Raw genomic sequence first — 57,671 nt, 5'->3', positions numbered from 1 at the left:
GATCGCGACGTTAAGCCGGTACGCCTGGCCGGGCAATATTCGGGAGCTGGAAAACACATTACATAATGCTGTTCTGCTCAGCCAGGAAACACTCATTGGCCCCGGGCATCTGCGTCTGGGCCACGTGACTGAGGCTGAACCGGTGCCTGAACAGGATGTGATTGATCAGTTTATCCGGCAGCAACTGCAGCACAGTGAAACGCCCCTGTATCCCAGAATTATTGAATCCTTAGTGCGCAATGCCTATGCGCTGAGTCAGGGAAATCAGCTCCAGGCGGCAGCGCTGTTGGGGATCAGCCGTCACAGCCTGCGCACCCATCTGGGCCACTGCGGCATCATTAAGCCGCGCCGCAGCAGCGTCATCGCGCCATCGCGTGCTTTGACAGACTCTGTGGTGCAGGAGCGCGAGTTGCGTATTGGTTACCAGAAGTTCGGCAATCTTGGCATTCTCAAAGCCCGTCAGCATCTTGAGCAGCAGCTGGTGGGCCAGAATGTCCGCGTGTTGTGGAGTGAATTTCCTGCGGGGCCACAGTTGCTGCACGCCCTGCGCGATCAGGAAATTGACTTTGGTACGACAGGCGAAGTTCCGCCACTGTTTGCCCAGGCCGATCAGGGCACCATGGTCTATGTGGCCTGGGAACCGCCTGCGCCGCAAAGTGTTGCCCTGATGGTCGCCAGACACAGCGCCATCACGACGATTGCCGATCTCAAAGGCAAGCGCATTGCGGTGAATAAAGGTTCTAACGTCCATTTTTTGGTGCTGCAGATCCTCGATGAAGCAGGACTGACGCTGGACGACGTGCGTATCGTGTATGCCCCACCGAAATATCCGTTAACCGCCAGCGACCTGAATGCGGTCGATGCCTGGATGATGTGGGACCCTTTACTGAGTGAGGCCGAACGTGGCGATCAACTGCGCGTCATTGCCGATGGCGTGGGCCGGGTCAGCAACCATCAGTTCTATCTGGCGGATCGCCAGTTTGCTACGCATTCACCCGATTTACTGCGCCTGTTGATGACCGCGCTGGAGCAGACTGGCCAGTATATCGATGCCCATCCGGCCGAGGCTGCCGGGTTACTGGCAAAGGAGTTGGGCATGTCCGACAGCGCATTACGTCAGGCGCTGGCGCGGCGTAGTCATCGAACTCAGGCGATGAACTTAGCGATTATTCGCGAGCAGCAGAGAATCGCCGATCGTTTCTATGCGCTCGGTCTGTTTCCCCGCGCCATCAACGTCCGGGACAGAGTCTGGCCGCAATGACGTTTTATGACTAAGGACAGAACTTATACGCATTAAGCCCTCAGGCACGGATTTGTTATGTTGCGCTGACAACACCTTCGTTCAGGACAGAAAAATGAGAAAAATAGTGATAAGCGCACTGATTGCGCTCGCTCAACTTGGCACCTTCGTGACAGCACAGGCGGAAGACAAACCCCAGGTCGTGAATATTGGTTTTCAGAAAGCGAATATTTTTGCGCTGCTGAAATACCGTGGCACGCTCGACAGCGAATTTAAAAAGCAGGGCATTGATGTGCGCTGGGTGGAGTTCCCGGCAGGCCCGCAGATGCTGGAAGGGCTTAACGTAGCAGTATCGATTTGGCGGCCACCGGCGATGCGCCTCCTGTTTTCGCGCAGGCGGCACAGGCCGATCTGGTCTACCTTGGCCACTCGCCGGCCAACCCGCAGACCGAGGCCATTGTGGTGCCGGCCGATTCCACGATCAAAAGTGTCAAGGATCTGAAAGGCAAGCGCGTGGCGCTGAACAAAGGATCGGATGTTAATTATCTGCTGGTGACTGCGCTGGAGCAGGCGGGGCTGACGTATAAAGATATTACGCCGGTTTATCTTCCGCCTGCCGATGCCCGGGCCGCCTTCCAGCGCGGTGCTGTCGACGCCTGGGTTATCTGGGACCCGTATTTGGCCGAAGTCGAAACCACGGCCCATGCGCGCCTGCTGAAAAATGCCGAAGGCTTAGTGCCGCATTACACTTTTTTCCTGGCCAGCCGCAAATTTGCTGATGGTCATCCCGAGACGGCGAAACAGGTGCTGAACGCGCTGAGTCAGCTGAGCACCTGGGCAAACAGTCATCAGGCTGACGCCGCAAAAATCCTTTCCGGCTCCACGGGGTTGCCTGTACCCATCTGGCAGCGCGCGCTGGCCCGCATGCCGTTTGGGGCGGAACGTATGACGCCCAACGTGTTTAACGAACAGCAGGCGCTGGCCGATAAATTTACCCAGATCGGTCTGTTGCCAGTGAAGGTGAATGTCAGCAGCGCGACGTGGGCACGGGATAAGCAGTAACGCGTGAGCGCGAGTGCTTTAAAGGCCTGCGGGTGAACCGTCAGGCCTTTTTTATTGGGGGCGACAGAGGACGATAGAGAAGGATTCACTCGCTGCGCTCGCCCTTCGGGTGGCCTGTCGGCCATGCAAAACGGCGTTGCCGTTTTGTCGTTCCCCGGTCGGGGGTTCTCATCCCCCTCTCAGGAGAACATACAAAAAAAAGTCCAGAGGTGAGTCTGGACGCTTCTTCAAATCTGGCGGTGAGAGGGGATTCACTCGCTGCGCTCGCCCTTCGGGTGGCCTGGCGGCCATGCAAAACGGCGTTGCCGTTTTGTCGCCCCCCGGTCGGGGGTTCTCATCCCCCTCTCAGGAGAACATGCAAAAAAAAAGTCCAGAGGTTAGTCTGGACTCTTCTTTGAATGTGGCGGTGAGAGGGGGATTCGAACCCCCGATACGTTGCCGTATACACACTTTCCAGGCGTGCTCCTTCAGCCACTCGGACACCTCACCGCAAATTGTTGCTGACCGCGCTGGGTCAACGGGGCGCTACTATAGGGAGTCGACCTGAAACGGTCAAGCACTATTTTTTTCTTTTTTTCTATTCGCTTAAGCTCTGAACGAATCGCGTTAAGGCTGCGCAAAATCGGGTTTTTTAATCACAAAACGCCCGTTTTTACGCAGTGTAAAGTCCGCTCAGCGGCAGGCGGTTACTGGGCGGTTTTAACCCGACTGGCAAAACTCTTGCGCAGCTTTTGCAGTTTAGGGGGAATCACCGCCATGCAATAGCCGTTTCGCTGGCCGGCACCTTCCCAGTAGTCCTGATGATAACCTTCTGCCGGATACCAGGCCTTTAATGGCTCAATGGTTGTGACAATCGGTTTATCATGATCCTGCTGAGCGCGTGCAATCGCGGCACGGGCTTCAGCTTCCTGCTCGGGTGTTTCGGGGAAAATGGCGGAGCGATACTGAGTGCCGATGTCATTGCCCTGGCGATTAAGCTGTGTTGGATCATGCGTGGCAAAGCTGATGTCCAGCAAATCGCCATAGCTGACCTTCTCAGGATCAAAGCCAATGCGAATGGCTTCTGCATGACCGGTGGCGCCACTGCAGACCTGCTCATAGGTCGGATTAGGGCGCTCGCCGCCGGTGTAACCGCTTTCGACTGACTCAACGCCAATCACGTCTTTAAAAACCGCTTCTGTACACCAGAAACAGCCGCCTGCGATTACTGCATATTCGATTGCCATAAATGTTACTCCTGTCTGGTCTGAAGGAAAGAGGTGGGGATGACGTCAGGCATTTTCAATATCTCTGAAGACGTCAGCGTAAAGAGAGCCGCGTTAAACGCCGTCTGATGTGGGGCCTTTTTGTCACACGATGCGTTTAGCGTAGCAGGGAATGTAGCGCTTAATGTTTCCTTAACACAGGGCAGCGATACTGAGGTGGATTCTACAGGAGACGCTATGAAAACCACGACTGTTACTGCCACCTCTTTCGTATCACGCCCATTCAGCGAGTACGTTGCCGTTATTCTTGCCGTCAGCGCTGTCATCAGCTTTCTGGCCTGCTGGTTTGTGAACTGAATCAGTCCACCGCGAAAAGGACCCTGGCCAGGCAACCTGAACGGTCAAGGCGATTTTCCAGCAGAAACTGTCCATGATGTAACTGCACAATCCGACTGACGATACTCAGGCCCAGCCCAATGCCACCATAGCGCGTATCCATGCGGACAAAGGCTTTGCTTAACTCGCCGCGCCTGCTTTCATCAATGCCGTCACCTTCGTCTTCCACGATCAGCGTCGGGCCTAGTGTGTTTTCAAGCCGCACGGTGATATTACTTTCAGATGGGCTGTAACGGTGGGCGTTTTCCACCAGATTGCGCAGAAGCATTCGTAACAGGATCGCATCACCTTTCACCCTGAAGCTATGCTCAACATCAAGGGTTAACGTTTGATGACGCACGGCAAGCATCGCACTCAACTCCGCTTCCATAGGCACAATCACTTCATCGATGAGGGCAACCTGCTGGTAGCTGCCTGAGGTAAACTGCTGGCCGGCACGGGTCAGCTGCAGCAACTGGGCAACATTTCCTGTCATCTGATCCAGACGATGTAATAAAGGTTGCGTATCGACGGCCTGATTTCGTTGTAGCAACTCAAGATGTAAGCGTAAACCTGCCAGCGGCGTTCGCAGCTCATGGGCCACATCGGCCGTAAACAGGCGTTCACGTTCCAGACTGTCTGTCAGACGTGCGACAAGGCGATTCACAGAGTGCGTAACAGCGTCAATCTCCTGCACCGATCCGGAAAAGGTGATAGGTTCCAGGTTTACCTCGCTCCGGTTCTCCAGTTCACGCTGCAACTGATAGAGCGGGCGGGTAATCCAGCGTACCGCCTGATAGCACAGGAGCAGCGGCAGCGTAATCATCACCAGACTGGGCAGGGCAAGACTCATCACGGCTTCGCGGACTTCTTTATGGACATGCCGGTCCATGTTGCGGTTATGCAGATGCGCCTCAACTAAAAATTGCACCTGTTCCTGACTTTCATGCCAGAGCCAGGCCACGCTGATGAGCTGGAAAAACAGCATAATGAGGCCAATCGTGAGAAGCAGCCGAAAACGCATGGTCGTCCCGGTGCGGTCAGTATTCATGTCTCGGGCATCTCGTTATCGGTTTTGGAGGGGGACAGGGCATAGCCGAAGCCGCGAACCGTTCTGATCATGCTTTTGCCGATCTTGTCACGCAGGTTGTGGATATGCACTTCCAGCGTATTGGTCGAAGGCTCGTTATCAAAATTATAGATATCCTGATACAGCAATTCGCGGTGCACCGGATGGCCCGCTTTGAGCATCAGGCGAGACAGAATCGAAAACTCTTTAGGGGTGAGATCAAGCAAGGCGTGGTCCAGATGGATCTGGCGATGGGTCATATCCAGCGACAGGTTGCCCACCTCCACGCGCGTATCCCCGTGGTTAACATGACGTCTGATAAGGGCACGAATCCTTGCCAGCAGTTCATCCAGCGCGAAAGGCTTGATCAGATAGTCATCGGCACCTGCATCCAGCCCGGCGATGCGCTCATCAATCGTGTCCCGCGCGGTAAGAATCAATACAGGCTGCATCTGCTTCTGACGGCGAAGACGCTGCAGAAAGTGCAGTCCATCCTCATCCGGCAGGCCGACATCCAGCACGATCAAACTGTAAAGCCCGCTGGCAAGATGAGCTTCCGCGGAACGGACCGTTGAAACCGCATCGCAGACATAGCCCGTGCCTTCCAGCGCCAGAACAAGACCTTGCAGCAGCAGAGCATCGTCTTCAACAATTAATATTTTCATAAGCGCTTAACAGGATACCTCTTTTGTATCAGTACCGATGACCGGACACAGCAATAGCGGGTCGCTCTTCCGCGAACTCACCTTGACAACCTTGTCCGGCAAGCGGATAAGGCAGGCCGTCCCGGTTTCGTCGGCTGTGCCTGCTTTGGGCAAACATGCCGGGATTGTTGCTGACATGACGAATGTTGTCACTCAACTTAGCTCAGCGGAAACGTTAATTAAAGATGAGATAAAGGGGGCTGCAAATCAGCCCCTTTTCGTCTCGCCCGGCATAATGCCTTAACCCGTAATAAGACGTTTTATCAAATGCGAAAGGGCAACATGACGGGCGGACTATTAATATAAAGGCGGAATAATAAAAAATGTTATTTTATCCGGGTTGAATCATTAGTGAATGTCTCCATTATTATTGCGCTAATACATTCGCATTAACGCGCAACAATGAAAGTCAGACGGTAATAAGTGAACAGTATGGATAAGAAAGATTAGGAAAACCTTAAACAGGACCATTTATTACATTTTTATTTCTTTTTTGCAGGCGCAAAATAAGTCGGCGTGAGCAGGCCGGTAATCGCCATTATTGCCAGCAGCAGAATTAAGCGTGACGGCTGGCACAGGAAATGCATATTTCTGGCAGAATGCAGGATTGCGTCTACACTTTATGGGGCGACAACGACAGTCAGTGAGTTTTTCAGCACTTAACGCGTATGTTTTTGGAGAAAGAGTTACCGAATTGCAGGGTTTTACCGCGCAGTCTCCTTACTTCATTCGGCCTTGCGCCGACCTCTTGCTGAACGCTCTCTGCTGCGATGTCCTGATGATGAACCCGTTTACAGGAGAAGACACGTGACCCAGACGGCAGAAAGTAATGCCTCGTTTCCGTCATTGAGCGGCGGTCTGTATGCCTTCTTTTTTGATGTTGATGGCACGCTGGCAGCGATACAGCCCCAGCCGGATGCCGCTTTCATTCCAAAACAGGTTGTAGCAGAGCTGCAACGCCTCTCTTCTTTATGCCACGGCGCGCTGGCGCTGGTATCAGGTCGTCCTGTTGAGCAACTGGATGCGCTTGCGGCACCATTGCACGCGCCGGCTGCCGGCGTGCATGGCGCTGAACGTCGTGACGCGGAGGGCAAGGTGCACCGCGTGTCACTGCCCGAAGAGACTGAACGTCAGCTAAAACAGATGCTGGAAGCCGAAATGGCCCACTGGCCAGATACGCAGCTTGAAGCGAAAGGGATGGCGTTTGCCCTCCATTATCGTCGGGCGATGGCACATGAGCAGGACATATTGCACCTTGCGCAGGCCGCCGTCGAACGTTTCTCGGGTCTGACATTGCAGCCCGGAAAGTGTGTGGTTGAAATTAAACCGACCGGCATTGATAAAGGCGCGGCTGTGCAGGCATTTATGCAGGAAGCCCCGTTCGCGGGACGTATTCCGGTGTTCATCGGTGACGATCTGACCGATGAGAAAGGCTTTGCCGCCGTCAATGCCATGCACGGGATTTCCGTGAAAGTGGGAGAAGGCGAAAGCCAGGCACGTTATCGTTTACATGACGTTACGGATGTCTATGCCTGGCTGGAAAGAACACGATTACAATTAGAGCAAGATAACGTTGGTAAGGAGTTTAGGTTATGAGTCGTTTAGTTGTTGTATCTAACCGTATCGCCATGCCAAATGGGAACAAAACCAGCGCGGGCGGCCTTGCCGTTGGCATCCTGGATGCGCTGAAAAGCACGGGTGGACTGTGGTTTGGCTGGAACGGTGAGATAAGTGAATTTTCGGGTGAGGAAGAAAACCCGGTATCGGTAACGGAGCACGATGGTATTGAATATGCTTCCTTCCCGCTGAGCCAGAACGAGTACGATCTCTATTATTGTCAGTTTTCTAATACCGTTATCTGGCCTGCTTTCCATTACCGCTTAGACCTGGTGCAGTTCCAGCGTGAAGCCTGGGAAGGATACTGCGAAGTTAATGATGCCGTCGCGCAGCGCCTGAAACCGCTGATCAAGCCTGACGACATTCTGTGGATTCATGACTACCACTTCCTGCCGTTTGCCGCAGCGCTGCGCCGGGCAGGCATCAACAACCGCATCGGTTTCTTCCTGCATATTCCTTTCCCGACGCCCGAAATTTTCAATGCGCTGCCGCCGCACAGAGAACTGCTGGAAATGTTGTGCGAATACGATCTGTTAGGATTCCAGACGGAATCTGATCGCGTCGCCTTCCTCGACAGTGTGAGCCAGCTGACGCAGTTGCAGAATAAAGGTGACAAAAAACATCGCGCCTATGGCAATACCTTTATGACGGAGGTGTACCCGATAGGGATTGAACCTGACAGCATTAAGGAGATGGCTGAAGGGCCATTGCCACCCAAAATGGCGGCGATGAAGAAGGAGCTGGGCGATGTGCGCAATATCATTGCCTGCGAACGTCTGGATTACTCGAAAGGCTTGCCGGAACGCTTCCTGGCGTATGAAGCGCTGCTGGAAAACTACCCGCAGCATCACGGCAGGATTCGTTACTCGCAGATTGCGCCAACGTCTCGTGGCGATGTGCAGGCCTATCAGGATATTCGTCATCAGTTAGAAACCGAGGCAGGGCGCATCAACGGGAAATACGGCACCCTGGGCTGGACGCCACTCTATTATCTTAACCAGCACTTTGACCGTCGTTTATTGATGAAAATTTTCCGTTTAACGGATGTCGGCTTAGTGACGCCGTTACGTGACGGGATGAACCTGGTGGCGAAGGAGTACGTGGCGGCGCAGGACCCGGACGATCCGGGTGTGCTGGTACTGTCCCGTTTTGCCGGTGCGGCTAACGAGCTGACGTCCGCGCTCATCGTGAACCCTTATGACCGCGATGAAGTGGCCGCGGCGCTGGATAAAGCGATTACCATGCCCCGTACCGAGCGTATCTCACGCTATAACGATATGATGGCGGTACTGCGTAAAAACGACATCACCGCATGGCGCGAAAACTTCCTGCGTGATCTTGAGAAGATTGCCCCGCGGAGTGCCGATCACGGCATGGCAAATAAGGTTGCCACCTTTCCGAAACTCGCCTGACAGCAGAGCAAGCCAGGGAAGGCTTGCTGTGCGTTACATCCCGCCGCTTTTGCATACACGCTGTTGCTAATGATTGTCCCCTAACTCAAAAGCGCTTTTGCGTCGCCAGGCGTCCGTCTGACGGCAAAGTGGCGTAAAAATGTGCAATTAACACCACCATTCACTTTCTTTACCTGTTTAAGCTGAAGTTCTCTTCATTCCTGCCGATAGTTAAAATGCATAAAACTCTCCTGCCTGCAATTCATTCATATCCTTAATGTAACTCCTTGTTACATCGGTGTACGCTCTCTAAACGGGTTGCTTTCAGCCTTTACGACGGATTGTCAGAAAGCGTGTAATCAGAATTGTCGGCCTTCTGCCCCTGTTTTCCCTTCTTTTTGTCTTATCACCTAACTGACTAATTTAAATACAAATAATGCGCGCTATAGGTAGCATATTCCACTGGTTTTATGGTTTTGGCTGGTTCTAAATATGGTGCAAATTCCATTCATTGAGATAAACAGGAATTCTGCCTGCCTTACAGAATCATCCCTGATTTTTGTAGCCAATTAAGTCCAGCTCAGGACAAATCCCTGTAAAAAAAACGTCAAATTGCGCAAAAAACAGACAGTGAGGAAGGGATAATAAAGCGTTACTGAAGAAAATAGAGGATAAAGTGTGATCTGCGTCACACTTTATCTAAAATTTCACCGAACTGTCGTTGTATGTAAGGATCATCCGATATAGATTTGCCTTGTTTTCGGATTAGTCTTAAAAAAAGCAAGCAAGCCTCAGGGAAGAAGGTTATCGACTTAAGAATAAGGTGGACTGAAAAGATTGACTTCTGACCGGACAGACAGGGTCGCAAAAAGAAGCAGAACTCAGAACCATTGCTTTTTATGTCTAATTATTTTGCCATCTTTAGATTTACCAACCAGCAGCTCGATACGCAGAGATGTCATCTGCGGTAAGTTACGTCGGGCTTTGTTGAATAATAGGTAATCATTCTGTTTTGTCTGCACTGTTTTGGTAGAAAACGCTGATGCCAGACAGAACACCGTCATACGCAAGCATGTAACGCATTGATTTTATGTTATCTGAAACAACCGTTTTCATAGTACCACAGCATAAAATCCATTTATTCAACAAAGCCGTTACGTCGCGTCTCTCAGGATGGAAAAATGGGTACATCTGAATTACTAAAACATATTTACGATATCAACTTGTCATATTTACTGCTCGCGCAGCGATTAATTAACCAGGAAAAAGCTTCTGCGATGTTTCGCCTCGGGATCGATGAAAAGATGGCTGACGCATTGTCTGAATTAACCTTACCTGAAATGGTGAAATTAGCTGAGACCAACCAACTTGTGTGTCAGTTTCGTTTCACCGATAGCACCGTTATTAATCGCCTGACGCAGGAATCACGTGTGGATGATTTACAACAAATCCATACCGGGATTCTTTTATCCAGCCGTTTATTACGCAGTGCGTCGAAAGACGCCGCGCCTACTAAAAAGAGGGCGGTATAATGGGTGAGAAAAGTATTGTTCAGGAAGCGCGTGATATTCAGCTCGCTATGGAGCTGATCACACTGGGTGTGCGCTTACAAATGCTGGAGAGCGAGACGCAGCTGAGCCGCGGTCGCTTGATCAAACTCTATAAAGAGTTGCGTGGCAGTCCACCCCCTAAAGGTATGTTGCCATTCTCGACTGACTGGTTCATGACTTGGGAACAGAACATTCATGCCTCAATGTTCTGTAATGCCTGGACGTTTTTACTGAAAACCGGTTTGAGCAAAGGGATTGATGCGGTGATTAAAGCCTACCGCCTTTATCTCGAGCAGTGCCCGCAATCGGACGAGGGCCCGCTGTTGGCGCTAACACGCGCCTGGACCTTGGTGCGATTCGTTGAAAGCGGTATGCTGGAATTATCAGATTGTAAATGCTGCAGCGGCAGCTTTATTAATCATGCACATCAGCCTGTTGGCAGCTTTGTCTGCAGCCTGTGCCAGCCACCATCACGTGCCGTAAAAAGACGTAAACTTTCTGCAGATACTGCCGATATCTTTCCACAACTGCTGGATGAACAGGTTAAACACGCCGTTTAAATTTGTTCGCAATGTGGAAGTCATCCAGCAGCGGTTAATCCCGCTGCTTTTTTTTTGCCTCCACAGGGTGAACATCTCCGGTTTCTCTGGCTTAACGTCGACCAACACGTTACGGACGTAAGGATTTTTCTGTGCTGATAATTTTAGGTTACATCGTTGTATTAGGTTCCGTGTTGGGCGGATACGCTTTAGTGGGCGGCCATCTTGGCGCGCTTTACCAGCCTGCAGAACTGCTGATGATCGCCGGGGCGGGCGTCGGCGCGTTTCTGGTGGGCAACAACGGTAAATCGATCAAGAAGACCCTCAAAGCTCTGCCGCTGCTGTTCCGCGGCTCGAAATACAACAAAGCGGTGTACATGGATCTCATGGCACTGCTTTACCGGCTGATGGCGAAATCTCGCCAGCAAGGCATGTTATCGCTTGAGCGTGATATTGAAGATCCCGCCCAGAGTGAAATTTTTGCTAATTATCCCCGCATCTTAGCCGATAAACAGTTAGTCGACTTCATCACCGATTATTTACGCCTGATGGTGAGCGGCAACATGAATGCTTTCGAAATCGAAGCATTGATGGATGAAGAGATTGAAACCTATGAACACGAGTGTGAAGTGCCGGCACAAAGTATCGCTGCCGTCGGCGATGGCCTGCCCGCTTTCGGTATCGTTGCGGCGGTAATGGGCGTGGTTCATGCCCTGGCGTCAGCTGACCGTCCAGCCGCCGAGCTGGGGGCACTGGTGGCACATGCCATGGTGGGAACGTTCCTCGGGATTTTACTGGCATACGGTTTTATTTCGCCTCTGGCGTCGGTATTACGTCAGAAGTGTGCTGAAACGACCAAGATGATGCAGTGCGTGAAAGTGACATTGCTTTCCAGCCTGAACGGTTATGCACCGCAGATCGCCGTCGAGTTTGGTCGTAAAACGCTTTATTCAGCTGAGCGTCCATCGTTCAGCGAACTGGAAGAACACGTTCGTAACGCGAAGAACCCGGCTAAACAGACTTCGGATCAGACCTCATGAAACATGGCAATCGCCCAATTGTGCTGATTAGAAAGCGCAAACATAAAAAACATGAAGGAGGACATGGCTCATGGAAAATCGCCTATGCCGACTTTATGACGGCGATGATGGCATTTTTTATGGTGATGTGGCTGCTGTCGATCGCCAGCCCACAACAGCTTATCCAGATAGCAGAATATTTTCAGACGCCCTTAAAAGTGGCGCTGACGGGTGGACAGAGAAGTAGCGACAGTAGCAGCCCGATCCCAGGCGGAGGAGACGATGCTACGAAGAAAGAAGGTGAAGTCAAAAAGGTTGTGGATATGGATGCGCAGAAACGCAAGCTGGATGAAATTCGCCTCAACCGTCTGCGTGAAAAGCTCGGCCAGTTAATCGAAGCTGATCCGCGCCTGAAAGCGCTGCGTCCGCACCTGATTATTAATATGGTTGATGAAGGGCTGCGTATTCAGATCATCGACAGCCAGAACCGCCCGATGTTCAAGACCGGCAGTGCAGAAGTTGAACCTTATATGCGTGATATTTTGCGCGCGATTGCCCCGATTTTGAATGACATCCCTAACCGTATCAGTATCGCGGGCCATACGGATGACATTCAGTATGCGACCGGTGATAAAGGGTACAGCAACTGGGAATTGTCAGCGGACCGTGCCAATGCGTCACGTCGTGAACTGGTGATTGGTGGGCTGGATGGTGGAAAGATTCTGCGTATCGTCGGCATGGCAGATACCATGAAACTGAAAAATCGCGGCGGCGATGATGCCGTTAACCGTCGTATCAGTTTGCTGGTGTTGAACCATGATACCGAAGCCGCGATTGAGAAAGAGAACGCAGAAAGTGACGCGGTTCAGATTAGCGATCCCTCTGCGTTGGAAAAAGTGACCGCGCCGTCAGCACCCGGCAGTAATGCGGCTGATAAAACATCTTCCAAACCTGCAACTGCCACGTCGGCGGATGCAGTGAAAACAGCGAACTCCGCACCGTCAGCCGCATCGACGAGCGCAGAGAAAGCCGCGACCGCAGCCTCGTCAGCGTCATCGACGAGCGCGGTGAAAACAGCAGCCTCCGCATCGTCAGCCTCACCGGCGGTCGCGGCGAAAACAGCGACCTCCGCGACGTCAACCTCTTCGGTTCGTGCGGTAACAACAATAACGCCTGCACCGTCAGCCCTACCGGCGGATGCAACGAAAACAACCTCCGCACCGCCAGCGTCTTCGGCAGGTGCGGTGAATACAGCAGCCCCCTCACAGCCGAGGTGATTCCCGTGAGCATGGACATCAGCGATTTTTACCAGACGTTTTTTGATGAAGCCGATGAGCTGTTAGCGGATATGGAGCAACACCTGTTGGGACTCGATCCCCAGGAGCCAGACTCTGAACAGCTTAACGCCATCTTCCGCGCCGCCCACTCGATTAAAGGCGGAGCCGGAACCTTTGGTTTTACGGTTTTACAGGAAACAACCCACATCCTGGAAAACATTCTGGATGGTGCTCGTCGCGGCGAGATGCAGCTCAGCACCGACATCATCAATCTGTTTTTGGAAACTAAAGATATTATGCAGGAACAGCTAGATGCTTATAAAACCGCGCAAGAGCCTAACGCGGAAAGCTTCAAGTATATCTGTGAAGCATTACGCCAGCTGGCGTTAGAGGCGAAAGGTCAGCCGGTTGAAGCACCGGTTGTGGTTGCGCTTGAAACGCCTGTCAGTCAGGCAGAATCCGCCTCCTCTGATGCTGAAGGTGTTCACCTGCAGTTGGTCGACCTGAAAGAAAAAGATATCGACCTGATGCTGGAAGAGCTGGGTAATCTTGGCACGCTCAGCAACGTGAAGAAAGGCAGCAATACGCTTGAGTGCCACATTACCGGCGTAGGCAAAGACGACATTATTGCTGTGCTGTGTTTCGTTATTGATGAAGCGCAGATTCGCTTCCCGGGTGCTGACGCTGCCGCGGCGGTAGCCGAAAGCGTGGATGCGCCTGCGGTTGCCGATGTTCAGACTGCGACCGTGACCGAATTGCCGGTTGCCGCGGTGAAACGCGAAAGCAAACGCGCTGCCGCGCCCGCGAAGACCAGCGAATCAAGCAGCATCCGTGTTGCGGTTGAGAAGGTTGATCAGCTGATTAACCTGGTGGGTGAACTGGTGATTACCCAGTCAATGCTGGCACAGCGTTCAGGTGAACTGGACCCGGTCGCGCACGGCGAACTGTTGAACAGCATGGGGCAGCTTGAGCGTAATGCGCGTGACCTGCAAGAATCTGTGATGTCGATTCGTATGATGCCTATGGAGTACGTCTTCAGTCGCTTCCCACGTCTGGTGCGTGATTTGGCCAGCAAGCTGGGCAAAGAAGTTGAACTGACGTTACTGGGTAGCTCGACGGAACTCGATAAGAGCCTGATCGAACGTATCATCGATCCGTTAACGCACCTGGGGCGTAACAGTCTTGACCACGGCATCGAAACCCCGGAGAAACGTATTGCGGCAGGTAAGGTTGCCACAGGTAATCTGACACTGTCAGCAGAACACCAGGGCGGCAACATCTGTATCGAAGTGTCAGATGACGGTGCGGGCCTTAACCGCGAACGTATCCTGGCAAAAGCTCTGTCATCGGGCCTGCCGGTGCATGAAAACATGAGCGATGAAGAAGTCGGCATGTTGATTTTCGCGCCAGGTTTCTCAACGGCAGAGCAGGTCACCGACGTATCTGGCCGCGGTGTGGGCATGGATGTGGTGAAACGTAACATTCAGGAAATGGGTGGCCATGTTGAAATTGCCTCAAAACAAGGCAAAGGCACCACCATCCGTATTCTTCTGCCGCTGACGCTGGCGATTCTGGACGGCATGTCAGTACGCGTAGCGAACGAAGTCTTTATTCTGCCGTTGAATGCGGTGATGGAATCGTTACAGCCGCGTGCTGAAGAGCTGAAACCCCTGGCGGGCGGCGAATGTGTTCTGGAAGTGCGCGGCGAATACCTGCCACTGGTTGAACTGTGGAACGTCTTTGACGTGAAAGAGGCGAAAACCGAAGCGACGCAGGGCATTGTGGTGATTCTGCAGAGCGCGGGCAAGCGTTACGCTTTGCTGGTGGACCAGTTAATCGGTCAGCACCAGGTTGTGGTCAAAAACCTGGAAAGCAACTATCGCAAAGTTCCAGGTATTTCAGCCGCCACCATCCTCGGCGATGGCAGCGTGGCGCTGATTGTGGACGTTTCGGCGTTGCAATCACTTAACCGTGAAAAACGTGTGGCCGGCGCTGCCGCCTGATTGATAATGAAAGGGTAAATAACATGAGTGGAATGGCAACCGTGACAAAAATTGCTGGCGAAACCGTTGGACAGGAGTTCCTGGTCTTCACGCTGGGTGATGAAGAGTACGGCATCGATATTCTGAAGGTTCAGGAAATTCGTGGTTACGATCAGGTAACCCGCATTGCCAACACGCCTGATTTTATTCGCGGCGTGACAAACCTGCGCGGCGTTATCGTGCCAATCATCGATTTGCGCGTGAAGTTTTCACAGCCAGACGTTGAGTACAACGAAAATACCGTGGTGATCGTGCTGAATCTCGAAAACCGCGTCGTCGGTATCGTGGTTGACGGTGTGTCGGATGTCCTGTCGCTGACGCAGGAACAGATCCGTCCTTCACCTGAGTTCGCTGTGACTATGTCAACAGAGTACCTGACAGGTCTGGGTGCACTGGGCGAGCGCATGTTGATTCTGGTCGACATCGAAAAGCTGCTGAGCAGCGAAGAGATGGCGCTGGTCGACAACCTGCGTACCGCGTAATCGTTAAACACGGGCCAGCCAACGCTGGCCCGTGTTGTTATTCTGCACGCCGAACCTGTCATCACCGCCTTTCCTTCACCCGTCGACCTTTCAAAAAACACGCTGTCTGTGATCCTGCTCCAGGATTAGCATATTGCTCTGGTTTCAATAATTACAAAAGTCATTTGAACCCCTTTTAAAAAGCGAAATGGCTAAAACATCCTGCGTTGCCGCCGATACAGCCCCTGCACGTTACTTATTTAGTCGGGGAAAAAGATGTTAAAACGGATAAAAGTGGTGACCAGTCTGATTACGGTACTGATGCTTTTCGGTGCCCTGCAACTGCTGTCAGGCAGCCTGTTTTGGTCAGCGCTCAATAATGATAAAGCGGCGTTTGCCTTGTCGCAGATTTCAACACGCAACGTGGCGGCCATGACGGATGCCTATATGGCTCTGAACCAGTCACGTACTACGCTCAACCGCGCCATGTTGCGGTTACAAACCAGTCTGGCATCGCAAATGAACGGCGGTCAGCTGGACAGCCTGACGGACAAAGCCATTAGCGAAGCCAATAAAGGTGAGCAGTATCTTGCCGAGTTTAATGCCATTCCGGAAACGCCAGGCGCGGATACCGAAATGCGCGATCAGTTACAAAACCATTTTGCCGCCTATCTGACCGGTCTGCGCGGGATGATCGCCAGCCTGAAAGCCAAAGATCTGGAAGGCATGTTCAAACAGAACATTGAACAGAAGCAACAGGCCATGCAGGCCACCTATACGGCCTGGCGTCTTAAGCAGAGCGAGCTGTCTTCCCACGGTGCAGAACAAAACCAGCAAGCCTTTACTCAGATGATTTGGTTGCTGGGCATGGTCGGCGCCCTGGTGGTCGTGGTGATCATCGGTTGCTGGTTTGGCCTGCGCCAGGTGCTGATTTATCCCCTGCAACGTCTGCTGGTGGATATCCGCACGATTGCCTCCGGTGATCTGACGCAGCCAGTGAAGGTAGAAGGCCGTAATGAGATGAGCCAACTGGCCGCCGGTATCCGTGAGATGCAACAATCTCTGGTGACAACGGTGGGTGAAGTCCGCAGCGGTTGCGATGCGATCTTTACGGGTGCCAGCGAAATCGCCGCGGGCAATAACGATTTGTCCGCACGCACGGAAGAGCAGGCGGCCTCGCTTGAGCAGACCGCCGCCAGCATGGAGCAACTGACCGCCACGGTGAAACAAAATGCGGATAATGCGCGTCAGGCTTCACAACTCGCCCATACCGCATCTGAAACCGCCTTGCAGGGTGGCAAAGTTGTGGATGGCGTCGTCAGCACAATGAAAGAAATTGCAGACAGTTCCAGGAAAATCGCTGACATTATCAGTGTGATCGATGGTATTGCTTTCCAGACGAATATCCTGGCGTTGAACGCCGCCGTCGAAGCGGCGCGTGCAGGCGAGCAGGGCCGTGGCTTCGCGGTTGTCGCCGGCGAAGTACGTAGCCTGGCGCAGCGCAGTGCGCAGGCCGCCAAAGAGATTAAAGGGCTGATTGAAGATTCTGTTGCTCGTGTTGACAGTGGTTCGCAGCAGGTCGAGAGCGCGGGTAGCACCATGAATAATATTGTGGGTGCCGTCACCCGCGTGACCGACATCATGGGTGAAATTGCCTCGGCATCGGATGAACAAAGCCGCGGTATCGATCAGGTGGGGCAGGCGGTGACAGAAATGGATCCGGTGACGCAACAGAACGCCTCGCTGGTGGAAGAGTCTGCCGCCGCCGCTGCCGCGCTGGAGCAACAGGCGAGCTCACTGTCCCAGGCCGTTTCCGTCTTCAAAATCTCCCGTACTTAAGCGTTCTGACAGTTTTTACTGCCAGCGTGATGATCAATTCACGCTGTCAGTAAAGTTCCGCCTGCGCGGGCCGATAAACAGAATCGAATTGCTAATGAATGAGGTTTCTATGTTTAGTCGAGTACGCGTTGTCACCGGCCTCCTGTGTGTACTGGGGCTTTTTGCCTTGCTGCAGGTTTTCTCGGGTGGGGTATTTTTCAAAACGGTTACGGAAGATAAAGAAAACTTTGCTTATAACCAGCGTCTTAGCACCTTGCAACGCGCCATGGGAACGTCATGGGTTGCGCTTGTCCAGGCACGTAATACCTTAAACCGTGCGGGCATTCGTTATTTGCAGGATGGGCAGATGGCAGGTTCGGGAGCCACCGTAAAAGAGCTGGTGGCGCTGGCTGACAGTGAGCTGAAACAGGCTGAAAAGGGCTATGAATTATTCAATGCCAACCTGTCAGAGAAAGGAAAAAGTGCGGCTAACGTGCTGACGCTACAGGCCAATTACAAACAATTCCACGATGGTCTGGCGGAACTGATTGTGTTTCTGCGCAACGGCAACTTTAAAGGGTTTGTTGATCAGCCGACACAAAGTTATCAGGACAAATTCCAAAAAGATTATGACGACTGGCTTAACTACAACCTGGTACTAAGCCAGAAAGGCATCGATGCCAATAATGCCGCTTATCAGCGCATGATTATGCTGGTTGCGGGGACGCTGGTCGTTACGCTGCTGGTGATCGTGCTGGTGTGGAATCTTATGCGCAGCCTGCTGATTCGCCCGTTAAAACAGAGCATCGATCATATCCAGCATATCGCACGGGGTGACCTGACGCAGCCTATCGCCATTACCGTACGTAATGAAATTGGCGATTTGCTGACGTCTCTGCAGGAGATGCAACGTGAACTGGTCCGTACGGTCAGCACCGTCCGTGATGGGGCCGATGCGATCTATACCGGCGCCAGCGAAATTGCCGTAGGGAATAACGATCTGTCGTCGCGAACAGAGCAGCAGGCGGCTTCGCTGGAGCAAACCGCTGCCAGCATGGAACAGCTTACCGCGACCGTGAAGCAAAATGCTGAAAATGCCCGTCAGGCGTCGACGCTGGCGCTGAATGCCTCTGAAACCGCACAGCAGGGCGGCAAAGTGGTGGACGGTGTCGTGACCACGATGAAAGAAATTGCGGGCAGTTCCAGAAAAATTGCCGATATCACCAGCGTGATTGATGGCATTGCTTTCCAGACCAATATCCTGGCACTGAATGCGGCCGTGGAAGCGGCACGCGCAGGTGAGCAGGGCCGTGGCTTTGCGGTGGTTGCCGGTGAGGTGCGCAATCTTGCACAGCGCAGTGCACAGGCGGCGAAAGAGATTAAAGGGCTGATTGAGGACTCCGTCAGTCGCGTGAATACCGGTTCAGTCCTGGTTGAAAGCGCAGGCGATACCATGAACGAAATCGTCAGCGCCGTCACACGCGTCACCGACATCATGGGAGAGATTGCCTCTGCTTCAGACGAACAGAGCCGTGGCATCGACCAGGTTGGCCTGGCCGTGACCGAGATGGATCGCGTGACACAGCAGAACGCCTCGCTGGTTGAAGAGTCGGCCGCCGCGGCTGCGGCACTGGAAGATCAGGCCAGCAACTTAAAACAAGCGGTTTCTGTCTTCAATATTGGTAAAGAAATTGTCACGCAGGCTGTTAACAAGACAACGGCGGCAAAAAGTTTACGTTTAGAAAGTCCGTCAGAGGGCATTCGCCAACCCTCATCACGCAGTGATGAGAACCGGGAAACCTTCTAATTGCCTGGATGGCCCAACCGCTGATGTGCGGTTGGGCATAGCAGCAGACGTTTAACAGGTGTAGTTCAGGCCAGGTGCAAAGATGAAGAAATCGACGTTATTAGATCAACCAGAGGCGACAACGCTGCTCTCACAGATGGTGCAGCGGCTGCCCCTCTCCGATACCCATTTTCGCCGTATCAGCCAGCTCATCTATCAGCGCGCGGGTATCGTGCTGGCCGATCATAAGCGCGAGATGGTTTACAACCGTCTGGTACGTCGTCTGCGCACGCTGAATATTGATGATTTTGGTCGCTACCTGGCCCTGCTGGAGAACGATCCTAACAGTGCTGAGTGGCAGGCGTTTATCAACGCTCTGACCACTAACCTGACCGCTTTTTTCCGCGAGGCGCACCATTTTCCTATCCTGGCGGAACATGCACGTAAACGTCAGGGCAATTTCAGCGTCTGGAGCACGGCCGCCTCAACGGGCGAAGAACCTTACTCTATCGCGATTACCCTGGCCGAAACGCTGGGAACCGGACCCGGTAAATTCCAGGTCCATGCCAGTGATATCGATACCCAGGTTCTGGAAAAAGCCGTGGCGGGCGTTTACCGCCAGGAAGAATTACGGACGCTGTCGCCTGCACAGCTACAACGTTTCTTTTTGCGGGGTACGGGCCCGCATGCTGGCATGGTGCGTGTGCGCCCCGAACTGGCGAATATGGTGAATTTCAGTCAGCTGAATTTGCTGGCCAACGACTGGAACCTGCCGGGTCCGTTCGATGCCATTTTCTGCCGTAACGTAATGATCTATTTCGATAAAGAAACACAAGAAAAAATTCTACGTCGTTTTGTTCCACTGCTTAAGCCTGGCGGCATCCTGTTCGCCGGACACTCAGAAAACTTTAGCCAGATTAGTAAAGAGTTCTGGCTGCGTGGGCAAACCGTTTATGGACTGACGAAGGAAAGATGATGAGCAAAATTACCGTGATGTGCGTAGATGACTCTGCGCTGATGCGGCAACTGATGACAGAAATCATCAACAGTCATCCTGATATGGAAATGGTGGCGACGGCCCCGGATCCATTAGTGGCCCGCGATTTAATTAAACAGTTTAATCCGCAGGTGTTGACGCTGGATGTTGAAATGCCGCGCATGGATGGACTGGATTTTCTTGAAAAACTGATGCGTCTTCGCCCGATGCCGGTCGTGATGGTGTCATCACTGACGGGGCAGGGTTCAGAAATCACGCTGCGCGCGCTCGAGCTCGGTGCGGTGGATTTCGTGACCAAACCACAGCTAGGCATTCGTGAAGGTATGCTGGCTTACAGCCAGATGATTGGCGATAAAATTCGCGCGGCTGCCCGGGCACGTCTGCATGTGCGCACCACCATGCCTGCCCCGGTCACGCTGAAAGCCGGTCCGCTGCTGAGTAGTGAAAAGCTGATTGCGATTGGTTCATCTACGGGCGGTACAGAAGCCATCCGCCACGTATTGCAGCCGCTACCGGCCACCAGCCCTGCGCTGCTGATTACGCAACATATGCCACCGGGATTTACCCGTTCGTTTGCCGAGCGGCTAAACAAGCTCTGCCAGATTACGGTGAAAGAGGCCGAAGATGGTGAGCGTATTCTTCCTGGCCATGCTTATATCGCGCCCGGCGCGATGCACATGGAGCTGGGTCGCAGTGGTGCGAATTATGTCGTGAAACTGAACGACGGTCCGCCAGTTAACCGTCATAAACCGTCAGTCGATGTGTTGTTTAAATCGGTGGCGATCAACGCCGGGCGAAATGCCGTTGGCGTGATCCTGACCGGTATGGGTAACGATGGGGCAGCAGGCATGCTGGAAATGCATCGTGCCGGCGCCTGGACCATCGCGCAAAATGAAGCAAGTTGTGTCGTTTTTGGCATGCCACGCGAGGCGATAGCCAGCGGCGGTGTGAGCGAAGTAGTGGATTTAAGCAACATCAGCCAGCACATGCTGGCGAAAATTAGCGCCGGACAGGCATTGCGTATTTAACAGGCCCGTCCTGCCGGGCGAGATAACACAGGAGTAGATATGGCTGACAAAAATATGCGCTTTTTAGTGGTGGACGACTTCAATACGATGCGTCGTATTGTCCGTAACCTGCTGAAAGAGCTGGGCTTCAATAACGTAGAAGAAGCGGAAGACGGCGTCGATGCGTTAACCAAACTCAAGGCAGGTGGTTTCGATTTCGTTATCTCCGACTGGAACATGCCTAACATGGATGGCCTGCAACTGCTGCAGACCATTCGCGCAGATGCGGCCATGGCCAGTCTGCCTGTGTTGATGGTGACGGCTGAAGCGAAAAAAGAAAACATCATTGCTGCCGCTCAGGCAGGTGCAAGCGGCTATGTCGTTAAGCCGTTTACGGCCGCCACGCTTGAAGAGAAGCTGGGCAAAATTTTTGAAAAACTGGGTATGTAAGGAGATGTGATGAGCGACCTTCCGAAATCAGCTGAGCAAGCCGCGGCACAAGATATCATTTCCCGCATCGGTTCACTGACACGCATGCTGCGTGATAGTTTGCGTGAGCTGGGGCTGGATCAGGCCATTGCAGAAGCTGCTGAAGCCATTCCTGACGCCCGTGATCGTCTGGACTATGTAGTGCAAAAGACCGCTCAGGCGGCCGACCGGGCGCTGAACAGCGTCGAAGCAGCGCAACCGCACCAGGACAAAATGGAAGCGGGAGCGATTGCGCTTAAAGGACGCTGGGATGCATGGTTTGAGAATCCTATTGAACTTGCCGATGCGCGCGAGCTGGTGACGGATACGCGTCAGTATTTAGGGGAAGTGCCTGAGCACACCTCTTTTACTAACAAGCAGTTGCTCGACATCATGATGGCGCAGGATTTCCAGGATCTCACCGGTCAGGTGATCAAACGCATGATGGATGTGATTCAGGAGATCGAGCGCCAGCTGTTAATGGTGCTGCTGGAAAACATGCCAGAAGTGAGCGCCGAAAAACGTCAGGTTGGCACTACGCTGCTTAACGGTCCTCAGGTTAACGCTGCCGCCCCTGGCATTGTTGCGAACCAGGATCAGGTAGATGACCTGCTGGACAGCCTCGGTTTCTAATCACCTGGCTGTCTCGCCATCGCGACATTGCGATGGTCCCTTCTGAAAAGTGGCCTGCTCACCGCGGGCCACTCCGCTTTTCTCTTTTGCTATCCGTGAAAGAGCATGTGTTTTTCACGTTTTATCCACGCTTTAACCAAACTCAAATTTGGCATTCTATGCTCAGAATTCCTGCCAACCGAGGTTTGTGGTGTCAGAAAACAGTGATGAGGACAAAACAGAATCGGCCACGGCCCACCGACTTGAAAAAGCGCGTGAAGAGGGCCAGATTCCGCGTTCGCGCGAGTTAACCTCACTATTGATGCTGTTGGCAGGCATCATGATTTTATGGGTTGGCGGAACGGCAATGGCCCATCGACTGGCGGCAATGGTGTCAACCGGACTCAGTTTCGACCACGGCATGGTGACCGATGACAAAATTATCATCGCCCACGTCGGTAATCTGATCATGCAGGCTATTGCCGCGCTTCTGCCGCTTCTGGGCGGGCTGGTTCTGGTGGCCATTGCTTCACCGATGCTGCTGGGCGGCGTGGTCATCAGCGGCAAATCCATCAAAGTGGATTTTAGCAAGCTGAACCCGTTGCCAGGCTTCAAACGCATGTTCGCCGCGCAGGCCTGGACGGAGCTGTTTAAAGGCATTCTGAAAACCATTCTGGTGGGCTGCGTGGCAGGCTGGTACATCTGGACGCACTGGCCCGATATGCTTCGGCTGATTGCCGAGTCGCCGACCACAGCCCTGATCCATGGCATGGACATGATCGCTATCTGTTGTGCGCTGGTTATGCTCGGCCTGATCCCCATGGTGGGATACGACGTTTTCTGGCAGCTTTACAGCCACTTTAAAAAATTGCGGATGTCACGTCAGGAAATTCGCGATGAGCACAAGCAGCAGGAAGGTGACCCGCACGTGAAAGGGCGCATTCGTCAGCAGATGCGTGCGGCAGCCCGTCGTCGCATGATGGCCGATGTGCCCAAGGCCGACGTGATCGTTACCAACCCAACACACTATTCGGTTGCGCTGCAATATAACGAGAAGAAAATGAGTGCGCCCAAGGTTATTGCCAAAGGCGCTGGCGAGATCGCCTTACGCATTCGTGAACTGGGCGCAGAACACCGCATTCCGGTTCTGGAAGCACCGCCGCTGGCGCGTGCGTTATACCGTCATACCGAAATCGGGCAACACATTCCTGGCGCCCTTTATGCGGCCGTCGCGGAAGTGTTGGCCTGGGTCTGGCAGCTTCGCCGCTGGAAGCGCGAAGGTGGCCTGGTGCCCGTAAAACCTAAAGACCTGCCGGTCCCGGCAGAGATGGACTTTGCAGGAGAGAGCAAAAACGATGGCTAATCTGGCCGCTAAACTACGCCTTCCAGGCAACTTCAAAGACATGCAATGGCAGGTCCTTGCGGGTCCGGTGCTGATCATCATGATTTTGTCGATGATGGTTCTGCCCTTACCGCCGTTTATCCTTGATCTGCTGTTTACCTTTAACATTGCCTTGTCGATTATGGTGCTGCTGGTCGCCATGTTTACCCAGCGCACGCTGGAGTTTGCGGCCTTTCCCACCATTCTGCTGTTTTCGACCCTGCTGCGCCTGTCGCTGAACGTAGCCTCTACGCGTATTATTTTGCTGGAAGGGCATACCGGTGCCGCGGCGGCGGGACGGGTGGTGGAAGCCTTTGGCCACTTCCTGGTTGGCGGAAACTTCGCCATCGGGATCGTGGTGTTTATCATCCTGGTGATCATCAACTTTATGGTTATCACCAAAGGTGCGGGCCGTATCGCCGAAGTGGGTGCGCGCTTTGTGCTTGACGGGATGCCGGGTAAGCAGATGGCTATCGACGCCGACCTGAATGCGGGTCTGATTGGCGAAGATGAAGCGAAGCGTCGTCGCGCCGAAGTGACTCAGGAAGCGGACTTTTACGGTTCGATGGACGGTGCCAGTAAGTTTGTACGCGGGGATGCCATCGCCGGTATTTTGATCATGGTCATCAACGTGATCGGTGGTTTACTGGTGGGGATCGTTCAGCATGGTATGGATGCGGGCCACGCGGCAGAAACCTATACGCTGTTAACCATCGGTGACGGTCTGGTCGCACAAATCCCTGCGCTGGTCATCTCTACCGCGGCGGGTTTTATCGTGACGCGCGTGGCAACCGACCAGGACGTCGGCGAGCAGATGGTCGGGCAACTGTTCAAAGATCCGCGCGTCCTCATGCTGAGTGCCGGCGTAATCGGTTTGCTGGGGCTTGTGCCGGGCATGCCTAACTTTGTGTTCCTGCTGTTTACGGCGGCCTTACTGGGGCTGGCGTGGTTACGTGGCCGCGAGATGCAGCCGAAGAAGAATGTCGAATCGCCGAGCAGCATCGCAAAATCCATGGAAACGCCTGCCTCTGCCGAAGCCTCCTGGACTGATGTGCAGCTTGAAGACACGCTGGGCATGGAAGTGGGTTACCGCCTGATTCCGATGGTCGATCACAACCAGAACGGTGAGTTGCTTGGTCGTATCCGCAGTATCCGTAAAAAAGTGGCGCAGGATGTCGGCTTTCTGCCGCCGGTGGTGCATATCCGTGACAACATGGAATTGCCACCCGCGCGCTACCGCATTTTAATGAAAGGCGTGGAGATCGGCAGCGGTGATGCCTATCCCGGACGCTGGATGGCGATTAACCCCGGCACAGCCACGGGTACCTTGCCGGGTGAAGCAACCGTCGATCCTGCCTTTGGCCTGGCGGCGGTGTGGATTGACGGTGCGCTCAAAGAGCAGGCCCAGATTCAGGGCTTTACCGTAGTAGAAGCCAGTACCGTTGTGGCGACGCACCTTAATCATCTGATTGGCCAGTACGCCAGTGAGTTGTTTGGCCGTCAGGAAGCGCAGCAACTGCTGGACCGCGTCTCCTCAGAGATGCCGAAACTGACCGAAGATTTAGTGCCTGGCGTGATTACGCTGACAACGCTGCACAAAGTCCTGCAGAACCTGCTGGTTGAGCGCGTTTCGATTCGTGATATGCGCACCATTATTGAAACCCTGGCAGAGCATGCGCCGGTTCAAAGCGATCCGCAGGAACTCACCAGCGTGGTGCGCGTGGCGCTGGGCAGAGCGATTACGCAGCAGTGGTTCCCGGGCACGGGTGAAGTGCAGGTGATTGGCCTGGATGCGACACTGGAGCGCCTGCTGCTGCAGGCCTTGCAGGGCGGTGGCGGACTTGAGCCAGGCCTGGCCGATCGGCTGTTAGCCCAGACGCAGGAGGCCCTGCAACGGCAGGAAATGATGGGCGCGCCGCCTGTCCTGCTGGTCAATCATCCGTTACGCGCCTTACTGGCACGCTTCCTGCGCCGTAACATGCCGCAGCTGGTGGTGCTGTCCAATATGGAATTAAGCGATAACCGTCAGATTCGCATGACCGCAACCATCGGTGGCAAACAATGAGATCGCTAATGCTGTTTTCGCTGCTGCTTCCGCTGTTTGCTCAAGCCGCTGACGGTGCCTGGAGCGCCAGCGCGGCGGGTCCACTGATGGCGAACCGGGGAAGCTGGCAGTCGTCGCAGCCGCTGACCCCGCCAGGTCAGGTCAGTGGGGCGATCACCGTGGTGAACTGGCGTTATCAGTTTACCCAACCGGTGCCTTCCGGTTTACAGGTCCGGCTCTGTGCAGAACAGCGTTGTACCGAACTGGACGGTGCCAGCGGCAGCACACGCGGTCTGGCTGAGGTCGCCGCCGGTGAAACGTTACATATGGTGTTTGGCTTCGCCAGTGGCGGAAGTTTGCCGCCGGGGCTGAAGGTCGTCAGCACAGCGGTGACGGTCAACTACCACTAAGCCTTTTTCGCCCTGTTCATGGCAGACTGACAAGCATCATCAAGAGACTGATGCTGTCGGTCTGCCCGATCACTCCCGATGTCATAACGCGGTTCAGGCTACGCGTCTTTTTGCAGCAGAAAGCGGTAAAGCCATCCCCCCGCAACGCCACCCGCTATCGGTACCAGCCAGAAAACCCACAGCTGCCGTAACGCCCAGCCTCCCTGAAAAACAGCCATCGCGGTACTGCGTGCCGGATTCACCGAGGTATTGGTTACCGGGATACTGATTAAGTGAATGAGCGTTAATGCCAGACCAATCGCAATGGGAGCGAAACCCGCCGGCGCGCGTTTATCCGTCGCACCCTGAATAACCATCAGGAAGAACGCGCTGAGTACGAGTTCGGTGATGACGGCCGCACAGAGGGAATAGCGGCCTGGCGAGTGCGCCGCAAAGCCGTTGGCAGCGAAACCCTTATCTGCCATCGTAAAGTCAGCCTGACCACTGACGATCAGATACAGCACGCCCGCCGCCGCAATACCGCCAGCCATCTGTGCCACGATGTAGGGCAAGATGGTCTTGCTGTCGATGCGGCCACCGGCCCATAAGCCCAGGGTGACGGCGGGATTAAAGTGACCGCCCGAAATGTGGCCTACCGCAAAGGCCATTGTCAGTACGGCGAGGCCAAATGCCAGAGACACGCCCACAAACCCAATCCCGGTTTGGGGAAAATTCGCGGCGAGCAGGGCGCTGCCGCAGCCTCCGAATACCAGCCAGAAGGTGCCGAACAGCTCGGCAAACGCTTTTCTTAACATCAACTTATTCTTCCTTTCTCGTTAACACGTTAAACCTGATAAAACGCGGGCTTATAGTAGAGCGCGGGAATAAGAAAAGGATCTTGTCCCGACAGGACCTTGATATACGCGACATCAGGGTTGCCTGAGCGGGTTTGCACGGCGCGTGCTGCGATCATCTCTGGTGCTGAAATACGAATTAACGCCTTTGTATCGTGGAGACAGGGAGGGCAATGGCAAAGATGACGCTACACGAAGGAAAATTGTGCGGGTGGCGGGCAGAGCGGGAATGGCGAGGTTGAGGCAGGCGCTGAGAACAGTCAGCTCTCAGCGCCTTAACAGATTACATGCGATCGACCGTTTTGATCCCCAGCGTATCCAGGCCCAGTTTCAGGGTTTTTGCGGTCAGTGCCGCAATCTGTAAACGGCTCAGGCGCGTCACGTCGTCCTCTGCGGCCAGAATCGGACAGTGCTCGTAGAAGCCGGAGAACAGGCCCGCCAGATCGTACAAATAGGCACACATCACATGCGGTGTGCCATCGCGTGCCACCTGGGTAATGACCTCTTCAAACTGCAGTAAACGCGTTGCCAGCAGGGCTTCACGGTCATCCGTCAGCACGATTTCTGCCTGAATCGCATCGGCGTCGATACCGGCTTTACGGAACACGGACAGAACGCGCGTATAAGCATATTGCATGTAAGGCGCCGTATTGCCCTCAAACGCCAGCATATTATCCCAGTCAAAAATGTAATCAGTGGTGCGGCTTTTTGACAGATCGGCATATTTCACGGCGCTGATGCCGACGACTTCCGCGAGTGTGCTGACTTCCTCTTCCGTCATGTCCGGGTTTTTCTCGCGTACCAGCGTGTAGGCGCGTTCATAGGCTTCATCCAGCAAATCTGACAGCTTAATGGTGCCGCCACTGCGGGTTTTAAACGGACGGCCATCTTTACCCAACATCATACCGAACGCATGATGTTCAAGTGGAACGGACGCAGGCACATAGCCGGCTTTACGGACAATGGTCCACGCCTGCTGTAAATGCTGATGCTGACGTGAGTCGATGTAGTAAATTACGCGGTCCGCATGCAGGGTTTCATAGCGATACCTGGCACAGGCAATATCGGTGGTGGTGTAAAGATAGCCGCCATCCTTTTTCTGGATGATCACGCCCATCGGCTCACCTTCTTTATTCTGGAATTCTTCCAGGAATACCACGGTGGCGCCTTCACTCTCGACGGCCAGACCTTTGGCTTTCAGATCGGCCACAATTTCCGGCAGCATGTCGTTATAGAGGCTCTCACCCATCACATCATCACGCGTCAGGGTGACGTTCAGACGGTTGTAGATATGCTGGTTTTGCGTCATGGTGATATCAACCAGCTTTTTCCACATCTGACGGCAGTAGTCGTCACCGCCTTGCAACTTCACGACATAGCCGCGCGCACGCTCTGCAAACTCAGGATCTTCATCGTAAGTACGCTTGGCTTCACGGTAAAAACCTTCTAAATCCGCCAGCGCCATCTCCGCGTGGTTTTCATTTTGCTGTTTTTCAAGAAACGCAATCAGCATGCCGAACTGCGTGCCCCAGTCGCCCACATGGTTCGCGCGGATCACGTTGTGACCCAGGAACTCGAGGGTGCGCACCGCGGCGTCGCCAATGATAGTGGAACGCACATGGCCGACGTGCATCTCTTTCGCCACGTTGGGGGCAGAGTAGTCCACGACGATTGTCTGTGGTTCGACCGGGTTCACGCCAAGGCGCGGATGATTCAGCGCCTGCCGGGCATGGTCGGCCAGCCACTGACGATCCAGGAAAATGTTGATAAAGCCCGGCCCCGCGATCTCAACTTTGCTGGCAATGCCAGTGAGGTCCAGATGTTGAATCACGGTTTCAGCTAATTGTCGTGGCGCCTGGCCCAGTTTTTTCGCCACGGCCATGATGCCGTTAGCCTGATAATCACCAAACTGAACTTTAGCCGACTGACGAACCTGAGGTTCACAATCGGAGGGAGCACCAGCCAGCACCATTGCCTGACTGACTTTTGCGGAAAGAAGCGCCTGAATATTCACCGGGTTACCTTACATATGCAGAGAAAAGCACGCTATTTGGGCAGCGGGCTGTCGTCATGATTCTGCCGGGTGCAATGACCACAGGTCCTGGCCCGGCAAAAGGAAAAAATGAGGGAAAAAGTATACGTGAATTGTCAGCGTGAGTCAGTAGCGGGATAAAGGCAGGGAAACAGAGCCGAAGATGTTTCCCGCAGAGATTAGCGACGACGCGCGCGGCGCGCGTTTTTAACACTTTTGTCTGCACGTACCTTCCAGTGGCGCGCAAGGGCAAACCCCATCAGTGCAATTAAGATGGCAACTACGATGAGCATCGTCATAAAAACTTTCCTTATAATAGTGTTAATGCAAATTTAATAGGTAAGACTTATCTTATTGTGTTAATGATAACCATGCAAAACAGTAACTTAAGTTGCTTTTGTCACCGAAAAGGTGGATCTAACCAGAAGATTAATCTGAATTAAAAGCGTTAATTTTTTGCTTTTCTCGTAAAACGCCCGCCAAATAAGATGAATCTTACCCTTTTGTTCATTACGATAGTTCAGTAACAATGAGTTACGGCATTCCCTGGTCATAAAAAAGTGAGGAGACAGCTTACGGTGAGCATGATATTTCCACCCGAACTTGACGATTTACAGGCCGATTTAGCGGCTTTCGAAGAACGGTTACAAAATTTTTCACAGCGTCTGGGATTAAACCCCACAGACCTCGACGTCGATCATGTGGCCGTGCGGTGTCATCAGAATGCGACGGCCGAACGCTGGCAAAAAGGGTTTTTGCAACTCGGGGAGCAGTTCTCGGCGGCGATGATTAACGGACGACCGGTATGTTTATTTAAGCTGCACCAACCGTTAATGATTGCCGGCTGGGCGATAGACGTCGTTGAGCTGCCCTGGCCGGGTGAAAAACGTTACCGCCACGAGCGCTGGGAACATATTGAGGTGGTATTACGAGGCGAGCCTGAAACACTGGGCATGCGTGCCATGGCGCTGCTGTCCGATCAGGCACTCACACAGCCGGGTATTTCATTCAAAACCAGCTCACCGAAAGGGGAAAACGAGCGTCTGCCGAATCCTACGCTGGCAGTGACCGATGGGGAAACCACGATTAAGTTTCACCCATGGCGACTGGACGAGATTGTGGCCAGTGAACAGCGCTAGCCCCGGGCTTCAACCGCGCGTCTGAGCCGTCTGACGGCTTCTTCCAGCAAGGCGCGGGGACAACCGAAATTGATCCGTACAAAGCCGTCATCACCAAAGTCGCGCCCTGGCGAGAAGCCAAGCCCGTGTTTTTCAAAGTACAGCGCCGGGCTGGCAACCTGGAGTTCACGCGCATCGATCCAGCCCAGATAACTGCCTTCCGGAGAGGTCATTTTGAGGCCGGGCAGCGCATTGACTTCGGAAACCAGCCAGTCCCGGTTGCCGCGCAGATAATCAAGCTGGGCATCAAGCCAGTCATCACAGGCCCGCCAGGCGACTTCCGCCGCAACCAGGGCCAGAATATCGACTGAGGGCACAATGCCCTGGCGCACGGCGGTGAATCGCGCCCGTAGTTCAGGATCCGGGATCACAGCGACGGAAGCGCCCAGCCCGGCAATATTGAAGGTTTTGGATGGCGAAAGCAGCGTAATGCTCCGTTGGGCCGCATCATCACTCAGGGAGGCAAAGGGGATATGTTGCAGCCCCGGCGTTAACAGTAAATCGCAATGAATTTCGTCAGAGCAGACGATTAAATCATGGTGCTGCGCAAAGGCCAGCTGCGCTTCAAGTTCTTCCCGGCGGTAAACCGTGCCGCCAGGATTCTGCGGATTGCAAAGCATCAGCAAGGTTTTGTCCTGCATGTGGCCGTCTGCTGCAGTGAGATCCATGACCCAGTGGCCTTCCTGCAACGTCAGAGGCAGATTCAACTGATCACGTTCAGCCAGCTTCGCGGCTGAACGGAAAGGGGGATAAATGGGATGCGGCGCGACGGTACCCTGGTGCGGCGCGGTAAACGCCCGCACGGCCAGATTTAACCCGCAGACTACGCCGGGCAACACGACCACCCATTCCGGTTTAACTTCCCAGTGATAGCGTGATTTACAGCGGGCAATCAGCGCATCGATAAATCCCTGAGGCTTATCGCCATAGCCGAAAACACCATGATCAACGCGGGCTTTAATGGCCTCAATGATGGGGGCAGGCGATCGGAAATCCGTATCCGCTACCCACAACGGCAGAATATCCTGGCCCGCATATTTGTGCCATTTAAGGCTATCACTGTGACGGCGGTCTATCCGTTGGTCAAAATTGAATGTCATAGTTAGTTTTCCACGTAAAGTGTTCTAAGGGATAAGCATACCTGACGAATTTGGCGTGAACAGGACGTCATGTAAAGGAGAAGAGAATGACCACACTGGAAATTTGTTGCTATGGGGTGGATTGTGCCTTAACCGCTCAACAGGCGGGGGCCGATCGAATTGAACTCTGTGCGGCACCGCGTGAAGGCGGCCTGACACCTTCTGCTGGCATGCTGGAAGTCGCCCGTCGTGACATTTCTGTTCCGGTGCATCCTATTGTCCGCCCGCGCGGCGGAGATTTTTGCTATTCCAGCCGGGAGTTCGAGGCAATGAAATCGGATGTCGCGCGGATTCGCGAGCTGGGCTTTCCGGGCCTAGTGTTAGGGATGCTGGATGAAGATGCCCATATTCATGTGGGGCAGATGCGGCAGATCATGGCGCTGTGCGACGGCATGGCGGTGACCTTCCATCGCGCCTTCGATCTCTGCCACCGGCCAAAACGTTCGCTCGATGTTTTAACCGATTTTGGCGTGAAACGTATCCTCACTTCCGGGCAGCAGCAGAGTGTGGAAAACGGAATTGCATTATTGAGGGAACTTAATGAATACAGCAGCGGTCCTATCATTATGGCAGGTGCTGGCGTTCGTTTAAGTAACCTGCAAAAGTTTCTTGATGCAGATATTCGTGAGGTACACAGCTCGGCAAGCCACCTGGTGGCATCACCGATGCGTTACCGCAAAGCGGGTGTTTCTATGTGTTCCGAAGCCGAAATTGATGAGTTCAGCCGTTACTGCGTCGATGGTGATGTTGTAGAGGCAATGAAAAGTGTCATGCAAATGAATACCGCCCGGGTGGCCTGACTCATAACCAGTTTTGCCGCGCAGCACGCCGATTGATGACGTGATGTTTGCAAGTACCAAACCCCAGCACATTTGCTGGGGTATTTTTTGTCCGGTATTCCGCTATAGTGGATGTTGAAACAACGCATTGCGTGCATTCTGTGTCGCCGTTTGCCGTCAACGCGGCTTTGCTTTCCCTGTTCTGTTCCCCCGTTTGCGGGTCATCAGCTTAACCCTAATCGACATTGATGTCAGAGGCCCTGCCATGCGATGCATTCTGCTTTCCGCTGTTCTCACCGTGATGGGATGCCATGCGCCCTTAACCTTTGCCGCGTGCAAATCAAACAGTAAAGCGGTCTCTGACAGTAATAACTGGATTCTGTTGGGCGGCAGTGCGAAAGGGGCGGTACGTCAGGTTGTCGCAGGGGAGTTTGGCAAAGACGTCAATTCGAAAAAGCGGGTGCTGGGGCAGTTTGATCCCTGTGGCGACCTGCTGGTGGCGGATATCAGTTATGACAAAAATGAGCGTAACGTCATTCTGAGCATGGAACAACATCTGGTGCGTGTGCAGGAAGGTTGGGTGGCCGAATATGCGTATCTGGTAAAAGTACTGAAACAGGGAAAGGAAGTGGTGGTGGATAACCGACAAGGCACCATCAACTGGCACAAGGGAAAAAACGGCAATATTATCAGCGCCTCAGACAAATTCATCAGCATGGGCAAATCGGGATTCACGGACACCACGTACCGCTACGATAAACACTATCGTTTGCTGAAAAGCATTGCGCGCGGAACCGATCCCGTCAGCAACGGGGAATACCGTTACGCGTGGAGTCCGCAGGGCCTCGTCACCCGCACCACCTCTGCCCGGCGAAAAGACACCTATACCTATGACGATAAAGGGCGGGAGCTGCGCCTGAACGGCACGGCATCAACCGACGTCAGCACTCTGCGCACCGTGGATGAATGCCAGTTCTGGGATGACAAGGGCAACTGCACCCTGAGTTACCTGAATGAAACCGAAGTTTTTGAGAAAGGCACGGTGCAGCGTCACCTCAGTGCGGTTTATAAGTATCAGTACTGGGACAAACCCACTGAGGTGACAGAATAGCCCCTATTTTACCGTTTTACTGAATGCATCCAGGCCCAGCAGCGCATGGGCGATCTGTTCCGGTGCCAGGTTAGGATTGAGGTTTTTCAACGTATCGCCTTCGCTGTTCGCCAGCGCGCCGATTTTTACCAGATTTTCCCAGCTCACCCCGTCCAGATGCATCTCTTTTAACGTGGTCGGCATATTGATCGAACGGTAGAAGCGGATGTAGCGGGCAATTTCTTCATCGGGACGCTGCTCAAGCACCATCTGAGTTAACGTACCGTAGGCCACTTTTTCACCGTGAGTAAGATGGTGGATATCGCCGTCAATTGCGGTGAATCCGTTATGAATCGCGTGCGCACCTGCCAGACCGGCGTTTTCAAAGCCTAAACCGGACAGCAATGTATTGGCCTCCACTACCGCTTCTACCGCTGGCGTGACGCGTTTTTCCGAGACGGCGATATAGGCACTGTAGCCCCACGTCAGCAGCGTCTCTTCACAGGCCCGGGCAATGGCAAGACCGGCAATAGTCGGATCGCCATTGACCATCGATTTCGCATGGCTACGGGCCACCGTCTGGGCTTCCACCCAGGTCGCCAGACCATCGGCGATGCCGGACGCGAACAGGCGGGCGGGCGCGGCGGCGCACACGGCGGTATCAATTAACACCAGATCGGGATTTTTACTGTAGAAACGGTAGCTTTCAAAAACGCCACTGTCGGAATAGATAACAGACAGCGCGCTACAGGGCGCATCGGTTGAGGCAATGGTGGGCACAATCACTACCGGCTGTTTGAGTTCATCGGCCACGGCTTTTACCGTATCCAGCGTTTTGCCGCCACCCAAACCAATCACCACGTTACAGCCCTGCTGCTGCGCATGCTGACTTAACCGGGTAATTTCATTACTGGAGGCTTCGCCATTGAACTGCTGACGGCTGAGGGTAATGCCCGCTTTTTCCAGCGTAGATTGCGCCCGCTCACCAATCAGCCCCCAGACGACATCGTCAGCCACCACGAAAGCGTGATTGCCCAATTCCGTGACATACTCTCCCAGTTCATCGAGCACGCCCGCACCTTGTACATATTTGCGAGGCGAAGAGTAAATAAATTTACTCATGATCGTAGCTCCTGGTTTTTCAATTGAGACCGTTACCGGCCCGCTAATAACGCCACTAAAAAGCGTAGCAGTTAATCGCGCCTGGCTGTCTGTACAGCGTGAAAAACGCTTGTTATTGTTAAGCACTTCTAATCAGGAGTACGCCTGTGACGACTTCATTCCTCTCTTTTCTGTTTGCGATCATCATTTTGACCCTGACGCCGGGGTTCGATACGGCATTAATTTTGCGATCGGCGGCGGCACAGGGCTGGCGACGAGCCAGTGCGACCGCGCTGGGCGTGGCGACGGGCTGTCTGTCGTGGGGCATTGCTGTCGGGCTGGGGCTGGGGGCGCTGCTGCTGGCATCGGAAACGGCGTATAACCTGCTGAAGTGGGCTGGCGCAGCCTATCTGCTCTGGCTGGGCGTCAGGTTACTGTGGCATCCGCGTCGGCAGAATGCAGCGCTGCCCGCCGAAACGCCGTCGCAGCAAACGCATCTGGCCTGCTTTCTGCGTGGGTTACTGGGGAATCTGTTGAATCCTAAAGTGGGCGTTTTCTACGTAACATTTTTACCGCAGTTTATTCCTCAGGGCGGCTCGGTCCCGGTCTGGTGCACCCTGATGGCCCTGACACATATGGTGACTGGATTGATCTGGAGCAGCGTGCTGATTGGCAGCAGTCACTATTTTGCGGCACAGCTCAGGAAGCCACGCGTGTTGACAATCATGGATCGTTTGACGGGCTGCGTCTTTATTGGCTTCGCGGCGAAACTGGCGCTGTCTCGCCGCTGAGCATTACGGCTTTGTGGCGACCAGCACCGCACGCAGCGGTGCGGGATAACCTTCAACGGTTTTGCTGCTGTCCGCAGGATCAAGGAATTCCGCCAGCGATTCGCTGGTCATCCAGTCGGTCCGGCGCTGTTCATCTGTGGTCGTTACGGCAAAGTCCACAATGCGCACATCGACAAAGCCGCATTTCTCCAGCCAGCTTTTCAGTGCCTCGGCGGAGGGGATAAAGTAGACGTTGCGCATCTGAGCATAGCGTTCGCCCGGCACCAGCACCTGATTCACATCGCCTTCAATCACCAGCGTTTCCAGGACCAGTTCGCCGCCGCTCACTAACTGATTTTTCAGCTGCATCAGATGATCCAGCGGCGAACGGCGGTGATAAAGCACGCCCATGGAAAACACGGTATCGAACGCCTGAAGCACCGGCAGCTGTTCGATGCCGAGCGGCAGCAGGTGGGCGCGGCGGTCGTCATTTAACAGCTTGTGGACGGCTTCGAACTGGCACAGAAACAGCTGCATGGGATCGATACCGACCACAAGGTGCGCGCCTGCCCCGATCATGCGCCACATATGGTAGCCACTGCCACAGCCCACATCCAGTACAGTGCGTCCGGCTAACGAGGAGATGTGTGGCAGCACGCGATCCCATTTCCAGTCTGAGCGCCATTCCGTATTAATTTCGGTGCCGTAAAGCGAATAGGGGCCTTTGCGCCAGGGCATCAGATTACGCAGCAGTTTCTCAATGCCCTGACGGTGCCGATCGCTGATATCGTCCCGATCGGCGCTGACGCTGTGCAGCAGGTCCAGCCGCTGAGGTTCCAGCTGGGGTAAATATTCCAGCGACTTGTACCAGTCACGGAAGTGCCCGTGCAGATTTTCACGCTGCCACTCGCTGATTTGCGCAGGCAGCACCTCCAGCCATTTTGCCAGGGGACCCACGGCGATTTGCTGATAAAAACGGCCAAAGTCGATCATTTTAATGCCACCAACGAACCAAAATTAAAACACTGAAACCACAGCTCAGCATGAGAAAAGCCGGCCTGTTTCAGGCGCGCCTTGTGCGTTTCTACGCTATCGGTGAGCATCACATTTTCCAGCATGCTGCGTTTCTGGCTGATTTCCAGTTCGCTGTAGCCGTTGGCGCGCTTAAAGTCATGATGCATGTTGAACAACAGTTCACCGACGTCACGATCTTCAAAGCTGAACTTCTCAGAGAGCACCAACGCGCCGCCGGGATTCAGCCCCTGCCAGATTTTGGTCAGCAACGTCAGGCGGGCTGGCGGTTCAAGAAACTGCAGGGTGAAATTGAGCACCACCAGTGACGCGTTCTCAATGGCGATATCGCAGATATCCGCTTCGACGACCGTAACCGGCGTATCCGCCCGAAACGCATCGATATGACGGCGGCAGCGCTCCACCATGGCCGGCGAATTATCCACAGCAATAATTTGACAGCCGGGCACATGAATATTGCGGCGCACCGAGAGCGTGGCAGCGCCTAGTGAACAGCCCAGGTCAAATACCTGGCTGTTGGGCTGGACGAAACGTTCTGCCAGCATGCCAATCATCGAAATGATGTTGGAATAGCCCGGCACTGAGCGCTGAATCATGTCGGGAAACACTTCAGCCACGCGCTCGTCAAACGTCCAGTCGCCCAGTTTTTCAATGGGCGCAGAAAAGAGTTGATCGCGATCAGACATAACGAAAATCCGAAGAGACGGCGGAAAGGGCGCTATTCTGGCAGAAACTGCCGCGGCCTGCACCCTTTACGCCGTTAACATTAACGCAAGCTGAGCAAGAGTGGCCAGGGCAGGTGAATCAGGTTAAAAATTACCATACCGGACAGCGAGAATAACGTCAGCATCATGCCATATTTGCGTTTGCTCATGACATCGTTGCGCAGGCCCTGTGCATGCAACACCCGGCCAATGAAAAACAGGATACCGGTCAGGTGCACCATCCAGATATTCGCGCCGTTCATCTCCAGCACAATCAGCAATAATAACCCCAGCGGGATCGTTTCAATGGCATTGCCGTGAATCCGGATGGCCATATGTAAATCGTGATGACCGCCATCGCCATAAGCCACATGATGCTGTCGCCGTAAGCGCACAACATTCAGGGTAAATTTCATGATCAGTAAGGCCCCGATCACCACATATAACGCGCTTATCATTATTGATTCCTTATTTTTACTTTTGCCAGAGGTGTGATGCTGCCGGTCGCTATCAGAATAGCGAATCCTGTTGCGGCCAGTCCGGCCCGGGACCGATGCTGGCATCAATTTTTTGCAGTTCAGGCCACAAGGCCTGCACCAGCGGAAAAACCTGGCCCATGTCGGGCGTGTGAATGAAGACCAGCGGTTCACTTTGCGTATGCCATTCAGCCAGTTTCGTCAGCCAGATGCGAAACAGCGGCAGGCTTTCTTCAAGACTATCGCTGCCGACAAAGCGGATCATCGGGCGCGGTCCTGTTAACAGCGCATGCGGCGGGACGCGCGGTTTTTGCTGGCGGGCGTGCAGCGCCGCCGCGCTTTGTGACGTTGAGGCGTGAACCGGACGGCTGTCCAGCACCACACGATTGACGCCGCGCTGGAGCAGGCCACGATTCAGCGCGCGCTCAGCCTCACCTTTCGCGAAAAAAGCGGCATGTCGCACTTCCACGCCATAGGAAAAAGAGGCGGGCAGACTATCCAGAAAACGCCACAGATCGCTGAGTTGGGCGGGAGAAAAGCTGGCAGGCAACTGGAGCCAGTACTGACCGATGCGATCGGCAAGCGGATGCATCAGGCGAAAAAAGTCGGTCAGTAAGTCATCGGTGTTTTGCAGTGCTGCCTGATGGCTGATTGTGCTGGGGAATTTAAAACAGAAGCGAAACTGATCGTGCGTCATATCCCGCCAGCGCAACACGGTTTCGGGATCCGGCAGTGCATACAGCGTGGTATTGCCCTCAACGGTCTGGAAATAACGCGCGTAGTCCGCCAGGGTTTCAATTCCCCAGCGTTTCCAGTGTGCGTGGTGCCATTGCGGCAAACCGATACGAAGTGTCACGCCTGACTCCTGTCGTTGAGTGTGATGGTAATTATCCTGTAAGGCAGTATATTGACGCAACCCGGTGAAAAGGGAACAGGAAATGCCGTGCTTTAGCGTGGCTCCACTTATCCTGTCAGCCTTTTTCAATTATAATAGCGGCCTTTTTTGCGACAGCACCTGATAAGGTTACGCGGCCTGGTGCTGTCTGCTGCAGCGGCGAAGTTAAAAGGATAGTGTTATGCGTACAGAGTATTGTGGACAGCTCAATCTGTCTCATGTGGGTCAGCAAGTTACGCTTTGCGGCTGGGTCAATCGCCGTCGCGATCTGGGAAGCCTGATCTTTATCGATATGCGCGACCGTGAAGGCATCGCCCAGGTGTTTTTCGATGCCGATCATCAAGAAGCGTTCCAGCTGGCATCTGAACTGCGTAACGAATTCTGTATCCAGATCACCGGTACCGTCCGTGCCCGTGACGAAAAGAACCGAAACAGCGACATGGCGACCGGCGACGTGGAAGTGTTCGCCCACGCGCTGACCATCATCAACCGTGCTGACCCTCTGCCGCTGGATTCTAACCAGACCAACAGCGAAGAAGCGCGTCTGACGTATCGCTATCTGGACCTGCGTCGTCCGGAGATGGCGCAGCGTTTGAAAACCCGTGCGAAAATCACCAGCTTTGTGCGTCGCTTTATGGATAACGAAGGCTTTCTGGATATTGAAACGCCGATGCTGACTAAAGCAACGCCAGAAGGCGCGCGCGACTATCTGGTGCCCAGCCGTGTGCACAAAGGGAAGTTCTATGCGCTGCCGCAGTCACCGCAGTTGTTCAAGCAGCTGCTGATGATGTCCGGCTTCGACCGCTATTATCAGATCGTTAAGTGCTTCCGTGATGAAGACCTGCGTGCTGATCGTCAGCCAGAGTTTACCCAGATCGACGTTGAAACCTCCTTCATGACCGCCGAACAGGTGCGTGAGAAGATGGAGCGTCTGATTCGTGAGCTGTGGATGGACATCAAAGGGGTGGATCTGGGGGCGTTTCCACAGATGACCTTTGCCGAAGCCATGCATCGCTTTGGTTCGGACAAGCCTGACCTGCGCAACCCGATGGAGCTGGTGGACGTAGGCGATCTGCTGAAAAGCGTCGAATTCCAGGTCTTCGCGGGTCCCGCTAATGACCCGAAAGCCCGCGTAGCTGCGCTGCGCGTGCCCGGCGGTGCGGCGCTGACGCGTAAGCAAATCGACGAATACGGCAAGTTTGTTGAAATCTACGGGGCCAAAGGGCTGGCGTGGATGAAGATTAACGAACGTGCCAACGGCTTCGAGGGCGTGCAGAGTCCGGTGGCCAAGTTCCTCAGTGCCGACATCGTGGAAGCGATACTGAACCGCACGGGCGCACAGGATGGCGACCTGATCTTCTTCGGTGCCGATCGCGCGAAAGTCGTGGCGGATGCGCTGGGTGCGCTGCGCCTGAAAGTCGGCCGCGATTTGCGGATCACCGACGAAAACGCCTGGGCACCGCTGTGGGTAATCGACTTCCCGATGTTTGAGGAAGATGAAGAGGGCGGTCTGGCTGCGATGCACCATCCGTTCACCTCACCGAAAGACATGACCGCAGAGGCGCTGGCCAGCGATCCGGTTCAGGCGGTGGCAAATGCCTACGACATGGTGATTAACGGCTACGAAGTGGGCGGCGGTTCCGTGCGTATTCACAACAGCAAAATGCAGCAGACGGTGTTCAGTATCCTCGGGATCACCGAAGAGGAGCAGCGCCTGAAGTTTGGCTTCCTGCTTGACGCGCTGAAATACGGTACACCACCGCACGCGGGCCTGGCGTTTGGTCTGGATCGTCTGACGATGCTGCTGACCGGCACCGATAACATTCGCGATGTTATCGCATTCCCGAAAACCACCGCCGCCGCGTGCATGATGACCGAAGCACCGAGCGAAGCCAATCCTGCCGCGTTGCTGGATCTGGGCATTCTGGTGGCGCCGAAGAAAGAAAAGTCAGAGAACAAGTAATGGGCAATAAACATCCGGTATCGGTGCTGGTGGTGATTTTTGCGCAAGATACTGGCCGGGTCTTAATGCTGCAGCGACGTGATGATGCCAGCTTCTGGCAGTCGGTCACAGGCAGCCTGGAAGTCGGGGAGACCCCGCGCCAGGCGGCCGAGCGTGAGGTGTCAGAGGAGCTGTCCATCAACATTGCGGACGAAAAGTTAGTGCTGGAAGACTGTCACAAACAGATCGAGTTTGAAATTTTCCCGCACTATCGCCACCGTTACGCACCGGGCATTACGCATAACCGTGAACACTGGTTCAGGCTGGCGTTACCCGCAGAGCGCGACCTGCTGCTCACCGAGCATCTTGCCGCGCGCTGGCTTGAGCCCGCCGCTGCTGCTGCCCTGACCAAGTCCTGGAGTAACCGCCAGGCGATTGAGGAATTTATCTGAATGCCTGCCGTAACGCGTTTTTCAGGCGGCAGTGACGTTAAATTTCGCGAATTCGACGAAGCTCATCCTTCGTTCCCTAAACCGGGTGCCGGTGATAAACCGGCGCCGTTAAAATTGAAGAGTCGGGCATCATCGGTATCGCGAAGCCGCGACTGTCAGTGCAGCGCAACCGGAACGTTTATAACGACGTGAGGATGGCAGGCACTGTCGGGAGGCGGATCGTAAGTCAGATAGCCCGTGCGATTGTTAAGATCGGAGAATATGCAAGATGGCTGGACATAGTAAATGGGCGAATACCAAGCACCGCAAGGCTGCTCAGGATGCCAAGCGCGGTAAAATCTTTACCAAAATCATTCGCGAGCTGGTGACCGCCGCGAAACTGGGTGGGGGCGATCCCGGTTCTAACCCACGTTTACGTGCTGCCATGGACAAAGCGCTGTCTAATAACATGACACGCGATACCATGAACCGTGCGATTGCACGCGGTGTGGGCGGCGAAGATGATTCCAACATGGAAACCATCATCTATGAAGGTTACGGTCCTGGGGGATCGGCCATCATGATCGAGTGCCTGAGTGATAACCGAAACCGTACGGTGGGTGAAGTGCGTCATGCGTTCACCAAAACTGGTGGCAACCTGGGAACCGATGGCTCCGTGTCTTACCTGTTCAGCAAAAAAGGCGTGATTTCTTACGCGCCAGGCCAGGATGAAGATGCGGTGATGGAAGCCGCGCTGGAAGCCGGTGCAGAGGACGTGGTGGCGTATGATGATGGCGCTATCGATGTCTTCACCGCCTGGGAAGAGATGGGCACCGTGCGCGATGCGCTGGAAGCCGCCGGTCTGAAAGCGGATACGGCGGAAGTTGCGATGATTCCGTCAACCAAAGCGGAAATGGATGCGGAAACCGCACCGAAACTGCTGCGTCTGATCGATATGCTTGAAGACTGCGACGACGTGCAGGAGGTTTATCACAACGGTGAGATCTCCGATGAGGTGGCGGAAACGCTGTAATGCTGTACCGCTTTCATCGCTGGCTGGAGACGCGTCATGTCTATTATCCTGGGGATTGACCCCGGTTCACGCGTCACCGGTTACGGGGTGATTCGTCAGACCGGCCGCCAGCTCACCTATCTGGGCAGCGGCTGTATCCGCACCAATACGACAGAATTGCCGGCGCGCCTGAAACTGATCTATGCTGGCGTTTGCGAAATTATCACGCAGTTTTCGCCTGATTTTTTCGCCATTGAGCAGGTGTTTATGGCGAAGAACGCCGACTCGGCGCTGAAGCTTGGCCAGGCGCGCGGTGCCGCCATCGTCGCGGCGGTAAACCATGACCTGCCGGTGTTCGAATATGCCGCACGTCAGGTGAAGCAGACGGTTGTCGGAACCGGCGGGGCAGAAAAAAGTCAGGTTCAGCATATGGTCAAATCCTTACTGAAGCTTGCAGCCAGTCCGCAGGCTGATGCCGCCGATGCGCTGGCTATCGCGATTACGCACTGCCATGTTGCACAGAATGCCGCGCGCATGATTGAGAACACGCTGGTGCTGACCCGCGGCCGGCTGCGGCAGCGCTAACGGCAATCCCCGCAATATGCCCGTCAGGCTGGATATTCATCCAGCCTTTTTTATGGTATAAATTCCGCCACATACGTTGAATAAGGAAGGCATCAGGTGATAGGTCGTTTACGGGGAACCATTCTGGAAAAGCAGCCACCGCTGGTCCTGCTGGAGGCGCATGGCGTTGGTTATGAAGTCCATATGCCAATGACCTGTTTTTATGAACTGCCTGAGCTTAATCACGAAGCGATAATCTTTACGCAATTTGTGGTTCGTGAAGACGCGCAACTGCTGTTCGGCTTTAACAGCAAACAGGAACGTGCCCTGTTTCGTGAACTGATAAAAGTCAACGGCGTTGGGCCGAAACTGGCGCTCGCTATTCTGTCGGGCATGTCCGCTCAGCAGTTTGTCACGGCGGTGGAAAAAGAAGAGATTGCCGCGCTGGTCAAACTGCCGGGTGTGGGCAAGAAAACCGCTGAGCGTCTGGTTGTCGAGATGAAGGATCGCTTTAAAGGGATGCATGGCGATCTGTTTGGCGGTGACTCGGCCTTTACGCTGACCACGCCGGGCCCGGAACCCGAAACCAACGACGCCGAAGCGGAAGCGGTTGCAGCGCTGGTGTCCCTGGGTTATAAACCGCAGGAAGCGAGCCGCATGATCAGCAAAGTGGGTCGCCCTGACGCGGATTGTGAAACATTAATTCGCGAAGCGCTCCGCGCCGCTATTTGAGGTAATTCATGATTGAAGCCGATCGCCTGATCTCCGCCGCCAGCGTTAGCGAAGAAGAGAGCCTCGACCGCGCCATCCGGCCTAAGATGCTGACCGAGTATGTCGGCCAGCCGCAGGTGCGGGAGCAAATGGAAATTTTTATCAAAGCGGCCCAACTGCGTGGCGATGCGCTGGACCATTTGCTGATTTTTGGCCCACCCGGGCTGGGAAAAACCACCCTGGCGAACATTGTGGCTAATGAGATGGGCGTCAATCTGCGCACCACCTCCGGTCCGGTGCTGGAGAAAGCGGGCGATTTGGCGGCGATGCTGACCAACCTTGAGCCGCATGATGTGCTGTTTATTGATGAGATTCACCGCCTGTCACCTGTCGTTGAAGAAGTACTGTATCCGGCGATGGAAGACTATCAGCTGGATATCATGATTGGCGAAGGTCCGGCAGCGCGATCGATTAAGCTTGATCTGCCGCCGTTTACGCTGATTGGTGCCACTACGCGCGCGGGCTCACTGACGTCGCCCCTGCGCGATCGTTTTGGTATCGTGCAGCGGCTGGAATTCTATCAGGTGAAAGATTTGCAGCATATCGTCGGGCGCAGTGCCGCCTGTCTGGGCCTGGCGCTGAGTGAGGAGGGGGCCCTTGAAATCGCCCGTCGATCTCGCGGCACGCCGCGTATTGCTAACCGACTGTTACGCCGGGTGCGTGATTTTGCAGAAGTGCGGGCAAACGGTAACTTAAGCGGCGAAGTCTCAGTGACCGCGCTGGACATGCTTAACGTTGACAGCGAAGGTTTCGACTATATGGATCGTAAACTGCTGCTGGCGATTATTGATAAATTCACCGGCGGGCCGGTGGGTCTGGATAACCTTGCGGCGGCGATTGGTGAAGAGCGGGAAACGATTGAAGATGTCATCGAGCCCTTCCTGATTCAGCAGGGCTTTATTCAACGCACACCGCGCGGCCGGATGGCCACGCAGCATGCTTACCGTCATTTCGGTATCACCAAAGAGGCGTAATCACAGCGCCGGTTTGCGCACCATACTGACGATAAACAGTATGGCTGCGCACAGCACCACAGACGGCCCCGCAGGCGTGTCATAAAACGCCGAGAAGGTTAACCCGCCGGTCACTGCCATTACCCCGATCAGCACCGCAATCGCGGCCATCATTTCCGGTGAACGTGCAAAGCGTCGCGCCGTCGCAGCCGGGATAAGCAGCAACGAGGTGATGATCAGCGCCCCGACAAATTTCATCGCCACGCCAATAGTCAGCGCGGTCACCAGCATCAGGATTAACCGGGTGCGTTGAATATTCACGCCATCGACCTGCGCCAGTTCGGGGCTGATGGTCATCGACAGCAACGCGCGCCACTGCCAGGCCATGACCGCTAAAACACAACCTACGCCCGCAGCCATTGCCCCGAGATCGGCAGGGGTGACCGCCAGCAAATCGCCGAACAGGTAGGCCATCAAATCGACCCGCACATTCGACATCAGGCTGACCACCACCAGTCCCAGTGACAGCGCACTGTGCGCCATAATGCCCAGCAAGGTATCAATGGCCAGATGCGGTCGGCGTTCCAGCCAGACCAGCCCCAGCGCCAGACAAACCGTGACCAGAATCACGGCATAATAAGGATTTACATCCAGCATTAAACCAAACGCAACGCCCAGCAGTGAGGCATGCGCCAGTGTGTCGCCAAAGTAAGACATCTTGCGCCAGACGACAAACGAACCCAGAGGACCGGCGGCCAGCGCCAGCATGACGCCGCCCAGCCAGCCCGGTAGCAATAATTCAATCATAGTGGACCCGGTCCCTTGCGAAGTACGATGCGTCCCTTTAAGTCGTGACGATGATTATGGTGATGACGATAGATAGCCAGTTCCTGCGCGCCGCGTGGCCCAAACATGGCAATAAATTCCGGATGCTGGGAGACAGCCTCGGGCGTGCCGGAACAGCAGATATGATGATTGAGGCACAGCACTTCGTCTGTCTTGGCCATGACCAGATGCAAATCATGAGAGACCATCAATACCGCACAGTTCAGCTCATGACGAAGCTGGTTAATCAAATCATAGAGCGCGACCTGACCATTGACGTCCACGCCCTGTGTCGGCTCATCCAGCACCAGCAACTTTGGCTGATTAAGCAGCGTACGCGCAAGCAGGACGCGCTGCATTTCGCCACCGGACAGTTTCTGCAGGGGAGAGGTCAGCAGGTGACCGGCCTGAACGCGTTTGAGCGCAGGCAGAATGTCCTGATGACGTGCGCCACGTGACAAACGCATAAAACGCTCGACGGTAACCGGTAACGTCGGATCGATGTGCAGTTTCTGAGGCACATAACCAATACGCAGGTTCGCACTGCGATGCACCTGACCGGATGAGGGCGCGAGCAGTCCGAGTACCACGCGCACCAGCGTCGATTTACCCGCGCCATTGGGACCCAGCAGCGTCAAAATTTTACCAGGATGAAGCGCCAGGCTCACGCCAGACAGGACGGTGCGTTGAGCAAACTGGATGGAGACATTTTCAAGTGTGACAAGTGATGGCATAAGATTTACAGGTTGCGCAGAATTTCGAATGTTATAATATCACATCCAATCTGTTGATGACGAAGGAATGACGCATTATGTTACATAATAAAAAAGGGGCGGGTTTTACCCTGGCTGCGCTTGTTTTTGCTACCGCCGTTGCTTTGCCCGCTCATGCCAATGTAGTGGCCTCCATTAAGCCTGTTGGCTTCATTGCCTCTGCGATTGCGGACGGGGTAACACCGGTGGAGGTCTTGCTGCCTGATGGCGCATCCGAACATGATTATGCCCTGCGCCCGTCTGATGTAAAACGCTTACAAAACGCGGACTTAGTGGTCTGGGTGGGACCAGAAATGGAAGCGTTTATGACCAAATCAGCCGCCGCCCTGCCAGAAAAAAAGAATCTTGAGATAGTACAAATTCCCGGCGTAAAAACGATGTTGCTGCGGGGCGGTGAAGACGATGATCACGATGACCATGAGGCAGCAGAGCACGATCACGATGCAGAGCATCATCATCATCACGGTGAGTTTAATATGCACTTGTGGATGTCACCCGAAATCGCGCAAAAAACCGCGGTTGCAATCCATGAAAAATTATTGGAACTTATGCCGCAGGATAAAGTCAAACTTGACGCCAACCTGCAGCATTTTGAGGCAGAATTAGCGGACACAGATAAGCGCATTATCTCACAGCTTGCCCCCGTTAAAGATAAAGGGTATTTCGTTTTTCACGACGCTTACACGTACTTTGAAAAACACTACGGTCTCTCGCCCACCGGGCATTTTACCGTTAACCCAGAAATTCAACCGGGTGCACAGCGCTTACATCAAATTCGAACACAGTTGGTTGAGAAAAAGGCCGTTTGCGTCTTTGCTGAGCCACAATTCAGGCCGGCGGTCATCGATGCTGTTGCCCGTGGAACGCAGGTGCGTAAAGGCACGCTCGATCCACTGGGCACAGACATCAGCTTAGGAAAAGACAGCTATGTGAAATTCCTCTCACAGCTGTCGAGCCAGTATGAGACCTGCCTGAAAGGAGCATAGAGGAATAGTTTAACGTGCAGCAGATAGCCCGCTCTGTCGCCCTCGCATTTAATAATTTGCCGCGCCCCCACCGCGTTATGCTGGGATCGTTAACCGTTGTTACTCTGGCCGTCGCAGTCTGGCGGCCTTATGTTTACCATCCGAATGATGATGTTACGCCCATTGTCAAAGCCATTGAGTTAGAAAAAAACGAGTTTCGCACACTGCTTCCTGAAGCCAGTGAACCTATCGATCAAACCACGCCCGAACCCGATGAAGAACTGCCTTCAGACGACGTCGATCAGGATGTCGCCGATACGGCAGGCACGCACGATTACACCGTCTCCTCAGGCGACACGCTCAGCAGCGCACTGAACCAGTATGGCATCGACATGAGCGACATTAATGCGCTGGTGGCCAGCGATAAAGATCTGCGTAATTTGCAGGTCGGTCAGCAGCTCAGCTGGACGCTCAATGATGCCGGCGCACTGGATACCTTTACCTGGGAAATCTCGCGTCGTGAAACCCGCACCTATACGCGCACCGATAAAGGTGGCTTTAGCATGCAGTCGCAGATGCAAAAGGGTGAATGGCGCAACAGTGTGATTCAGGGCGAAGTCCGCGGCAGCTTCGCCGCCAGCGCTATGCGTGCCGGTTTAAGCAGTGCAGAGGCCAGCAGCGTGATCAAAGCCATGCAGTGGCAGATGGATTTTCGTAAGTTACGCGCGGGCGATAAATTCAGCGTGCTGATGTCGCGCGAAATGCTGGAAGGTAAGAGCGCGCAAAGCCAGCTACTGGGTGTGCGTTTGCGCAGCGGCGGCAAAGATTATTACGCGTTCCGGGCCGAAGACGGCAAATTTTACGACCGCAGCGGTGCGGGCTTGGCGCGGGGCTTTATGCGTTTCCCCACCGTGAAACAGTACCGTGTCTCGTCGAACTTTAATCCGCGCCGTCTTAATCCGGTGACGGGCCGAATTGCACCGCACAAAGGTGTCGATTTCGCGCTGCCGGTTGGTACGCCTGTGCTGGCTGTGGGCGATGGCGAAGTCGTGGTGGCCAAAAACGGCGGTGCCGCCGGTAACTATGTGGCCATCCGTCACGGCCGTCAGTATATGACGCGTTACATGCACCTCAAAAAAGTGCTGGTGAAACCGGGGCAAAAGGTAAAGCGTGGCGATCGCATTGCGCTCTCCGGCAATACCGGCCGTTCAACCGGACCGCATCTGCATTTTGAGATCTGGATTAATAATCAGGCTGTTAATCCCCTGACGGCCAAGCTGCCGCGCATGGAAGGTCTGACGGGCAAAGATCGTTCGCAGTATCTTGCTCAGGTCAAAGGCTGGTTACCGCAGTTGGGGATGAAGTAAATACTTTGATAACGTCGACGGCATGGCCGTCGACTTTTTTATCTCTGGCGCAGGATGATTGCAAATTTACTCGTCGCCACTATCATTAGCCCGTCATTGATTGAGGCGAGTGCATGGAAACCCGTAAAAAAAATAACATTGAATTTATTCCCGTTTTTGAACGTTCTTTTTTAAAGCCAAAATACTGGGGCAGCTGGCTGGCCATTGGCGCGCTGGCGGGTATTGCATTGATGCCGCCTCGCGTGCGCGATCCGCTTCTGGGAGGGCTCGGCAAGTTTGCTGGTAAGCTGGCGAAGGGCGCGCGTCGCCGTGCGCTCATCAATCTCTATTACTGCCTGCCTGAATTAAGCGAATCTCAGCGTGACGCGATTGTCGATCAGATGTTTGCCACCGCACCGCAAGCCATGGCCATGATGGCCGAGCTGGGTATGCGCGATCCGGCACAGATCCGCCAGCGGGTTGAGTGGCACGGTCGGGAAATTATTGATCAACTGCAGGCCGACAAGCAGAACGTGATTTTTCTGGTGCCGGATGGCTGGGCTGTGGACATTCCGGCCATGCTGCTGGCCTCAGAGGGACAGATGATGGCCGCGATGTTCCATAACCAGAGCGATCCGCTGGTGGACTATGTCTGGAACCGTGTCCGCCGTCGTTTTGGTGGTCGTATGCATGCGCGCAACGATGGCATTAAGCCGTTTATCAGTTCGGTCCGTCAGGGCTACTGGGGCTATTATCTGCCTGACCAGGATCACGGGCCGGAACACAGTGAGTTTGTCGACTTCTTTGCCACTTACAAAGCTACCTTACCCGCCGTTGGTCGGTTGATGAAAGTCTGTCGCGCCCGCGTCGTGCCGTTGTTTCCGGTGTATAACGGAGCAAGGCATAAGCTGGAAATTTACGTTCGTCCGCCGATGGATGACTTACTCGAAGCGGATGACCGTCAACTGGCGCGGCGGATGAATGAAGAGGTAGAAGTGTTTGTGCGTCCGCATCCGGAACAATATACCTGGATACTGAAACTGCTTAAAACCCGAAAAGCGGGTGATGTCGAACCCTACTAGCGAGACGAGCTTTATCCTCGTAAATAAAGAAAGGCCGCATGGCGGCCTTTCTGATTTAGACGGGCGTTACTTTGGCGTGACGCCTGCGTTCCCGCAGAAACATCAGCATCAGGCCAAACCACAGGACACCACTGATAAAGTTGATCAGGCTAAACCAGATCACCCCACCGCTAAAATAGAAGTGCTTCGCCAGCTCAATGCCGGTAGCCAGTGTCAAAATGCTGATCATGCCCAGCATGGCCGCGACGCTGCCTTTAGCTTCATCGCTGGCATAGAGCGTCAGCCGGTAAAGTCCGGCATTCACCATCCCGCCGCCGAACGCGTACAGGCTTAATCCTGCGGTAATCAACAAATAGCTGTGTGTGTTTATCAGCGTGGCAAATAAAGCAAGGCTTAACCCGAGTAATATGGGCCAGGCGGCAAATTTCACGGGTTGCTCAATCGGCATCCGGCCAACCAGTTTGCTCAGGGTCAGGTTACCGGCAATCATTGCCATAAATACCGGCAGCTGGAGCAGGGCGTACTCCATTCGTGAAAGTCCTTCATCACGCATCAGAATGACCGGGGACAGGGCCACCCAGGTCAGAATGGGAATGAAAACCAGTCCGATGGCAAAGGACCCAAACATCACCTGACGATCTTTTATCAGTCGGCCATAATTGCGCGCCAGCACCGGCAGCGCAATGGACTGGTGACGATCGCCGGCGGTTTCAGGCATGACCCGCCAGAGTACGATAAACGCCACGGCGCTGCAGGCGGCAAACAGCCAGAACATACTGCGCCAGCTTCCGACCGTGAGCCAGGCGGCGCCGGCCAGAGGCCCGGCGAGCGGTGCCAGCAGGGCGACATTCGCCATCAGCGCCATAATGCGCACGGCCAGTGCTTCCTCGAACGCTTCCTGAATGGCGGCATAGCCGACCGCACCAATAAAACACAGGCTAATTCCCTGAAGGAAACGCAGACTGACGAACTGCTCAATGTCGCTGACCCAGGTAGTCAGAATACAGGCGGCGGCAAAAAACAGAATGCCGGACAGCAGCACAGGCCTGCGGCCATATTTATCAGACAACGGGCCAAGCAGCCATTGTAAAACCACGCCACCCAGCAAATAGGCCGTGAGAGAGGTGGAAACCCACTGATCGCCTACGTCGAATTCGGCGGTGACCAGCAACATGCTGGGTTGGATCATATCGTGAGCAATATAGGTGGCGAACTCATAAAGCACCATCGCCAGCGGAAACAGCATCACGCGTCCGGTCAACTGGCGGATGGGTTGATAACGGGCCATCTGGCCTCCTTATGAAAAAACAAAAAACGCGACTGCAAGGCAGCCGCGTTTAAATGGTAATACAGATGTGTATGAAAAGCGGTATTAATCGACGCGCAGCACCCGGCCGGTGTTAGTCGTGCCGATTGCCCCCATCACATCCCCTTGCGTGACGACTACTAAATCACCGGAGACGAGGAAGCCTTTGTCACGCAGCAGATTAACGGCGTCATGGGCGGTGGCCACGCCTTCGTTATCGCTGTCGAAAAACACGGGCGTCACGCCGCGATACAGCGCGGTGATATTCAGCGTACGTTCGTGGCGCGACATGGCAAAGATCGGCAAACCTGATGTGATACGTGAGGTCATCAATGGCGTACGACCGGATTCCGTCATGGTAATAATGGCGGTCACGCCCTGCAGGTGGTTCGCTGTGTACATGGCTGACATGGCGATCGCTTCTTCGATATTATCGAACTGCACATCCAGACGGTGTTTAGAGACATTCACGCTTGGGATTTTCTCGGCACCCAGACAGACTTTTGCCATGGCGGCAACGGTCTCCGCCGGATACTGACCGGCAGCGGTTTCGGCTGACAGCATTACCGCATCGGTGCCGTCCAGCACGGCGTTGGCGACGTCCATGACTTCGGCGCGCGTCGGCATAGGATTGGTGATCATTGATTCCATCATCTGTGTCGCGGTGATGATGGTACGGTTCAACTGGCGCGCACGGCGGATAAGGGCTTTCTGAATCCCGACCAGTTCCGGATCGCCAATTTCCACGCCCAGGTCGCCACGGGCAACCATCACCACGTCAGAGGCCAGAATGATGTCATCCATGGCTTCCTGCGAGGCGACCGCTTCGGCACGTTCTACTTTCGCGACCATTAACGCGTCACAGCCCGCATCGCGCGCCAGACGGCGGGCATAGTGCATATCCTCACCACAACGCGGAAAGGATACCGCCAGATAGTCCACGTTGATTTTGGCGGCCGTGATAATATCGGCTTTGTCTTTCTCCGTCAGGGCTTCAGCCGACAGGCCTCCGCCCAGTTTGTTGATGCCTTTATTGTTAGAAAGCGGGCCACCTACTGTCACTTCGGTAAACACTTTGACGCCCTGAACCTCCAGCACCTTCAGCTGGACGCGACCATCATCCAGCAGCAGGATATCGCCGGGTACCACATCCTCGGGCAGACCTTTATAGTCAATGCCGACGCGTTCTTTATCGCCTTCGCCTTTGCCCAGCGCCGCATCAAGCAGGAACCGGTCGCCCACGTTCAGGAAGACTTTACCTTCTTTAAAGGTGGATACACGAATTTTAGGGCCTTGCAAATCGCCCAGAATGGCCACATGTCGACCGAGTTTTGCCGCAATCTGACGCACTTTATCGGCACGCATCTGGTGATCTTCGGGCGTACCGTGTGAAAAGTTAAGACGCACAACGTTGGCACCAGCAGCAATGATTTTTTCGAGATTGTTGTCGCGGTCAGTGGCTGGGCCGAGAGTGGTTACGATCTTGGTTCTTCTTAAACGTCGGGACATAGAGATTCCTTTGAATTTTGGAACTGAGCTGAATCGTTACTTTTTAAGGTATTAGCCCGTCAGATACTGATTACCACACAGAGGTATTATTATACATTCGAGTGTGTCAGAACTGTGGCACTGCGCCCGGAAGACGTCCAGTAAAGGCGCTTTTGTCAGATACAATACTGAGACTCACCGAGGAAGTCATCCCCCCTTCGACGCTAGCGCCAGCTTAATTGGCCAGACGCAAGTGACGCAGCCATTCTGCGTGTCACAACGCGGCAGGATGAACAGCCCGTTCATCTGTATCGTAGTTACAGCCGGGCCGCGCGTAACAGACCAGGCTGTTGCGGTCGTTCGTTTGCCGGTGGGGAAGGCATTGTCTGTTGTTTGGCCCACGAAGCCGGTGTAAACAGCGAAAAGCGTAAAGCGGCAAGTGTTGCACCGGCGCATTATCCCGACCGGATAGCGAGTAAATATCTGTTAGAATGGATAAATGCTGAGATGAAAGGCAATGCTGCCGGGGTGACCCTGTAGAATCAGCCGCGGGGCAAGGTCTGATAAGTCGGCTGGCCTTTTTTTTGCCATAATCAGCATCGCACTGGCTGCAGCCAGACAATTTTTGACACAGAAAAATAAGCGAAAGCGCACGGGTCAACCTACCACAGACGCGAATTACGCGCAGAGTAAGTAGGGTGACGCCGCGGGCTGGTTTACCTGGTCTGGGGAAAAAAGTACATTGTGCTGAAAGTAAATAACAACATGGACCCGGTGCTCAGGATGCATCGCCACCGGGACTATCCTGCAACGAGGAGAGGAAAATGGCGGTAACACAAATAGCCCAGGCATGCGATCTGGTAATTTTCGGCGCCAAAGGCGATCTCGCCCGTCGTAAACTGTTGCCCTCGCTGTATCAGTTAGAGAAAGCGGGTCAGATTCATGAAGAAACCCGGATTATCGGCGTTGGCCGTGCAGAGTGGGATAAAGCTGAATACACCAAAGTGGTGCGTGAGGCGTTAGAAACCTTCATGAAGGAAAAGATTGACGAAGCGCTCTGGGATAAGCTCAGTAACCGTCTCGATTTCTGTAACCTTGATGTCAACGATACTTCGCATTTCCCAAGACTGGGTAAGATGCTGGATCAGAAAAACCGCACCACGATTAACTATTTCGCCATGCCGCCCAGCACCTTCGGGGCCATTTGTCAGGGCCTCGGCATGGCCAAGCTCAATGCGAAACCGGCGCGCGTGGTGATGGAAAAACCGCTCGGCACATCGCTGGAAACGTCAAAAGAAATCAACGACAGCGTAGGCGAGTATTTCGATGAGAGTCAGGTATTCCGTATTGACCACTATCTGGGGAAAGAAACGGTTCTGAATCTGCTTGCGCTGCGTTTCGCAAACTCCATCTTCGTGAACAACTGGGATAACCGCACCATCGATCACGTGCAGATTACCGTGGCTGAAGAGGTGGGCATTGAAGGCCGTTGGGGTTATTTCGATAAAGCCGGGCAGATGCGCGATATGATCCAGAACCACCTGTTACAGGTGCTGACCATGATAGCAATGTCTCCGCCTTCCGATCTCAGTGCCGACAGCATACGCGATGAGAAAGTGAAGGTGCTGCGTTCGCTGCGTCCTATCGATCAGACAAATGTCCGTGAGAAAACGGTGCGGGGTCAGTACACCGCCGGCTTTGTGCAGGGCAAAAAAGTTCCCGGCTACCTGGAAGAAGAGGGCGCCAACAAAACCAGCTCTACGGAAACCTTTGTGGCCATTCGCGTCGATATCGACAACTGGCGCTGGGCGGGCGTGCCCTTCTATCTGCGCACCGGTAAGCGTTTGCCGACCAAGTGTTCTGAAGTCGTGGTGTACTTCAAAAACCCGGAGATGAACCTGTTTAAAGACTCTTACTCCGAGTTACCGCAGAACAAACTGACCATCCGTCTACAGCCGGATGAAGGGGTGGACATTGAGATCCTGAACAAGGTGCCGGGTCTGGATCACAAACACAAACTGCAGACGACCAAGCTGGATCTGAGCTACTCAGAAACCTTTAACCAGTCTCATCTGGCGGATGCGTACGAGCGTTTACTGCTGGAATCGATGCGCGGCATTCAGGCACTGTTCGTGCGCCGTGACGAGGTGGAAGCCGCCTGGACTTACGTTGACTCCATCATCAACGCCTGGGCCGCAGATGGTGATTCCTCCAAACCTTATCAGGCCGGCACTTGGGGACCGGTGGCGTCCGTCGCGATGATCACGCGAGACGGCCGTTCCTGGAATGAATTCGAATAATCCCTTCCCAGCCCGCATAATGCGGGCTTTTTTTTGCACCACCTCTCAAAAATGAACTGCTGTTTTAAAAACTTTATCCGTTGATGGACGGTGAAACGGAGAATCCTGTATGGTAGTCGTGCTGTTAACCGGACTGGCGCTGTAAAGGCTTCGGCGCAGTGATCACAATGTTATTTACCAGGGGAAGTGATGAAAAACTGGAAAACGAGTGCAGAACAGATTCTGAAAACCGGACCGGTCGTGCCGGTAATCGTGGTTAACAAGCTGGAACATGCGGTTCCCATGGCTCAGGCGCTGGTCGCCGGCGGCGTCAGGGTGCTGGAAGTGACCTTACGCACGCCCGTGGCGATGGATGCCTTACGCGCCATTATCAAACAGGTGCCAGAGGCTATTGTCGGTGCGGGAACGGTGCTGAACACACAGCAGCTCCAGGAAGTGACGGAAGCGGGCGCACAGTTTGTAATCAGCCCTGGTATCACCGAGTCCTTACTCAAGGCCGCCGTTGAAGGGCCAGTTCCGCTTATTCCCGGCATCAGCACGGTGTCAGAATTAATGACCGGCATGGATTACGGTCTGCGAGAGTTTAAATTTTTCCCGGCCGAAGCCAACGGCGGGGTAAAAGCGCTACAGGCCATCGGTGGGCCTTTCCCTCAGGTGCGTTTCTGTCCGACGGGCGGTATCTCACCAGCGAATTACCGTGATTATCTGGCGCTGAAAAACGTACTTTGTATCGGCGGCTCCTGGCTGGTGCCGAACGAGGCGCTGGAAGCAGGGGACTGGCAGCGTATTACGCAACTGGCCAGCGAGGCCGTCGCGGGGGCCCGCTAACGGGCAGACGGTGAGCCCGCAGGCTCACCGCACTCACTTAACCCTGAACGCTGACGGCAGCCGCACTGGCTACCGCGCGCGCAACAGCCTCTTCCGTTGTCTCGGCGCAGGCCAGAGCAACACCTAAACGACGCTGACCTTCAATTTCGGGCTTGCCAAACAGGCGCAACTGCAAACCCGCCCCCAGTGCTGCTTCTACATTCGCAAACCGGACATTCTGGCTGGTTAACTGCGGCAGAATAACGGCTGAAGCAGAAGGGCCGTACTGGCGAATCGCCCCTACAGGCAGCCCCAGGAACGCGCGGACATGCAGGGCGAATTCTGACAGATCCTGCGAGATCAGCGTCACCATGCCAGTGTCGTGCGGACGCGGAGAGACTTCACTGAATACCACTTCGTCGCCGCATACAAACAGCTCCACACCAAATAATCCATAGCCACCCAGTGCGTTGACCACGGTTTCCGCGATATGCTGGGCACGCTTTAGCGCCAGGTCGCTCATCTGCTGCGGCTGCCATGACTCACGGTAATCGCCGTCTTCCTGGCGATGACCGATAGGGGCGCAGAAATGAATGCCGTCAACGGCCCTGATGGTCAGCAGGGTGATTTCAAAATCAAACTTCACCACGCCTTCAACGATAACGCGTCCCGCCCCGGCGCGACCGCCTTGTTGCGCATAATCCCAGGCCTTATCCAGCTGGCTGGCATCGCGAATAAAACTCTGGCCTTTGCCGGATGAACTCATAACGGGTTTGACGATGCAGGGAAAACCAATCCCGGCGGCGGCAGCGACAAAATTTTCTTTGCTGTCGGCAAAGCGGTAGGTTGAAGTGGGCAGCGCCAGCTCCTCTGCGGCCAGACGACGAATGCCTTCGCGGTTCATGGTGAGGCGGGCAGCGCGGGCAGTGGGCACGACGCGCTGACCTTGCTGCTCCAGCTCCAGCAGTTTCTCTGTTGCGATGGCTTCAATCTCAGGCACCACGAAGTCTGGTTTCTCCTGGGCAATAACGGCGGCCAGTGCGTCGCCGTCCAGCATATTTATCACATGGCTACGGTGCGCTACATGCATCGCAGGCGCATTGGCGTAGCGGTCAACCGCAATCACTTCCACACCCAGACGCTGACATTCCAGCGCGACTTCTTTGCCCAGTTCTCCTGAGCCTAACAGCATGACGCGCGTGGCAGCAGGGCGTAGCGCAGTTCCGAGAGTCGTCATCATTTCACCTAAGCAGTCAACCAGTCAAAATTCGCGCGCAGTATAAACGAAAACGTTTGCGTTCTCACCCCTTGCGCACATTTCATCTCGTTTGCGCTACTTTTCCTGCTCTGACGTTTCCTGACATCTTTTTGGTAATGATGATGTTTCTGGATGGTAACAGGAGTAAATAATGAATAACTGGCTGCAACAGATTCAATCAGTACTGGCAAAAAAGAGCGGTGACGGCAAATCCTGCGGCGGGCTGAGTGAGATGCTGGCTCCCGGTGCGCTGGGTGGCCTGGCGGGATTGCTGGTGGCCAGTAAATCATCACGCAAGCTGTTAACTAAATATGGCGGCAAAGCCTTAATCATCGGCGGCGGGGCAGCAGCGGGCGCGGTGTTGTGGAACAAATACAAACAGCGGGTGCGTGAAACCCATCAGGACGAACCGGGTTTTGGTGAGTTACAGACGCCGGTTGATCAGCGCGCAGAACGACTGGTCACGGCCTTGGTGTTTGCCGCCAAAAGCGACGGGCATATTGATGACCGTGAACGTGCGACGATTGAGCAGAACATTCATCAGGCATGCTATGGTCAGGATGCGGAGAAACTGATCCAGCAGGCCATGCAGCGGCCGCTGGACCCCGAATGGCTGGCGGCGGATGTTAAAAATGAAGAAGAAGCACTGGAACTCTATTTTCTCAGCTGTGCCGCCATTGATGTTGATCATTTTATGGAGCGCAGCTACCTGTCGGCACTGGGCGACGCGCTAAAAATTCCGCAGGATGTCCGAAAAGGTATCCAGCAGGATATTGATCAGCAGAAGGCCAGTTAACCCATGTCCGGGCCCGTAACAGGGCCCTGAACACGCTCATAATCACTATCCCTGACTTGGCATCTGAAGACATTAGTGCAACCCTTAATGTTGATGATGTTCAGCAGGATGGATGATATGAAAGCACCTGACGCGAAAAAAATACCTTACGAGATGTCGCTGCATGGCGAGACGCGGGTCGATAACTACTACTGGTTGCGTGATGACAAACGCGAAAACAGCGATGTGCTGGACTACCTGCGTGCTGAGAACAACTATGGTCAGAAAATCATGGCGTCACAGGAGCCATTACAAAACCGTATTCTCCACGAGATCATTGACCGACTGCCGCCTCAGGACCATTCCGTTCCCTACGTAAAAAATGGCTACCGCTACCAAAGCCGTTATGAAAGTGGTAACGAATATGCCGCCTATTACCGGCAGCCTGCCAGTTATCAGGAAACTGATGAATGGACATTGCTGCTGGATGCCAATCAGCGGGCTTCGCACAGTGATTTTTATACCATGGGCGCGCTGCATATCAGCCCGGACAATCAGGTCATGGCCCTGGCAGAAGATTTCCTTTCCCGCCGCCAGTACGGCATTCGCTTTCGCAATCTGGAAAACGGGAGCTGGTATCCTGAGGTGCTGAATGATGCCTCTTCCAGCTTTGCCTGGGCGAATGATTCACGCACGCTCTACTATGTGCGCAAGCATCCGCAAACGTTGCTGTCTTACCAGCTCTGGCGGCATGAACTGGGCACGCCACAAAGCGATGACCAGCTGGTTTATGAAGAAAAGGATGATACCTTTCACCTCAGCATTCATAAAACCACCTCAAAAGTAAGCGTCACATTTAAACCGTCTGTGCAGCGGGCTCCGGTTCCGGGAAAATAGTGTCCATCATTTTTTAATGGACACTATCGCGTGAAACACCGGACATGGCTCCTTGAGGCGCTTCGCCTCCATT

At 54.3% G+C, this 57,671-nt stretch carries 50 protein-coding genes, 1 tRNA gene and 2 pseudogenes (1 of these 53 running past the window's edge); 36 read left to right on the top strand and 17 right to left on the bottom strand.

Annotated elements, in window-relative coordinates; all coding sequences use genetic code 11:
* Both F7Q90_RS02875 and F7Q90_RS02870 read left to right on the top strand, forming a co-directional pair.
* Positions 1–1,261 carry the 3' portion of an aliphatic sulfonate ABC transporter substrate-binding protein gene (locus F7Q90_RS02875; protein WP_006120227.1) on the top strand. 629 nt of this gene lie to the left of the window's left edge, so only the last 1,261 of its 1,890 coding nucleotides appear in the window; its start codon lies off the left edge, out of view; it ends in the stop codon at positions 1,259–1,261.
* Positions 1,262–1,355: 94 nt separating this feature from the next.
* A pseudogene (locus F7Q90_RS02870) lies at positions 1,356–2,302 on the top strand (sulfonate ABC transporter substrate-binding protein).
* Positions 2,303–2,703: 401 nt separating this feature from the next.
* On the opposite strand, the gene F7Q90_RS02865 reads toward F7Q90_RS02870, so the two are convergent.
* From F7Q90_RS02865 to pmrA, 4 genes are all read right to left on the bottom strand, one after another.
* Positions 2,704–2,791: transfer RNA gene (locus tag F7Q90_RS02865), tRNA-Ser, on the bottom strand.
* Between the two features lie 197 nt (positions 2,792–2,988).
* Positions 2,989–3,528: a peptide-methionine (S)-S-oxide reductase MsrA gene (msrA, locus tag F7Q90_RS02860; protein ID WP_006120229.1), complete on the bottom strand. Its 540-nt coding sequence runs from the start codon at positions 3,526–3,528 to the stop codon at positions 2,989–2,991.
* Positions 3,529–3,865: 337 nt separating this feature from the next.
* Entirely contained in the window at positions 3,866–4,933 is a 1,068-nt protein-coding gene (gene pmrB, locus F7Q90_RS02855) for a two-component system sensor histidine kinase PmrB (protein ID WP_006120231.1), read from the bottom strand.
* Positions 4,930–5,616 (bottom strand): two-component system response regulator PmrA, encoded by a 687-nt coding sequence (pmrA, locus tag F7Q90_RS02850; protein ID WP_006120232.1) that lies wholly within the window; start codon positions 5,614–5,616, stop codon positions 4,930–4,932. Before pmrA ends, pmrB begins: the two co-directional genes overlap by 4 nt.
* Positions 5,617–6,462: 846 nt before the next feature.
* Between pmrA and otsB the strand changes: the two genes are divergently transcribed.
* From otsB to flhE, 17 genes are all read left to right on the top strand, one after another.
* A complete protein-coding gene (gene otsB, locus F7Q90_RS02845; protein ID WP_006120233.1) occupies positions 6,463–7,251 on the top strand; it encodes a trehalose-phosphatase in 789 nt (262 codons plus the stop codon).
* Positions 7,248–8,684, top strand: coding sequence for an alpha,alpha-trehalose-phosphate synthase (gene otsA / locus F7Q90_RS02840; RefSeq protein WP_006120234.1), 1,437 nt, complete (start codon positions 7,248–7,250; stop codon positions 8,682–8,684). Before otsB ends, otsA begins: the two co-directional genes overlap by 4 nt.
* A 1,160-nt stretch (positions 8,685–9,844) precedes the next feature.
* Positions 9,845–10,195 (top strand): flagellar transcriptional regulator FlhD, encoded by a 351-nt coding sequence (flhD, locus tag F7Q90_RS02825; RefSeq protein ID WP_006120236.1) that lies wholly within the window; start codon positions 9,845–9,847, stop codon positions 10,193–10,195.
* Positions 10,195–10,773 carry a flagellar transcriptional regulator FlhC gene (gene flhC, locus F7Q90_RS02820; protein WP_006120237.1) on the top strand — a complete coding sequence of 193 codons (579 nt, stop codon included), beginning with the start codon at positions 10,195–10,197 and terminating at the stop codon, positions 10,771–10,773. The genes flhD and flhC overlap by 1 nt, the downstream gene beginning before the upstream one ends.
* 131 nt (positions 10,774–10,904) lie before the next feature.
* Positions 10,905–11,792, top strand: a complete 888-nt coding sequence (gene motA / locus F7Q90_RS02815) for a flagellar motor stator protein MotA (RefSeq protein ID WP_006120238.1) — start codon at positions 10,905–10,907, stop codon at positions 11,790–11,792.
* Positions 11,789–13,048, top strand: coding sequence for a flagellar motor protein MotB (gene motB, locus F7Q90_RS02810; RefSeq protein WP_006120239.1), 1,260 nt, complete (start codon positions 11,789–11,791; stop codon positions 13,046–13,048). The genes motA and motB overlap by 4 nt, the downstream gene beginning before the upstream one ends.
* A gap of 11 nt (positions 13,049–13,059) precedes the next feature.
* Positions 13,060–15,051: a chemotaxis protein CheA gene (gene cheA / locus F7Q90_RS02805; protein ID WP_170317974.1), complete on the top strand. Its 1,992-nt coding sequence runs from the start codon at positions 13,060–13,062 to the stop codon at positions 15,049–15,051.
* Positions 15,052–15,074: 23 nt separating this feature from the next.
* The gene (gene cheW, locus F7Q90_RS02800) at positions 15,075–15,572 is read left to right on the top strand and encodes a chemotaxis protein CheW (RefSeq protein WP_006120241.1); all 498 of its coding nucleotides are present in this window, start codon (positions 15,075–15,077) and stop codon (positions 15,570–15,572) included.
* 255 nt (positions 15,573–15,827) lie between these two features.
* On the top strand, positions 15,828–17,390 hold the full coding sequence (locus tag F7Q90_RS02795; RefSeq protein ID WP_006120242.1) for a methyl-accepting chemotaxis protein: 1,563 nt from the start codon (positions 15,828–15,830) through the stop codon (positions 17,388–17,390).
* Positions 17,391–17,499: 109 nt separating this feature from the next.
* Entirely contained in the window at positions 17,500–19,176 is a 1,677-nt protein-coding gene (locus F7Q90_RS02790) for a methyl-accepting chemotaxis protein (RefSeq protein WP_006120243.1), read from the top strand.
* 82 nt (positions 19,177–19,258) lie between these two features.
* The gene (cheR, locus tag F7Q90_RS02785) at positions 19,259–20,131 is read left to right on the top strand and encodes a protein-glutamate O-methyltransferase CheR (protein ID WP_006120244.1); all 873 of its coding nucleotides are present in this window, start codon (positions 19,259–19,261) and stop codon (positions 20,129–20,131) included.
* Positions 20,131–21,180: a protein-glutamate methylesterase/protein-glutamine glutaminase gene (locus tag F7Q90_RS02780; protein WP_006120245.1), complete on the top strand. Its 1,050-nt coding sequence runs from the start codon at positions 20,131–20,133 to the stop codon at positions 21,178–21,180. Before cheR ends, F7Q90_RS02780 begins: the two co-directional genes overlap by 1 nt.
* 39 nt (positions 21,181–21,219) lie before the next feature.
* Positions 21,220–21,609: a chemotaxis response regulator CheY gene (cheY, locus tag F7Q90_RS02775; RefSeq protein WP_006120246.1), complete on the top strand. Its 390-nt coding sequence runs from the start codon at positions 21,220–21,222 to the stop codon at positions 21,607–21,609.
* A gap of 9 nt (positions 21,610–21,618) precedes the next feature.
* A complete protein-coding gene (cheZ, locus tag F7Q90_RS02770; RefSeq protein WP_006120247.1) occupies positions 21,619–22,260 on the top strand; it encodes a protein phosphatase CheZ in 642 nt (213 codons plus the stop codon).
* A gap of 190 nt (positions 22,261–22,450) precedes the next feature.
* Complete coding sequence (gene flhB / locus F7Q90_RS02765) at positions 22,451–23,602, top strand: flagellar biosynthesis protein FlhB (RefSeq protein ID WP_006120248.1); 1,152 nt, start codon at positions 22,451–22,453, stop codon at positions 23,600–23,602.
* Positions 23,595–25,685 carry a flagellar biosynthesis protein FlhA gene (gene flhA, locus F7Q90_RS02760; protein ID WP_006120249.1) on the top strand — a complete coding sequence of 697 codons (2,091 nt, stop codon included), beginning with the start codon at positions 23,595–23,597 and terminating at the stop codon, positions 25,683–25,685. Before flhB ends, flhA begins: the two co-directional genes overlap by 8 nt.
* The gene (gene flhE / locus F7Q90_RS02755) at positions 25,682–26,074 is read left to right on the top strand and encodes a flagellar protein FlhE (protein ID WP_006120250.1); all 393 of its coding nucleotides are present in this window, start codon (positions 25,682–25,684) and stop codon (positions 26,072–26,074) included. Before flhA ends, flhE begins: the two co-directional genes overlap by 4 nt.
* Positions 26,075–26,172: 98 nt before the next feature.
* Here the strand turns inward: flhE and aqpZ are convergent, their stop codons facing one another.
* Complete coding sequence (gene aqpZ / locus F7Q90_RS02750; protein ID WP_006120251.1) at positions 26,173–26,868, bottom strand: aquaporin Z; 696 nt, start codon at positions 26,866–26,868, stop codon at positions 26,173–26,175.
* A gap of 322 nt (positions 26,869–27,190) precedes the next feature.
* Complete coding sequence (gene argS, locus F7Q90_RS02745; protein ID WP_006120253.1) at positions 27,191–28,921, bottom strand: arginine--tRNA ligase; 1,731 nt, start codon at positions 28,919–28,921, stop codon at positions 27,191–27,193.
* Between the two features lie 596 nt (positions 28,922–29,517).
* On the opposite strand from argS, the gene F7Q90_RS02740 reads away from it, so the two are divergent.
* A complete protein-coding gene (locus tag F7Q90_RS02740; RefSeq protein WP_006120255.1) occupies positions 29,518–30,078 on the top strand; it encodes a VOC family protein in 561 nt (186 codons plus the stop codon).
* Here F7Q90_RS02740 and F7Q90_RS02735 read toward each other — a convergent pair.
* Positions 30,075–31,217, bottom strand: a complete 1,143-nt coding sequence (locus F7Q90_RS02735) for a MalY/PatB family protein (RefSeq protein WP_006120256.1) — start codon at positions 31,215–31,217, stop codon at positions 30,075–30,077. The two genes, F7Q90_RS02740 and F7Q90_RS02735, sit on opposite strands and share 4 nt — an antisense overlap.
* Positions 31,218–31,303: 86 nt before the next feature.
* Here F7Q90_RS02735 and cutC point away from each other — a divergent pair, with 86 nt between their 5' ends.
* Together cutC and F7Q90_RS02720 are read left to right on the top strand one after the other, a co-directional pair.
* The gene (cutC, locus tag F7Q90_RS02730; protein WP_006120257.1) at positions 31,304–32,056 is read left to right on the top strand and encodes a copper homeostasis protein CutC; all 753 of its coding nucleotides are present in this window, start codon (positions 31,304–31,306) and stop codon (positions 32,054–32,056) included.
* A 244-nt stretch (positions 32,057–32,300) separates the two neighbouring features.
* Entirely contained in the window at positions 32,301–33,146 is an 846-nt protein-coding gene (locus tag F7Q90_RS02720) for a hypothetical protein (RefSeq protein WP_006120258.1), read from the top strand.
* Positions 33,147–33,149: 3 nt separating this feature from the next.
* On the opposite strand, the gene F7Q90_RS02715 is transcribed toward F7Q90_RS02720, so the two are convergent.
* Complete coding sequence (locus F7Q90_RS02715) at positions 33,150–34,247, bottom strand: glycerol dehydrogenase (RefSeq protein ID WP_006120259.1); 1,098 nt, start codon at positions 34,245–34,247, stop codon at positions 33,150–33,152.
* Between the two features lie 146 nt (positions 34,248–34,393).
* Between F7Q90_RS02715 and F7Q90_RS02710 the strand changes: the two genes are divergently transcribed.
* Positions 34,394–35,017 (top strand): LysE family translocator, encoded by a 624-nt coding sequence (locus F7Q90_RS02710; RefSeq protein WP_006120260.1) that lies wholly within the window; start codon positions 34,394–34,396, stop codon positions 35,015–35,017.
* A gap of 3 nt (positions 35,018–35,020) precedes the next feature.
* Here F7Q90_RS02710 and cmoB read toward each other — a convergent pair whose 3' ends face one another.
* The 4 genes from cmoB to F7Q90_RS02690 form a co-directional block, all read right to left on the bottom strand.
* Entirely contained in the window at positions 35,021–35,989 is a 969-nt protein-coding gene (cmoB, locus tag F7Q90_RS02705) for a tRNA 5-methoxyuridine(34)/uridine 5-oxyacetic acid(34) synthase CmoB (RefSeq protein WP_151160780.1), read from the bottom strand.
* Positions 35,986–36,714 carry a carboxy-S-adenosyl-L-methionine synthase CmoA gene (gene cmoA, locus F7Q90_RS02700; RefSeq protein WP_006120262.1) on the bottom strand — a complete coding sequence of 243 codons (729 nt, stop codon included), beginning with the start codon at positions 36,712–36,714 and terminating at the stop codon, positions 35,986–35,988. The genes cmoB and cmoA overlap by 4 nt, the downstream gene beginning before the upstream one ends.
* Before the next feature lie 80 nt (positions 36,715–36,794).
* Positions 36,795–37,190 (bottom strand): MAPEG family protein, encoded by a 396-nt coding sequence (locus F7Q90_RS02695; protein ID WP_006120263.1) that lies wholly within the window; start codon positions 37,188–37,190, stop codon positions 36,795–36,797.
* 52 nt (positions 37,191–37,242) lie between these two features.
* Positions 37,243–38,064 carry a DUF72 domain-containing protein gene (locus F7Q90_RS02690; RefSeq protein ID WP_006120264.1) on the bottom strand — a complete coding sequence of 274 codons (822 nt, stop codon included), beginning with the start codon at positions 38,062–38,064 and terminating at the stop codon, positions 37,243–37,245.
* Positions 38,065–38,284: 220 nt separating this feature from the next.
* Here F7Q90_RS02690 and aspS point away from each other — a divergent pair, with 220 nt between their 5' ends.
* From aspS to ruvB, 6 genes are all read left to right on the top strand, one after another.
* Complete coding sequence (aspS, locus tag F7Q90_RS02685; RefSeq protein ID WP_006120265.1) at positions 38,285–40,066, top strand: aspartate--tRNA ligase; 1,782 nt, start codon at positions 38,285–38,287, stop codon at positions 40,064–40,066.
* Positions 40,066–40,497 (top strand): dihydroneopterin triphosphate diphosphatase, encoded by a 432-nt coding sequence (gene nudB, locus F7Q90_RS02680; protein WP_006120266.1) that lies wholly within the window; start codon positions 40,066–40,068, stop codon positions 40,495–40,497. Before aspS ends, nudB begins: the two co-directional genes overlap by 1 nt.
* A 268-nt stretch (positions 40,498–40,765) precedes the next feature.
* Positions 40,766–41,509: a YebC/PmpR family DNA-binding transcriptional regulator gene (locus tag F7Q90_RS02675; RefSeq protein WP_006120268.1), complete on the top strand. Its 744-nt coding sequence runs from the start codon at positions 40,766–40,768 to the stop codon at positions 41,507–41,509.
* Between the two features lie 36 nt (positions 41,510–41,545).
* On the top strand, positions 41,546–42,073 hold the full coding sequence (gene ruvC / locus F7Q90_RS02670; protein ID WP_006120269.1) for a crossover junction endodeoxyribonuclease RuvC: 528 nt from the start codon (positions 41,546–41,548) through the stop codon (positions 42,071–42,073).
* Between the two features lie 96 nt (positions 42,074–42,169).
* Positions 42,170–42,784 carry a Holliday junction branch migration protein RuvA gene (gene ruvA / locus F7Q90_RS02665; RefSeq protein WP_006120270.1) on the top strand — a complete coding sequence of 205 codons (615 nt, stop codon included), beginning with the start codon at positions 42,170–42,172 and terminating at the stop codon, positions 42,782–42,784.
* Between the two features lie 8 nt (positions 42,785–42,792).
* Positions 42,793–43,797, top strand: a complete 1,005-nt coding sequence (gene ruvB / locus F7Q90_RS02660) for a Holliday junction branch migration DNA helicase RuvB (RefSeq protein WP_006120271.1) — start codon at positions 42,793–42,795, stop codon at positions 43,795–43,797.
* Here the strand turns inward: ruvB and znuB are convergent, their stop codons facing one another.
* Both znuB and znuC read right to left on the bottom strand, forming a co-directional pair.
* Positions 43,798–44,583 (bottom strand): zinc ABC transporter permease subunit ZnuB, encoded by a 786-nt coding sequence (znuB, locus tag F7Q90_RS02655; RefSeq protein WP_006120272.1) that lies wholly within the window; start codon positions 44,581–44,583, stop codon positions 43,798–43,800.
* Positions 44,580–45,335: a zinc ABC transporter ATP-binding protein ZnuC gene (gene znuC, locus F7Q90_RS02650; RefSeq protein WP_006120273.1), complete on the bottom strand. Its 756-nt coding sequence runs from the start codon at positions 45,333–45,335 to the stop codon at positions 44,580–44,582. The genes znuB and znuC overlap by 4 nt, the downstream gene beginning before the upstream one ends.
* 77 nt (positions 45,336–45,412) lie before the next feature.
* Between znuC and znuA the strand changes: the two genes are divergently transcribed.
* The 3 genes from znuA (at position 45,413) to lpxM (ending at position 48,767) form a co-directional block, all read left to right on the top strand.
* The gene (gene znuA / locus F7Q90_RS02645) at positions 45,413–46,360 is read left to right on the top strand and encodes a zinc ABC transporter substrate-binding protein ZnuA (RefSeq protein WP_006120274.1); all 948 of its coding nucleotides are present in this window, start codon (positions 45,413–45,415) and stop codon (positions 46,358–46,360) included.
* A 14-nt stretch (positions 46,361–46,374) separates the two neighbouring features.
* Positions 46,375–47,706: a murein DD-endopeptidase MepM gene (gene mepM, locus F7Q90_RS02640; protein WP_006120275.1), complete on the top strand. Its 1,332-nt coding sequence runs from the start codon at positions 46,375–46,377 to the stop codon at positions 47,704–47,706.
* Positions 47,707–47,819: 113 nt separating this feature from the next.
* Positions 47,820–48,767: a lauroyl-Kdo(2)-lipid IV(A) myristoyltransferase gene (lpxM, locus tag F7Q90_RS02635; protein ID WP_151160779.1), complete on the top strand. Its 948-nt coding sequence runs from the start codon at positions 47,820–47,822 to the stop codon at positions 48,765–48,767.
* A gap of 55 nt (positions 48,768–48,822) precedes the next feature.
* Here the strand turns inward: lpxM and F7Q90_RS02630 are convergent, their stop codons facing one another.
* Together F7Q90_RS02630 and pyk are read right to left on the bottom strand one after the other, a co-directional pair.
* Complete coding sequence (locus F7Q90_RS02630) at positions 48,823–50,055, bottom strand: MFS transporter (RefSeq protein ID WP_006120277.1); 1,233 nt, start codon at positions 50,053–50,055, stop codon at positions 48,823–48,825.
* 84 nt (positions 50,056–50,139) lie between these two features.
* Positions 50,140–51,582, bottom strand: a complete 1,443-nt coding sequence (gene pyk / locus F7Q90_RS02625) for a pyruvate kinase (protein ID WP_006120278.1) — start codon at positions 51,580–51,582, stop codon at positions 50,140–50,142.
* An 803-nt stretch (positions 51,583–52,385) separates the two neighbouring features.
* On the opposite strand from pyk, the gene zwf reads away from it, so the two are divergent.
* On the top strand, positions 52,386–53,861 hold the full coding sequence (gene zwf / locus F7Q90_RS02620; RefSeq protein ID WP_006120280.1) for a glucose-6-phosphate dehydrogenase: 1,476 nt from the start codon (positions 52,386–52,388) through the stop codon (positions 53,859–53,861).
* Positions 53,862–54,050: 189 nt separating this feature from the next.
* Positions 54,051–54,689: a bifunctional 4-hydroxy-2-oxoglutarate aldolase/2-dehydro-3-deoxy-phosphogluconate aldolase gene (locus tag F7Q90_RS02615; protein ID WP_006120281.1), complete on the top strand. Its 639-nt coding sequence runs from the start codon at positions 54,051–54,053 to the stop codon at positions 54,687–54,689.
* 37 nt (positions 54,690–54,726) lie between these two features.
* On the opposite strand, the gene purT is transcribed toward F7Q90_RS02615, so the two are convergent.
* On the bottom strand, positions 54,727–55,905 hold the full coding sequence (gene purT / locus F7Q90_RS02610) for a formate-dependent phosphoribosylglycinamide formyltransferase (protein WP_006120282.1): 1,179 nt from the start codon (positions 55,903–55,905) through the stop codon (positions 54,727–54,729).
* A 172-nt stretch (positions 55,906–56,077) separates the two neighbouring features.
* On the opposite strand from purT, the gene F7Q90_RS02605 reads away from it, so the two are divergent.
* Both F7Q90_RS02605 and F7Q90_RS02600 read left to right on the top strand, forming a co-directional pair.
* On the top strand, positions 56,078–56,722 hold the full coding sequence (locus tag F7Q90_RS02605) for a tellurite resistance TerB family protein (RefSeq protein ID WP_006120283.1): 645 nt from the start codon (positions 56,078–56,080) through the stop codon (positions 56,720–56,722).
* A 117-nt stretch (positions 56,723–56,839) separates the two neighbouring features.
* Positions 56,840–57,544, top strand: a pseudogene (locus F7Q90_RS02600) (oligopeptidase B); the annotation flags it as partial.
* Positions 57,545–57,671 lie beyond the last annotated feature (127 nt).

Origin of the sequence: Pantoea stewartii subsp. stewartii, from assembly GCF_008801695.1 — a bacterium.
GTDB lineage: Bacteria > Pseudomonadota > Gammaproteobacteria > Enterobacterales > Enterobacteriaceae > Pantoea > Pantoea stewartii.
The sequence above is the reverse complement of the archived record's forward strand: the minus strand, read 5'-3'. Positions and strand labels throughout refer to the sequence as shown.

Bases quoted from the DNA above. Each gene is read 5' to 3' on its own strand.
- cheA (WP_170317974.1), top strand. From the start codon at position 13,060: ATGGACATCAGCGATTTTTACCAGACGTTTTTTGATGAAGCCGATGAG.
- ruvC (WP_006120269.1), top strand. From the start codon at position 41,546: ATGTCTATTATCCTGGGGATTGACCCCGGTTCACGCGTCACCGGTTAC.
- cheZ (WP_006120247.1), top strand. From the start codon at position 21,619: ATGAGCGACCTTCCGAAATCAGCTGAGCAAGCCGCGGCACAAGATATC.
- flhD (WP_006120236.1), top strand. From the start codon at position 9,845: ATGGGTACATCTGAATTACTAAAACATATTTACGATATCAACTTGTCA.
- flhE (WP_006120250.1), top strand. From the start codon at position 25,682: ATGAGATCGCTAATGCTGTTTTCGCTGCTGCTTCCGCTGTTTGCTCAA.
- F7Q90_RS02605 (WP_006120283.1), top strand. From the start codon at position 56,078: ATGAATAACTGGCTGCAACAGATTCAATCAGTACTGGCAAAAAAGAGC.
- zwf (WP_006120280.1), top strand. From the start codon at position 52,386: ATGGCGGTAACACAAATAGCCCAGGCATGCGATCTGGTAATTTTCGGC.
- otsA (WP_006120234.1), top strand. From the start codon at position 7,248: ATGAGTCGTTTAGTTGTTGTATCTAACCGTATCGCCATGCCAAATGGG.
- cmoB (WP_151160780.1), bottom strand. From the start codon at position 35,989: ATGATCGACTTTGGCCGTTTTTATCAGCAAATCGCCGTGGGTCCCCTG.
- cheW (WP_006120241.1), top strand. From the start codon at position 15,075: ATGAGTGGAATGGCAACCGTGACAAAAATTGCTGGCGAAACCGTTGGA.
- msrA (WP_006120229.1), bottom strand. From the start codon at position 3,528: ATGGCAATCGAATATGCAGTAATCGCAGGCGGCTGTTTCTGGTGTACA.
- aspS (WP_006120265.1), top strand. From the start codon at position 38,285: ATGCGTACAGAGTATTGTGGACAGCTCAATCTGTCTCATGTGGGTCAG.
- cmoA (WP_006120262.1), bottom strand. From the start codon at position 36,714: ATGTCTGATCGCGATCAACTCTTTTCTGCGCCCATTGAAAAACTGGGC.
- F7Q90_RS02790 (WP_006120243.1), top strand. From the start codon at position 17,500: ATGTTTAGTCGAGTACGCGTTGTCACCGGCCTCCTGTGTGTACTGGGG.
- pmrB (WP_006120231.1), bottom strand. From the start codon at position 4,933: ATGAATACTGACCGCACCGGGACGACCATGCGTTTTCGGCTGCTTCTC.
- F7Q90_RS02735 (WP_006120256.1), bottom strand. From the start codon at position 31,217: ATGACATTCAATTTTGACCAACGGATAGACCGCCGTCACAGTGATAGC.
- F7Q90_RS02630 (WP_006120277.1), bottom strand. From the start codon at position 50,055: ATGGCCCGTTATCAACCCATCCGCCAGTTGACCGGACGCGTGATGCTG.
- F7Q90_RS02795 (WP_006120242.1), top strand. From the start codon at position 15,828: ATGTTAAAACGGATAAAAGTGGTGACCAGTCTGATTACGGTACTGATG.
- pmrA (WP_006120232.1), bottom strand. From the start codon at position 5,616: ATGAAAATATTAATTGTTGAAGACGATGCTCTGCTGCTGCAAGGTCTT.
- nudB (WP_006120266.1), top strand. From the start codon at position 40,066: ATGGGCAATAAACATCCGGTATCGGTGCTGGTGGTGATTTTTGCGCAA.
- F7Q90_RS02720 (WP_006120258.1), top strand. From the start codon at position 32,301: ATGCGATGCATTCTGCTTTCCGCTGTTCTCACCGTGATGGGATGCCAT.
- purT (WP_006120282.1), bottom strand. From the start codon at position 55,905: ATGACGACTCTCGGAACTGCGCTACGCCCTGCTGCCACGCGCGTCATG.
- F7Q90_RS02715 (WP_006120259.1), bottom strand. From the start codon at position 34,247: ATGAGTAAATTTATTTACTCTTCGCCTCGCAAATATGTACAAGGTGCG.
- pyk (WP_006120278.1), bottom strand. From the start codon at position 51,582: ATGTCCCGACGTTTAAGAAGAACCAAGATCGTAACCACTCTCGGCCCA.
- cheR (WP_006120244.1), top strand. From the start codon at position 19,259: ATGAAGAAATCGACGTTATTAGATCAACCAGAGGCGACAACGCTGCTC.
- motB (WP_006120239.1), top strand. From the start codon at position 11,789: ATGAAACATGGCAATCGCCCAATTGTGCTGATTAGAAAGCGCAAACAT.
- F7Q90_RS02695 (WP_006120263.1), bottom strand. From the start codon at position 37,190: ATGATAAGCGCGTTATATGTGGTGATCGGGGCCTTACTGATCATGAAA.
- flhA (WP_006120249.1), top strand. From the start codon at position 23,595: ATGGCTAATCTGGCCGCTAAACTACGCCTTCCAGGCAACTTCAAAGAC.
- znuC (WP_006120273.1), bottom strand. From the start codon at position 45,335: ATGCCATCACTTGTCACACTTGAAAATGTCTCCATCCAGTTTGCTCAA.
- znuA (WP_006120274.1), top strand. From the start codon at position 45,413: ATGTTACATAATAAAAAAGGGGCGGGTTTTACCCTGGCTGCGCTTGTT.
- cutC (WP_006120257.1), top strand. From the start codon at position 31,304: ATGACCACACTGGAAATTTGTTGCTATGGGGTGGATTGTGCCTTAACC.
- flhC (WP_006120237.1), top strand. From the start codon at position 10,195: ATGGGTGAGAAAAGTATTGTTCAGGAAGCGCGTGATATTCAGCTCGCT.
- ruvB (WP_006120271.1), top strand. From the start codon at position 42,793: ATGATTGAAGCCGATCGCCTGATCTCCGCCGCCAGCGTTAGCGAAGAA.
- cheY (WP_006120246.1), top strand. From the start codon at position 21,220: ATGGCTGACAAAAATATGCGCTTTTTAGTGGTGGACGACTTCAATACG.
- F7Q90_RS02780 (WP_006120245.1), top strand. From the start codon at position 20,131: ATGAGCAAAATTACCGTGATGTGCGTAGATGACTCTGCGCTGATGCGG.
- znuB (WP_006120272.1), bottom strand. From the start codon at position 44,583: ATGATTGAATTATTGCTACCGGGCTGGCTGGGCGGCGTCATGCTGGCG.
- F7Q90_RS02615 (WP_006120281.1), top strand. From the start codon at position 54,051: ATGAAAAACTGGAAAACGAGTGCAGAACAGATTCTGAAAACCGGACCG.
- F7Q90_RS02675 (WP_006120268.1), top strand. From the start codon at position 40,766: ATGGCTGGACATAGTAAATGGGCGAATACCAAGCACCGCAAGGCTGCT.
- aqpZ (WP_006120251.1), bottom strand. From the start codon at position 26,868: ATGTTAAGAAAAGCGTTTGCCGAGCTGTTCGGCACCTTCTGGCTGGTA.
- lpxM (WP_151160779.1), top strand. From the start codon at position 47,820: ATGGAAACCCGTAAAAAAAATAACATTGAATTTATTCCCGTTTTTGAA.